We start from the raw sequence: 52,531 nt of genomic DNA, 5'->3' as shown, positions 1-52,531 counted from the left end.
GCTCAGGGCTTCGCGGCTGGACGGGCTACTTCGCGTCGTGCGGGCGGGGATGCGAGGGGCGGTGGTACTCGGTCAGGACGGTGAGGAGGCGGGTGAGCTCGTCCCTCTGGCCGGGGGTGAGGGGGGCGAGGAGTTCGCGTTGGGCGTCGGTGACGAGCGCGTCGAGGCGCTCCAGGCGGCGGTGGCCGCCGGGGGTGAGGGTGATGACGTTGCGGCGGCGGTCGCCGGGATCGGGATCGCGGCGGATGTATTCGGTATCGGCGAGCTCGTTGAGAACGGCGACCATGTCACTGCGGTAGATGCCGGTGCGGCGGCTGAGCTCGGCCTGGCTGGCGGCACCGGCTTCGGCGAGCGCGGCCAGCACGGCGAAGTGCCACTTGCGAGCGCCTTCGGCGGCCAGCCGCTCGCCGACGAGCCGGTCGGCGGCGACCGCGGCCCCCGCGAGCAGGCGGCTGGGGATGGCGCGCAGCCGGGCCGGAGTGGGTTCGGGGGCCGGGCTCATGGGGTTCCTCCACCTCTTGCGTTAGTGACACTAACAGTATAGCTTCGTTAGTGGCACGAACGTTCGAGCTTCGAACGAATCCCCATGGAGTTGAAGACCATGATCAAGCCGTTCCGCATCGACGTCCCCCAAGCCGACCTCGACGACCTGACCGACCGGCTCTCCCGCACCCGTTGGCCCAACGAGGTCGCCGGCGCCGGGTGGGACTACGGCTTCCCGCTTGCTCGGCTGAAGGAGCTCGCCGTGTACTGGCGCACCGGCTACGACTGGCGCGGGCACGAGGCCAGGCTGAACGAGCTTCCGCACTTCACCACCGAGATCGAGGGACAGAACATCCACTTCGTCCACGTCCGGTCCTCGAAACCGGACGCGCTCGCGCTGATCCTCACCCACGGCTGGCCCGGTTCGTTCCTGGAGTTCCTCGACGTGATCGAGCCACTGTCGCGCGACTTCCACCTGGTGATCCCGTCCATCCCGGGTTTCGGCTTCTCCGGGCCGACCCATGAGCGCGGCTGGGACATCGTCCGGGTCGCGCGGGCCTGGGCCGAGCTCATGCGCCGTCTCGGGTACGAGCGCTACGGCGCCCACGGGGGCGACTTCGGCGCGGGCATCTCGATGGCGCTCGGCGCGGTCGCACCCGACCAGGTCGCCGGGGTGCACGTCAACTACCTGCCGACCAGGCCGGACCCGGACGCCGACATCGAACTGTCGGAAACGGATGAAGCCCGGCTGGACAAGGTCCGGCAGCTGATGGCGAACCGTCCGCCGTACCAGGCTCTGCAGGCCCTCACCCCGCAGACCATCGGCTACGCCCTGACCGACTCGCCCGTCGGCCAGCTGGTCTGGATCGCCGAGCGCTTCGCGCAGTGGACCGACCCTCGCTCGCAGATCAGTGACGACCGGATGCTCACCGACATCTCGCTGTACTGGCTGACCGCCACCGCGGCCTCCTCGGCGCGGCTGACCCGCGAGACCCCGCGGCGGATCGAGCCGTGCCCGGTCCCGGTCGGCGTGGCGGTGTTCGCCCACGACATCACGCAGTCGGTGCGGCCGCTGGCCGAGCGGCTGTACGACATCAGGCACTGGTCGGAGTTCGAGCGCGGCGGCCACTTCGCCGCGATGGAGGTGCCGGACCTGCTCGCCGAGGACGTCCGGGACTTCTTCCTCACCCACACCAAGTGACAGGAGTCATCATGACCAGCACCGAAACCCTGATCCGCGCCCTCGCCGACCGCGCCGAACTCGCCGACCTGGTCGCCCGCCACAGCTTGTGGATCGACGAGGGCCGCTACGGCGAGACCGACCGGCTCTTCACCGAGGACGTCGTCGTCACGTCCCCGCGCGGAGACGCCCACGGCATCGAGGCGCTCATCGACCTGGTGCGCTCGGGCCACGACATGTACGTCCGCACCCTGCACAGCAAGTCCAATCTCATCATCGAGGTCGACGGCGAGACCGCCACAGTGCGCGCCCACGACATCGCCGTGTTCGTCATCGACGACAAGACCGAGGCCCTCGCGGCCGGGTACCACCACTACGAGGCGCGCCGCACCGAAGACGGCTGGCGCTTCGACCGCCTCGTAGTCACCCCGGTCGCCCTGACCGAAGCCCTCGACCGGGCCCTCTAGAAGACACCGAAGCGGGCCTGAGCGGGCATCCGTGAAGCAAGCCGCGCTCGCTCCGGGCCCGCCCCGGGGCACCAGCAGCTTCGGCCCGTTCGGGTCCCTGCTGTCCCGCAAAGCCCCGGAACAGCCAAGACTCCGCGCACCCCGATCGTCCAGGAGTATCGCTGCTAATGGCATGACCTGTCGGTGCCCAGGACGGCGAGGTGCAGGTGGACGGACGCGTTCAGCCAGAACCCCCAGCAAACGTCGTTGCCGCATCGCAGGTTGTAGAGCGCGATCCCGAACCGTGCCTCATCGGTGACCGCCGTGGCCTCCCGACCCACCTGACTCTTGATGGGCTCCCACTGGGCGCGGAGCCAGGCGACCGCGTCCTCGGGCGCCGTGGACGCCCGCCGAATGCCACGCGTCGGTTTGCGGAGCCAGTCGCGGATCTCTCTGGGAGCCAACTCGCTGGTCACGTCCCGGCGGGCGGGATCGTCGCCGTAGGCGTTGCCGTCCATCCGGGACGCGTAACAGTGCCAGTGCAGCCCGCGCCGCCGCCAATCATCGCGGGTCTCGTCCCGCCAGTAGCCGTCATAGTCGAACGGCCGGATGCCCACGGATCGGAGCCTCTCGCTGTGCGGGGCCCCGAGCAACCAGAACGGGGCCCGGCGCCTGATGTCCGCTAGATGTCGAATTCGTTGTTCTTGGCGCTCTTGAGGAAGCCCTCCCACTCGTGGCGGTCGAACTCCAGCACGGCACCGGTCTTGGTGTCCCGGACGGCGACCACGCCGCCGTCCTTGTCATCGACCAGGTTGGTGGCCACCTCCACACACCCGCACCCGGAGTTCTCTCCGTTGCACAGCGTGCCCTTGACGAACTCGTACGGTCGTTTCATCAGCTCCTCCATGAAGCCTCCATGGCACGGCCGTTACCGCGCTTGGAACCTCCCGGCGGACGGCATGGCCGGGTGTAGTGACCTGCTCGGGAAGCCGTCCGCCCTGGCTCATGTCCAAAACGCTACGAGCGTTCTACCGCCGCATCCCAGGATGTTTACAAATGTTGCAGGCGAGCCATGGCCTCGTTGATCAGCCCACGGGCGTCCTGCCCGTAGACGGCCTGTCCTTGCAGCACCGTGAACGCCTTCTCAAAAAGTCCGATCTCGCGCGGCTGTGTGACCTTGATCCCTGCCGAGGTCGTCTCAATCTTCACAAGCAGATCATCAAAGATCCAGAATCCTTCGCCCGGCCACAGGCGGCGCACGATGTCGTTGGGGATGATGCCGAGAGAAACTCGGGGCAAGGTCATTACAGCGAGAAGCCGGTCAAGTTGTCCGAGCATGACATCACCGCCGCCGAAGATGGTCGTCAGCGTCCTCGCCTCGATGACGAAGGCAAACCTTCGGTGTCCACGGTACAGATAGCGCTGCCGCTCCATGCGAGCCTCCACGGCAGCATCAAGGTCTGCGTCCGAACCGTAGAATTCTCCCGCGATTTTGAGGATTTCCATACAGTATTCAGCCGTCTGGAGAATCCCAGGTATGACGTCCGACTCGTACACTCGAAAGCGAGCGGTGCCTTCGTACAGGGGGAAGGATTTCTCCTGGAGACGCTTGAGACCACCGCGAAGCTGCCGCTGCCACTCCAGCCACATTCCTTCGATGCCTCGAAGGGTAGCGATGAGATCGGCTATCTGATCCTCTGCTTTGCAGGCGCTGCACCAGGCCCTTATGTCGTCCTCGCTTGGATTCTGCCGTCCGTTCTCGATGCGGGATACCTTGGTGAAATGGACACCTGAGAGCGAGGCGAGCGCCCGCCCCGTGAGTCGCGCATCCTTGCGCATGTCCCGGAGACGAGCACCGAATGCCGCCCTGGCCTGCTGCACCTGGCTGGACACGGATGGTTCAGACGGGCTTGTACTCGTGGTCGTGGATGCCCAGGCGCCAGACGCTCTCGAAGGCCGTCTTGCACAACCGCAGGACATCGGGCTCTTTCCAGAGCTGCCGCTCGACGACCTCGCCATTTCCAGCGAAGACGGAAAAGATCGCGGCCGCTTCGTCGAAGAGCCAGAAGTCATTACCCGGCAGGGCGACGCCCGATACTAGCCGACGCGGAACCCATACGATCTGCTCCCCCGCCTCGGTGAACAGATGCGAGTCCGACAGCACCCAGCGTTGATAGTCGGTAATGGGCTCTGAGACGATCCGCGCTCGCCGGATTGTTTTTCCCGCTTGGACGGCGGACCGCACCGTTTCGAACCATGGTCGGAGCCACTCCCGGTCGTCCCGTTCCCCGGTCACCCATTTCTTCAAGTAGGGTTGCTCCGCCTGGGTTCCGTAGGTGTCGCGCATCTCCAAGTGCAGCGCTTCGCGGCGGAAGGTACTAAAGAACTCACGTCGTGCTTCACCTGTGATCAGTTCCAAGGTCTACCCTTCGCTGAGCAGAGCCCTCAGCGCCGACTTCGGGACTTCTACACAGTCTTCGTGGTCTGGGATATCCATCCGGCTACGCACTTCCGTGCTGGTCACTCGCATGCCCTGGACGATGAAGTTCCCTCCCGTGGTCACGTGGACGATCGGTGGGGCCCAGCTTGTCACGCGCCCCGAGACACCATCGTTGATGAGATGAACGAAGAGCCCCTGCGGAACCTCCACGATCGTCTCCCCTTCGGGGACATCCAGCTTCGCCAGGAGTTCAAGATCAGTCACGACCCAGCCCTGAACGATGTAGGTGGCCGTGTCGGTCGCGTACAGCGTCGGGGACTCGTCCGGCTTCGAATCCTTGCCCAGGAACGTAAGGCGCACCGATGCCTCCAGCCCAAGGATTTACGGATGTTTCAACTTGAGCGTCCAACATGAGGCTAAGGGCGTCAATGCCTACCACCGTGCCCGGGCATGCAGAGATCATCGGACAGCAGGCCGGGGTCGGGGCTTGGACGCTGGACGGTGGGGACGGCGAGGAGGGCGTGACGGCGCGGGTGTTCAGGCGTCAGGAAATCGCATACTCCCGGTGATCGATCGCTCGTTCCCAGACGGCGGCGAAGGCCGATGCGCACAGCTTGATCGCAGCAGCGTCGTCTGTCAGCTCATCGACGATGTGCTCGCCGTCACCCGCGAAATGATGGAAGCGGACCAGCCGTTCGTCGAACAACCAGAAATCGTTGCCCGGTAGAGCCAGGTCCGATGCTTGACGGCGCGGGAGCCATCGCACCTCCTCGCCGGCGGCGAGATTCATCGACGCGGTGACGGCGTGCTCGAACCTGATGTAAGGCGTCACGGGCTCGGACACGATCCGCGCCCGGCGCACCGCAACGCCTCGTGCCACGGCCGGGGCGATCAAGTCGTGCCAGTCACGCTCACGCTGAGTGCGATCGTGGGCAGGACCACCGGTGAAAGCTATGAAGGACGGATCAGAGGGCACGTACGCGTCACGCATCTCAAGGTGGAGAGCCTGAGTCGTGCACTCGCCGATCAGGTCACCGAAGTCCTTCAGTTCCAGCGTCCGCATCATCCGCCTCCATCAGCGCTCGCAAGAGGGCTCCCCGCATCCGAGCCGGGATGCGCCCGACGATCTCGTCCGGACCAATGCGGCTGAGCCCGTCGACCTCCGCCAGCACACCCTCACACGTCACGTGAGAGCCCTGGAACAGCAGGTCACCCGTGGTGCCGTCCACGAAAACAGCAGGGCAGTGACCACCATCCGTGCCGGGGTCGAGTACAAGCAACCGTAGAGCAGCCATGGATGCCTCCCACCGTGGTTGCGCACAGCGTGCGTCAACACACGACGTTCTTCGGCTCACCGGACAACCTCAAGTAGCGCACACCACACTTCGTCCTGTCGCCAACGCAACCGAGACGGCACCGTGGGGTGGAGGCTTGGGTCGTTCTAGATGCTCTTGATCACTTCAGCTAGGCGCCGGAACTCACGTCGTGCTTCACCTGTGATCAGTTCCAAGGTCTACCCTTCGCTGAGCAGAGCCCTCAGCGCCCCCGACTTCGGGACTTCTACACAGTCTTCGTGGTCTGGGATATCCATCCGGCTACGCACTTCGGCACTGGTCACCCGTACGCCCTGGACGATGAAGTCCCTCCCGTGGTCAGCCGACACGACATCTAAGGCGAGGCGGTACAACAATGCCCCCCGGGGTACTCATCTCATGAGTACCCCGGGGGGCCGTCGTGTGTCACGTAGCGGGCTTACCCGCACCCGGACATGACTGCCGTGACCCTGGCTTTTGATGGGCGGGTGTCGATGAACCCTTGCTTGCCGAGGTGGAAGCGCCACAATCGGGGCAGTTCGCCATGAAGATCACCCTCAGAAGCGCTCCAGCACCCGAAATTCGCTTTCGGATGTGGCCTGTTGGCCCGGTCCGAGTATGTGTCGGAACAGACCGTATATGTAGGCGCCCGAGTGACAGGACACCCTTACCCCAAAGGGTTGCCGCTCGCTTCCCAACTTTGGATCTTGTGTGTATCCGATCACGTCGATTACTTCCACGTTCGCGCCGTTGTGGAGTAGCGCGGCTAGATGCCGTTCCACGTCGGCCGTGCTGAGCGTGCCGGACGTGGCTAGATCTGGCACGGCGACCGGCACGGGCGCGTCACCGGTAACGATCTTCTCCTCTTGGTCGGCAGAGTCGCCGCTAGGTGGCGACGTCCTCACCCACTGAATCTGAACTTGTGCCCCCGTGGTCAAGAGGATGCGAGTACCGGACGGGACGCCCCTTACGCCGCTCTCTACGCCCGCGATAGCCGGACTCTGTGCACTCGTGAGCGTCGTCTCCGCCCATGGCTGCCACCGTTGAACCCGCATGCCTGCCCCTGTCTCGCCCGTATGCCACCTGACTACGTACCTGCACGATTATGGATCCCCGCGCACGTACGGGGGCCCGAACGCTCGGCAGGGTGGCAGGCAGCGAAGGCTCGTGCGTGCAAACAACCCGCCTTGGCAACGGTCAGAGGGCACGTAGGCGTCATGCATCTCAAGGTGGAGAGCCTGACTCCTGCACCCGCCGATCAGGTCACCGAAGTCCTTCAGTTCCAGCGTCCGCATCATCCGCCTCCATCCGCCCGGCGTTTGCCGCACGGGCGGAGGCTTGCGTCGCCCTAGATGCTCTTGATCACTTCAGCAAGGCGCCGGAACTCACGACGGGACACCAGCAGCTTGGGCCCGTCCGGGTCCTTGCTGTCACGCACGGCCACCGTCCCTGGAAAGGAAGCCAACTCAACGCAGTTGCCGCCGTTGTTGGTGCTGCGGCGGGCCTTGCGCCATTCAACGTTGCTCACGTCCATCACCTACCGCTTGATGTCGGATAGCAGCGCGGCGAAAGCGCGGCGGGTCACCAACAGCTTCGGGCCTTCAGGGTCTTTGCTGTCACGCACGGCCACCATGTCGGGAACTGAGGCCAGCTCTACACACTCACCGCCATTTGCAGTCGTGTAGCTGGACTTACGCCATGCAGCGCTGGTCACGTCCATCACCTACCGCTTGATGTCGGACAGGAGCGCGGCGAAGGCGCGGCGGGTCACCAACAGCTTCGGGCCATCCGGGTCCTTGCTGTCGCGGACGGACACCATGTCGGGAACTGAAGCCAGTTCCACACAATCGCCGCCGTTAGGACCGGTGTAACTGGACTTACGCCAATCGGCCTTGGTCAGGTCCATTGTTCCTGCACCACCTTACGAATTAATTCGATCGACTGATCTACGGACAGAGCCTGCGAACGAACTGAGATGAGCGCTCGACTGGCAGCCGCGATGTCTTCAGGGTCGGTGAGGGTGACTCCACGCACCACCATGTCGGCGTAAGCGATTTCGCTCCTGTCGGGCATGGTAGCGAGGTTGAACGCACCAAGGTTGCCGAGGTGCTCGCCTCTGCTCGGTACCACCTGAAGGGTGACCACGCCTTGCTCGGCGAGGTAGATGACGTGCTCCAGTTGCTCCTTCATGATCTCGGGGCTGCCGGTCAGGCGGTTGAGAGACACCTCGTCCTGGAGGACGGAGAAGTCGGGTGGAGGCGGGCTCTCCCTGGTCAGGACGCTCTGACGGTTGATGCGCGCCTCAACCGCGTCCTTGTCGCCCTTTAGGAGAGCGGAGGCGTAGGCGGGGGTTTGGAGGAGGCCGTGGATGAGGAGCGGCTGGTACGACTGGAGCATGTCCGCCTCGGGCTCGACGGTGTGCCAGTCGAACCAGGTGGGGAACGTGGCGTCCTTGACGAGGTCGTCGTAGAGGTAGAGGAGCTCGCCGTTCGCGTCGAGGTGGTGGTCCATCGCCTCGGCGAATTCGCGGGTGCAGCGGGTGCGGCCGTTCTCGACGGCCCCGATGTACTGCGGCGTTACGCCCTGGCCGTCGTTCGCGCGACGCGCCAGGGCGTCCTGCGTCCAGCCCTTGGCCTCCCGGAGCCGCCGGAATCGGCGGCCGAAGGCGAGCAGCGTCGGCGAGACGGTCCCGCGCTTCCGCTGTGGAGCCATGTCCTCATCCTCCCTCGTAAAGGGCGCCCAACCAACACCCAAGTGAGTCGGACGCAAGGCACCTGACTTGCCGCTCATGGTCTGCGGTTTGTAACGCAGAGTACTTCCATTGTGGCTGACTGTGGCTGGAAATTCTCGTCAGAGTCAAAAGGTGGTGCCAGGTGGGTCCGACAGTTGTTGCGCCTGAGGTGCCGACGATCGTCCTTCCGCCGTCCGAGCGGGCGCCGGGGTTGGCGCGGCGGTTCGTCGGTGAGCAGTTCCGGGGGTGGGGGATCGCGGACGACGCGGACGCGCTGGTCATCGTGTCCGAGCTGGTCACGAACGCGCTGCGGCACGGGCACGGGCCGATCGTCGTCCGGCTGCTGCGGGACGAGCGGGACGGGCGGCCCGTGATCGAGGTGTGGGACGACGGCGACGGGCATCCCGAGGTCCAGCCCGAGGATCACGCGGCGACGAGCGGGCGCGGGCTGCTGATGGTGTCGCTGCTGGCGGCGGCCTGGGGCACGCGGCCGCTGCTCGAAAACGGGAAGGCCACGTGGGCGAAGTGCTGAGCGCCCGGACGGAGCGCCTGCTGCTTCGGTGGCGGACGCGGATGGGGCGGGAGACCGCGATGGAGTATCTGGACGCGCTCGTGATGGCGCTCCGTCCGAAGGGCTGGCGGTTCGTCGGGTACTACCGGTCGGAGGAGTTCCTCGTCCCGCTTCCGCTGCTGTGGGTCTACGCGAACGGGGTCGAGGACCTCGGGATCGTCGTGAGCGTCCTCGCCACCCCGGGCGGGACGTGGGCGTACCACGAGGCCCCGCGCGGGCGGCGCGGCTACCTGTACCCGTGCGATGACGTGGCGGCGGCGGCCGCGGTGATCGACGATCTGCTCAGGCACCGCGTGTACGCCGCCCGGTGTCAGGCGGGCCTGGGGCGGTAGCGCGTCGAGATGATCCCGGACGGGTAGGGCGTGGCCTCGATGAGGTCGAGGTCCAGGCGGCGCAGATCGTCGGGGAACAGTTTCCGGCCGTCGCCGATGGCGACCGGGACGACGCGGAGCTGGAGCTCGTCCAGCAGGCCCGCCCTGGTCAGCGCGCGGGCCAGCGAGAGGCTGCCCCAGACCATGATGTCCTTGCCGGGCTGCCGCTTGAGGTCGGCGACCTTCGCGGCCGCGTCGCCCTTGACGATCTGGGCCGGATGCCACGTCCCCCAGGGCGCTTCGTCCAGCGTCGAGGAGAAGACCAGCTTGGGCATGGTGTTCACCATGGTGGCGACCGTCTCGTCGGCCGTGGGCCAGTACTGCACGAACATCCGGTAGGTGGCGGCGCCCAGCAGGACGGTGTCCACCTCCTCCAGGATCTGGAGGTTGTCCCGGTCCACATGGCTGTAGTCGGAGACGGAGTCGAAGAAATCGAGCTCCCCCTGGGGCCCGGCGACGTAGCCGTCGACCGTGATGAGTTCTTGGACGATGAGTCTGCGCATACCACTGTGACCCTACGAGACGGCCGAACTCATCGGTGTCTCAGCCGCGCGGCATCACGTGCAGGGCTTCCAGAGGAGGTCGTAGGTGACGGAGTCGTCGGGAGTGTCCAGGCCCATGATGCTGGTCTTGGACGGGTCCGAGGTGCCCTCGGACACGCTCAGCTCCGTGTCGAGGTTGAGGTCGCGTCCCTCGCCGCAGGAGTTGAAGGCCAACTGCTCCACGGGGACCTGGTCGTCGAACTTGAAGGGCGCGGCGTGGGGCCCGGGGAGCTTGTGGACCCACGTCTGGGACGGCGGCGTGCCCACGAAGTTGTGCTGCGCCTTCAGCTCGCCGTCCGCTCCGGCCATCAGTTCGGCGGATCCGACGAAGTGGAGCCCGCTTATCGCGTAGGTGAAGCCCGGCACACCGGCGGCCACTTTCAGGACGACCTGGCACTTCTTCCGGTTGTCGTCCGGGGACGCGTCGCGTCCCGCCAGGGCGTGGAAGCCCCAGTAGCGGACGGTGAACTTGGTCGAGGAAGGATGGACCGTCACCTCCCCGACCTCGCAGCCCTCGCCGACGCTCACCACGGTGATGCTCACCCCGGGCGGCGGCGGGTCGGCCGAGGCGGCCGGCGCGGCCATGGTGGACGGAACGGCAACGACGCCGAGTATCGCGATCGCCTTGCGCAAGATATGCGTCATGGCATGACTCCGAAATCAGGCAGTGGATTCAATCGCGACAGTAAAAGCGCCAAAGAAAGGCGTCAACACCGATGCCTTTTCGATTCTTATTGACTTTTAACTTCGCCTGGTCAGCCGAAGGCGCGGCACTCCACCTCGGCGCGGCGTTCGGTCATGCCCTGCTGGACCGCCGTGGTCACGCACGCGCGCTGCTTCTCGTCGAGCCGCTGCTCGCCGCACTGGGTGACGCCCGAGTAGGTGCGGCAGTCCTGGCGTGTGTTCTGGTCGCTGGACGACGAGGCGGCGGCCGCACCGCCGACTCCTCCTCCGATTCCCAGGACGGCGACGATCAATGCGCCGGTCATGACCCTCTTCATCTGCGTTCCCCCCGGTCGCGTACTTCGTCAACGACGGGTTCCTCCCCGCCCCCAGTACGACAAAACACAGCAAAGGGTCAAGAAACCGAGCATTTCCCCAGGTCAAGGGGTGGCGCGCTCCAGGATCACCAGGGGGATGTCGCGATCCGCCTTGCGCTGGTACGTGTCGTACAGCGGGAAGATCACGGCCATCGCCCGCCAGAGCGGCGGCTTCTCCTCCGGGGTCGCGGTCCGGGCGCGGGCGGGGAACTCGTCCGTGCCGACCTGGACGGTCACGTCCGGGTCGGCGCTGAGGTTGAGGTACCAGGCGGGATGCTGAGCCGCTCCGCCGTTGGACGCCACCAGCAGGTAGCGGCCGTCGTCCTCGCCGTAGAACAGGGCGGTGCGGCGCAGCAGGCCCGACTTCCGGCCGCGGGTGGTGAGCAGCAGCGATCGCCGTCCCTGGTACAGGTGCCCTCGCTTTCCGCCGGTCTCGACATAGGTGCGGATGTGGGCCGCGACCCAGCCGGTGGGGTTGTCGTGGATCGGTTGGTCATCCTGCGCCGTCATCATTTCTCCTACGGCAGGCGAAAGGCCGCCTCCCGAGTTCTGGGAAGCGGCCTTTCGCGCGTTGGAATTACCGGTTGTACTGGCCGAAGTCGTACTCCTCCAGCGGGACGGCTTCGCCGGAGCCCTGACCGAAGGCGTACTCGGCGCCATCGTCGTAGGAGCCGACGGAATAGACCGCCGCCTTCGCCTCCTCGGTCGGCTCGACCCGGACGTTGCGGTACTGCGGCATGCCGGTACCGGCCGGGATGAGCTTCCCGATGATGACGTTCTCCTTGAGGCCGAGCAGCGGGTCGCTCTTGGCGTGCATCGCGGCCTCGGTGAGAACCCGGGTCGTCTCCTGGAAGGACGCCGCCGACAGCCACGACTCGGTCGCGAGCGAGGCCTTGGTGATGCCCATCAGGACCGGACGGCCGGCGGCGGGGACCCCGCCCTCGGCGACGACGTTCCGGTTCGTCTCCTCGAAGATCGGACGCTCCACCAGGTCGCCCGGGAGCAGGTCGGTGTCGCCCGACTCGAGGATGTTCACCCGCTTCAGCATCTGGCGGACGATGATCTCGATGTGCTTGTCGTGGATCGACACGCCCTGCGACCGGTACACCTCCTGGACCTCCTGCACGAGGTGCAGCTGCACCGCGCGGGGGCCGAGGATGCGCAGCACCTCGTGCGGGTTGATCGCACCCGCGATGAGCTGCTGGCCGACGCCGACGGACTTGCCCTCCCGGACGTCCTCCAGCAGCCGGGACCGCATCGGCACCGGGTAGGCGATCTCGTCGGAGCCGTCGTCCGGGACGATGACGATCTTGCGGGACTTCTCCGTCTCGTCGATCTTGACCCGGCCCGCGACCTCGCTGATCGGGGCCACACCCTTCGGGATCCGGGCCTCGAACAGCTCCTGCACGCGCGGCAGGCCGTGCGTGATGTCGCCGCCCGCCACACCGCCGGTGTGGAAGGTCCGCATGGTGAGCTGCGTGCCGGGCTCGCCGATGGACTGCGCGGCGATGATGCCGACGGCCTCGCCGACGTCCACCCGCTTGCCGGTGGCCAGCGAACGGCCGTAGCACGCGGCGCAGACGCCGATCTTGGCCTCGCAGACCAGGGCGCTGCGGGTCCGGACCTTCTCGATGCCGGCCTCGAACAGCCGCGACACGACCGCGTCGGACAGGTCGGTGTCGGCCGGGTAGATGACCGTGCCGTCGACGACGACGTCCTCGGCGATCGTACGGCCCGCCAGGCTGGTCTCCGTGGTGGAGAGCTTGGCGAGGCTGCCGTCCGACTGCCGCTCGACGATCTCGAACGGGATCGTGCGGTCGGTGCCGCAGTCCTCCTCGCGGACGATGACGTCCTGCGCGACGTCCACCAGGCGCCGGGTCAGGTAACCCGAGTCGGCGGTGCGCAGCGCGGTGTCGGCGAGCCCCTTCCGGGCGCCGTGCGTCGAGATGAAGTACTCGACGACCGACAGCCCCTCACGGAACGACGACTTGATCGGACGCGGGATCGTCTCGCCCTTCGGGTTGGAGACCAGGCCGCGCATACCGGCGATCTGGCGGAGCTGCAGCGGGTTGCCGCGGGCGCCCGACTGGATCATCATCCAGATCGGGTTGGCCTTCGGGAACGCCTGCTCCATGTCCACCGCGACGTCGGCGGTGGCCTTGTTCCAGATCTCGATGAGCTCCTGCTTGCGCTCGTCGTCGGTGATCAGGCCGCGGTTGAACTCCCGCTGCACCTTCTCGGCCCGCTGCTCGTAGCCGCCGAGGATCTCCTGCTTGTTCGGCGGCGTGATGACGTCGTCGATCGCGATCGTGACGCCGGACCTGGTCGCCCAGTGGAACCCGGTGCTCTTCAGCGCGTCGAGCGCGTTGGCGACGGCGACCTTCGGGTACGTCTCCGCCAGCTCGTTGACGATCGCCGAGAGCTGCTTCTTGCCGATCTCGTCGTCGACGAACGGGAAGTCGTCCGGCAGCGTCTCGTTGAAGATGGCGCGGCCGAGCGTCGTCTCCAGCCGGTACGGCTGGCCGGGGTCGTAGCCCTCCGGCGCGATCCACTCGCGCGGCGGCGGGACGTCCTTCAGCCGGAGCTGGATCTTGGCCTGGAGGTCGAGCTCGCCCCGGTCGTAGGCCATGATCGCCTCGGCGACCGAGCCGAACGCGCGGCCCTCGCCCTCCGCGCCGTCCTTCTGCGTCGTCAGCCAGTACAGGCCGATGACCATGTCCTGGGTGGGCATGGTGACGGGCTTGCCGTCGGACGGCTTCAGGATGTTGTTCGTGGACAGCATCAGGATCCGCGCCTCGGCCTGCGCCTCGGCGGACAGCGGCAGGTGCACGGCCATCTGGTCGCCGTCGAAGTCCGCGTTGAAGGCGGTGCAGACGAGCGGGTGGATCTGGATGGCCTTGCCCTCGACCAGCTGCGGCTCGAACGCCTGGATGCCGAGCCGGTGCAGGGTCGGCGCCCGGTTCAGCAGCACCGGGTGCTCGGTGATGACCTCTTCGAGGACGTCCCACACCACCGGGCGGGCACGCTCGACCATGCGCTTCGCGGACTTGATGTTCTGCGCGTGGTTGAGGTCGACCAGCCGCTTCATCACGAACGGCTTGAACAGCTCCAGCGCCATCTGCTTGGGCAGGCCGCACTCGTGCAGCTTCAGCTGCGGGCCGACGACGATGACCGAACGGCCCGAGTAGTCGACGCGCTTGCCCAGCAGGTTCTGCCGGAACCGGCCCTGCTTGCCCTTCAGCATGTCGGACAGCGACTTCAGCGGCCGGTTGCCCGGACCCGTGACCGGACGGCCGCGGCGGCCGTTGTCGAACAGCGCGTCGACGGCCTCCTGCAGCATCCGCTTCTCGTTGTTCACGATGATCTCGGGCGCGCCGAGGTCGAGCAGCCGCTTGAGCCGGTTGTTCCGGTTGATGACCCGGCGGTACAGGTCGTTCAGGTCGGACGTCGCGAAACGGCCGCCGTCCAGCTGCACCATCGGACGCAGGTCCGGCGGGATGACCGGGATGCAGTCGAGCACCATGCCGAGCGGGCTGTTACGGGTGTTGAGGAACGCCGAGACGACCTTCAGCCGCTTCAGGGCGCGGGCCTTCTTCTGGCCCTTGCCGGTGCGGATGGTCTCGCGCAGCCGCTCGGCCTCGGCGTCGAGGTCGAAGTTCTGCAGCCGGGCCTGGATGGCCGCGGCGCCCATGCCGCCCTCGAAGTACTTGCCGAACCGGTCGCGCATCTCGCGGTAGAGCAGCTCGTCGCCCTCCAGGTCCTGGACCTTGAGGTTCTTGAAGCGGCTCCACACCTCGTCGAGGCGGTCGAGCTCGCGCTGCGCGCGGTCGCGCAGCTGCTTCATCTCCCGCTCGGCGCCGTCGCGCACCTTGCGCTTCTGGTCGGCCTTCGCGCCGGCCTCCTCCAGCTCCGCCAGGTCGCCCTCCAGCTTCTGCTGGCGGGCCTCGACCTGCGCGTCGCGGGCCTGCTCGATCTGCTGGCGCTCCACGGAGATGTGGGCCTCCAGCGTCGGCAGGTCGCGGTCGCGCCGCTCGGCGTCCACGCTGGTGATCATGTAGGCCGCGAAGTAGATGATCTTTTCGAGATCCTTCGGGGCCAGGTCCAGCAGGTAGCCGAGCCGGGACGGGACGCCCTTGAAGTACCAGATGTGCGTGACCGGTGCGGCCAGCTCGATGTGGCCCATCCGCTCACGGCGCACCTTGGCCCGGGTCACCTCGACGCCGCAGCGCTCACAGATGATGCCCTTGAACCGGACGCGCTTGTACTTGCCGCAGTAGCACTCCCAGTCGCGGGTCGGACCGAAGATCTTCTCGCAGAAGAGCCCGTCCTTCTCCGGCTTGAGGGTGCGGTAGTTGATCGTCTCCGGCTTCTTGACCTCGCCGTGGGACCACTGGCGGATGTCGTCAGCGGTCGCCAGGCCGATGCGTAGCTCGTCGAAGAAGTTGACGTCAAGCAACAGATTTCCCCTTGAGTTGATCAGACCTCTTCGACACTGCTCGGCTCACGCCGGGACAGGTCGATGCCGAGCTCCTCCGCAGCGCGGAAGACGTCCTCGTCGGTGTCGCGCATCTCGATGGACATGCCGTCGCTGGAGAGCACCTCGACGTTGAGGCAGAGCGACTGCATCTCCTTGATGAGCACCTTGAAGGACTCGGGGATGCCGGGCTCGGGAATGTTCTCGCCCTTGACGATGGCCTCGTACACCTTCACGCGGCCGAGGACGTCGTCGGACTTGATGGTCAGAAGCTCCTGCAGGGCGTAGGCGGCGCCGTACGCCTCCAGCGCCCACACCTCCATCTCACCGAAGCGCTGGCCGCCGAACTGCGCCTTACCGCCGAGCGGCTGCTGGGTGATCATGGAGTACGGACCGGTCGAGCGGGCGTGGATCTTGTCGTCGACCAGGTGCAGCAGCTTGAGGATGTAGATGTAGCCGACCGAGATCGGGTCCTTGTAGGGCTCGCCCGTGCGGCCGTCGAACATCCTCGCCTTGCCGCCCGGGCCGACCAGACGCTGCCCGTCGCGGTTCGGCAGGGTGCTCTCGATCAGGCCGGTGACGTCGTCCTCGCGGGCGCCGTCGAACACCGGCGTGGCGGTGTTCGTCCACGGCGGCGCCTCGGACGCGCCGATGGCGTTGAGCGCCTTCTTCCAGTCCTGGTCGTCGCCCTCGATCTTCCAGCCGCGGGACGCGACCCAGCCGAGGTGGGTCTCCAGGACCTGGCCCACGTTCATGCGCCCGGGGACGCCGAGCGGGTTCAGGACGATGTCGACCGCGGTGCCGTCCTCAAGGAACGGCATGTCCTCGACGGGGAGGACCTTGGAGATGACGCCCTTGTTGCCGTGCCGTCCGGCCAGCTTGTCGCCGTCGGTGATCTTGCGTTTCTGCGCGACGTACACCCGGACCAGCTCGTTCACGCCGGGCGGGAGCTCGTCGCCCTCGTCGCGGGAGAACACCCGGACGCCGATGACCTTGCCCTGCTCGCCGTGCGGCACCTTCAGCGACGTGTCCCGCACCTCGCGGGCCTTCTCGCCGAAGATCGCGCGCAGCAGCCGCTCCTCGGGGGTCAGCTCCGTCTCGCCCTTCGGGGTGACCTTGCCGACCAGGATGTCGCCGGGGACGACGTCCGCGCCGATGCGGATGATGCCGCGCTCGTCGAGGTCGGCGAGGACCTCCTCGGAGACGTTCGGGATGTCCCGGGTGATCTCCTCGGGGCCGAGCTTGGTGTCGCGGGCGTCGACCTCGTGCTCCTCGATGTGGATCGAGGAGAGGACGTCGTCCTGCACCAGGCGCTGGCTGAGGATGATGGCGTCCTCGTAGTTGTGGCCCTCCCACGGCATGAACGCCACGAGGAGGTTCTTGCCGAGCGCCATCTCGCCGTTGTCGGTGCAGGGGCCGTCCGCGATGACCTGGCCCAGCTCGACCCGGGCGCCCTCTTCGACGATCGGCTTCTGGTTGAAGCAGGTGCCCTGGTTCGACCGCTTGAACTTGGAGACGCGGTAGGTCGTCCGGGTGCCGTCGTCGTTCATGACGGTCACGTAGTCGGCGGAGACCTCCTCGACGACGCCGGCCTTCTCGGCCGTGATGACGTCGCCGGCGTCGGTCGCGGCGCGGTACTCCATGCCCGTGCCGACCAGCGGCGCCTCGCTGCGCAGCAGCGGGACGGACTGGCGCTGCATGTTGGAGCCCATCAGCGCGCGGTTCGCGTCGTCGTGCTCCAGGAACGGGATCATCGCGGTGGCGACCGAGGTCATCTGCCGGGCCGAGACGTCCATGTACTGGACCTCGCGGGCCGGGACGAGCTCGACCTCGCCGCCCTTGCGGCGGATCAGGACCCGGTCGTCGACGAAGGTGCCGTCGTCGTTGAGCAGGGAGTTGGCCTGCGCGATGACGTAGCGGTCCTCCTCGTCGGCGGTCAGGTAGTCGATCTGCTCGGTGACGACGCCGTCGGTGACGCGCCGGTAGGGGGTCTCGACGAACCCGAACGGGTTGACCCGGCCGAACGCGGCGAGCGAGCCGATCAGGCCGATGTTCGGGCCTTCCGGCGTCTCGATCGGGCACATGCGGCCGTAGTGGGACGGGTGGACGTCGCGGACCTCCATGCCGGCCCGCTCACGGGACAGACCGCCGGGGCCGAGCGCGTTCAGGCGCCGCTTGTGCGTCAGGCCGGCCAGCGGGTTGGTCTGGTCCATGAACTGGGACAGCTGGCTGGTGCCGAAGAACTCCTTGATGGAGGCGACGACCGGCCGGATGTTGATCAGCGTCTGTGGCGTGATCGCCTCGACGTCCTGGGTGGTCATCCGCTCGCGGACGACGCGCTCCATGCGGGCCAGGCCGAGCCGGACCTGGTTCTGGATGAGCTCGCCGACCGTGCGCAGCCGCCGGTTGCCGAAGTGGTCGATGTCGTCGACCTCGATCGGCACGGCGACGGCGCCGAGGGTCGCCTCCTCCTCACCGGCGTGCAGCCGGACGAGGTACTCGATCGTGGCGACGATGTCGTCCTCGGTGAGGGTGCCCTGGTTCATGTCCAGGTCGAGGCCGAGCTTCTTGTTGATCTTGTAGCGGCCGACCTTGGCGACGTCATAGCGCTTCGGGTTGAAGTACAGGTTCTCCAGGAGCGTCTGCGCCGACTCGCGCGTGGGCGGCTCGCCCGGGCGCAGCTTGCGGTAGATGTCGAGGAGGGCGTCGTCCTGGCCGGAGGTGTGGTCCTTCTCCAGGGTCACGTTGATCGACTCGTAGGAGCCGAAGCGCTCACGGATGCGCGCCTCGTCCCAGCCGAGCGCCTTGAGCAGCACGGTGACGGGCTGCTTGCGCTTGCGGTCGATGCGCACGCCGACGTTGTCGCGCTTGTCGATCTCGAACTCGAGCCACGCGCCGCGGCTCGGGATGACCCGGCAGCCGTAGATGTCCTTGTCGGAGGCCTTGTCGAGCGCGCGGTCGAAGTACACGCCCGGCGACCGGACGAGCTGGGAGACGACGACGCGCTCGGTGCCGTTGATGATGAACGTGCCCTTCGGGCTCATGAGCGGGAAGTCGCCCATGAACACCGTCTGGCTCTTGATCTCGCCCGTGGTGTTGTTGATGAACTCCGCCGTGACGAACATCGGGGCGGAGTAGGTCATGTCCTTGTCCTTGCACTCCTCGACGGAGTACTTGGGCGGCTCGAACCGGTGGTCGCGGAACGACAGCGACATGGTTCCGGAGAAGTCCTCGATCGGGCTGATCTCTTCGAAGATCTCCTCCAGCCCCGACTGCGTCGGGACGCTCTTACTTCCGGCCTTCTGGGCCGCCTCGACCCGGGCCTTCCACCTCTCGTTGCCCAGCAGCCAGTCAAAGGAGTTGGTCTGCAGAGCAAGGAGGTCCGGGACTTCGAGCGGCTCCTTGATGCGCGCGAAGGAGACGCGGTTCGGACCGGTTGCGGTATTCGAGGCGTTGCGCGAGGCTGCCAAGAGTGGTCCTTCCGAGGGCTCGCGGCGTAACTGGTGACACGCACGCCAGACGATCCACGTCCGAGACCTGCACAGAGAGGTCCAAAACGGACCGGGGCAGGGGTTCTCTCACACGCGGATAGTCAGAGGGCAGCGCAAAGGGGCAGTGTAGCCGACATGCCACACCGCTCGCAACTCTAGCGCCGCAGTATGCATCACGTTGCCATGGAGCATCGCCCCTCAGCGCCTTTCAGTCAAGAGCGAGGTTGGACTTTTCGGGCTCTGACCTGCAGTGAGGAAGGCCATAGTTTAAGCCTCCCGGCAGGCCGGACGCCGTGCACCCGAAACACGTGTCGCGAGCTGATGCTCGCTGGTCAGGAGATGACCGTGAGTTCGGACGCGAGCCACTTCCCGTCCTGCTTGACCATCGTCATCCGGATCCGGAGCGGCTCGGGGAGCCGCTGCTGCTTGTCGGCCTTGGTGGCGGACGACCGGTTCGCGTAGACCAGCGCCACGACCTTGTCAGGAGTCGCGCTCACGACGCCGACCTTCATGACCGTGGTGGTGGAGACGGCCTGCTGCTGGACGGCGACCGTCCTCAGTTGCTGGGCGAGCTTGTCGTAGTCGGTGCGCAGCTTGCCGGTCGTCGTGGCGGACGCGGCCTTCAGGTCGGCGTCGAGCGTCTGGTAGTCGTACGACGACAGCTTCTGCGCCGCGCGGGACGCGGCGAACGACGCCTCCTTGCTCGCCGTCACGGTCGCGTTCTGCTCGCGGACCTCCAGGGCGAGGGCCGTGGTGCCGGCGCCGAACGCGATCATGAGGACGACCAGGACGGCGACGACCGTCCCCATGCTCCCCGAACGGAACCACCGACCGGGCCGAGGCGCGGCCTTCGGCGCGGGCTTCGGCGCGGCCTTGGGCGCGGCGGTCTTCTTGACCTTGACCGGCTTCGGCGCGTCTTCGTCGGTTTCGGGGGCTTCGTCGCTTTCGGTGGCGTCGACGGGGGCGGAGGCGACCTCCGGGGAGGCTGAGCCGTCCTCTGGCGCGCTGTCACCGTCGGACGCGTCTTCGGAGTCGTCCGGGGGGTCTTGCGGCTTCTGGAGGGATTTGACGGCTTCGTCGGTCTCCTCGGCCTCATCGGCTTCGGCGGCGGCCTCGTCCGCGGCGATCTTCGCGAGGCGCGCGGCCTCCCGGGCCTTGGCGGCGGCCTCCTCGGCGAGCCGGGCGGCCTCGGCCGCCTCCTCGGCCTTAGCGGCCTGTTCCGCGGCCTTGTCCTTCGGCTTCTTCTTGCCGGAGTCGGAGCGCTTGCCCCGGCCGAGCATCGTCACGGGACGACCTCCAGTCCGGACACGAGCCACCGGTCGTCGACCCGCGTGAGGTCCATCTGGTACCGGTAGCCCTGGGGCGTGCCGTTCTTCACCTTGTCATTCGTGACGGTGCCGTTCAGGGAGACCATCACCTCGGCCGAGTCGTCGTCGATGGACACCAGCGCGGCGTCGACGTCGCTGACCGTCGACTTGGCCTTGTACTTGGTGACCTGGTCCATGAAGGCCTTCGACTGGGTGGCCAGCTTGTTCTTCAGGTCGCCGGTGGTGCCGGCCACGATGCGGTCCAGGTCGCGCTGGGCGGTGGACGCGTCGAGCGACATCAGGTTGACGCCCATCTGCCGTGCCGACTGGATCGCGCCGGCCTTCTGGTCGGCCTCGTCCCGGTTCTGGAGGGTGATCACGCCGAGCCAGCCGGACGCGACGGCGAGGCCGATCACGACGACGCTCAGGGCGATCGCGATCGCCGGAGCCGAGCGGCCGCGCCTCATTGGCTCAGCGGTCCGAGAAGGAGCCACTTCCACGAGGATTCCTCTCCCAACTGACGGGTACCGGCGCTGCGGGGCATGACATATCGCTTGCCGTCGGGGCCATAGACCGCACCGGTCGTTGGATCGTATCCAGCGAATTCGACTGAATCCGCCGGATACGACAGGTAGAGCCGACCGTCGGACAACTGGCCGGTCGGCGCCGCCGGGGCGGTGGTGTTTCCGTTGCCGGAGTTCTCGGCGGAGTTCTTGCCCTGGGCGTTGGCCTCGGTCTTTCCGTCGCCGTCGTCCCCGGTCGCGCCGCCGTCCGGGAATCCGGCGCCCGCGGTAGCGCCCGGCGGGACCTGCGGGAACGGCGCGATGGCGTCGCGCGGGAAGTTGCGGGTGCCGCGCACGCCCGTGGACGCGTCGTGCGGGGCCTTGCAGCCGGCGTCCAGGCGCGGCTTCTTCCTGGACGTGTCCTGCGGCCAGCGGTGCTTGGTCTTCTCATAGCCCTCGGTGCACGCGGGCGGCGCGTCGATGTTCAGCGCGAGGCCCAGGTGCTGGGTGCCGTCGCCCGGGTTGACGGTGGACGCGCCCGCGACCGTCACCGGGTAGAGGATGAACAGCGACCGCAGGCCCGCCTTGCGCGACGAGATGATCTGGCCGGTGGTGGTGAGGTTGGCCAGGAAGACGGGCAGCGTCGGCGCGAGCTGGTTGATGGCCTTGTGGGTCTCGTCCACCGCTCCCGGCACGCCCTGGATGGTCTTGCGCAGGGCCGGGTCGTCGTTGCGCAGAGACGCGGTGAGGTCGTTCAGGTTGCGGGCGAAGCCGCGGATGTTGGCGGCCTGGCCGCGCTGGGTGTCCAGGACGGTGACGCTGTTGTCCAGGAGCCGCTTGGTGTCCGGATAGGCCGCGTCGGCGGTCTTCAGCAGCCGGTCGGTGTCGTCCAGGATCGACTGGAGGTCCTCTGCGGAGCCGGAGAACGCCTTGTCGAGCTCGTCCACGATGACGCCGATGTCCTTGGTGTTCACCGAGCCGACCAGCGAGTCGACGTTGCGGAGCAGCTCGGCCGTCGACACGGGCAGCGTGGTGCGGTTCCGCGGGATCGTGTAGGGGTCGCCTTCGTCCAGGTAGGGGCCGCTCTTCTTGGTGGGCTCCAGGTCGACGTACTGCTCGCCCACCGCCGACCGGTTCGCGACGATCGCCTTCGTCCCGTCGCGCGGGATCCGCTCGCCCCGCTCCATGAGGAGCTTCACGCGGATGCCGTCCTCGGTCAGCTCGATCGGCCCGACCCGTCCGACCGGGACGCCCCGGTAGGTGACCTCCGCGTTGGTGAACACGCCGCCGGAGTCGGTGAGGTCGACGTAGGCGACGTACTCGCGGCCGAGCAGGTCGCGGCCGACGCCGATGTAGTTCACCGACACGATCGTCACGCCGACGACGGTGATGACCGCGAACGCGATCAGCTGGAGGATGACGCCGCGTTTGAGGATCACGGGTTGCCCCCCGTCTTCGTGCCGGACGGTGCCTTCGTCGGCGCCGGAGTGGTCGCCCCCGGAACCCCGGGCAGGCCGGGGAGGCCCGGCAGCAGCCCGCCGGAGCCGCCCGAACCGCCCAAGCCGCCCAAGCCGCCGCCGGAGCCGGTGTCGCCGGGCATCTGCGGCAGCACGCCCAGCGGGGTGTCGGGCAGCGTGACGTTCGGAACCTGGAGCATGGAGCGCATCTGCTGTCCGCTGCCGAGCAGGCCCTCCAGGTCGGTGCCGCCGAGCAGGTTCCGGGCGATGGACTCGAAGTCCAGGTCGAGGGTCAGCCGGACGTTGCCGTAGTCGCCCTCGATGGTGTTCCCGAACGTCGCGGGGAACGGGAACGTGATCAGCGACTCCAGCGACTTCGGCAGGTCGGCACCCGCCTTGTTGAGGTTCCGCAGGATCTTGTCGAGGTCCCGGAGGTTCGCCAGCAGGTCGGCCTTCGACTGGTTGATCACGTAGGTGGTGGTGCGGCTCAGCTTGTTCAGCGCCACCAGCATCCTGGTCAGGTCGGCGCGGTTGCGGTCGAGGACGGTGATCGCCGGGCCGGTCTCGTCGATGGTGTCCTGGATCGTCCTGCGCTCGTCCGACAGCTTGCCGGTCAGCCGGTCGATGCTGTCCAGCGCGCGGGTGATCGCGGCGCGGTTGCGGTCCAGCGTCCCGGCGAACGTGTTGACCTGGGACAGCACCGACCTGATCGTGGGCTCGCGGCCGCGCATCGCGGCCTGCAGCTCGTGGCTGATCGTGGAGACCTGTTCCAGCCCGCCGCCGTTCAGCAACAGCGACATCGCCGACAGCACCTCTTCGATCTCGGTGCCCTGGACGGTGCGGTTCAACGGGATCAGGTCGCCGGAGGCCAGCTCCCCGGCCGGGGCCTCGTTGCGCGGCGGCTCGATCTGCACGAACTTCTCGCCGAGGAGGCTGGTCTGGCCGATCGTGGCGACGGAGTTGTCGGGCAGCTTGACGTCCCCGCGCACCTTGACGGTGACGACGGCGTGCCAGCCGCTCCGCCCACCGGTCCCGCGCGCCCCGCCGGCCAGCTCGATCCTGTCGACCTTGCCGACCGAGACGTCGTTGACCTTGACCGCCGACTGCGGGACGAGGTCCAGCACGTTCGAGAACTCGATCTTCACGGTCTTCGGGTCGGAGCCGAGGTCGGGCCCGCCGGGCAGCGGGATGGACTCCACGCCGTTGAACGAGCAGCCCGACAGCGCCACCGCGCCCGCGACCGCCGCCGCGGCGCCGGCCAGCCATGTCCGCCGTGCCAGCCGTGTCCGCCGTGCCAGCCGTGCCGTGGTCATCGGCCACCTCCCGGCAGGAGCGCGGTGACGTCGGTCGGCCTGCGTGCGTTGTTCGTCCCGTTCGTGTTGTTCGACTGGGGCGGGCCTTGCGGGCCGTAGGCGTCCGGCGGGATCGGGACCGGGTCGTAGTGCGTGGTCAGCGCCGTGATCCAGGACAGGTCGAGGCTGAAGCCCGTCAGCGCCTTGCCGATGCCGTTGTACGGGCGGACGAAGTCGAGGCACTGCTTCGCCGGCGTCCCCACCGAGTAGGCCAGCGAGCAGAGCCAGTCGGCGAGGTCGTGGAACTGGCGGAAGTTGTCGCGGGTGTGGATGGTGCCGCTGATCGGGTCGTACGCGCGGGCCAGGTTGTTGATCGCCAGCGGGCCGGCGGTGAGGATCTCGGCGAGCGAGTCCTTCTCCTTCACCAGCACGCCGGTGATCTGGGCGAGCTGCCGGACGTTGGCGGCCAGCTCGGTCCGGTTGTCCTTGACGAACCGCTGCACGTTCCGCAGCGTCGGCGCGAGGGTGTTGAGGGCCGCGCTGAGCTCCTCCTTCTCCCCCTCGAGCTGCCCCGACACGCCGTTGAGGTGCCCGGTGAACGACTTGATCTGCTGGTCGTTCGCCTTCATCGCGTCGGTGATGACCCGCAGGTTCCTGATCGTCTCGGCGACGTCGCCGCGGTCGGTGCTGAGCGTGCTGAGCGCCTTGGACGCGTCCTCGATCGTCTGCCGGATGTCGTCGCCCTGCCCGTTCAGGTTCGCCGCGCCGACCTGCAGCAGCCGCGACAGCGAGCCCTCCTGCCCGCCCGGGCCCGGGGCGTTGGCGCCCTGCGGCCCCAGCGCCTTGGACAGGTCGTTCAGGCTGCCGCCGACCTCGTCGACCTCGACCGGGACGGCGGTGCGGCTCGTCGTCAGCGTCGCCCCGTCCGCCAGGACGCCGCCGCCCTTGTAGACGGGCGTGAGCTGGATGTAGCGGTCCGAGACCAGGGTCTGGTTGATGATGACGGCCTGCGCGTTCGCGGGCACCTTGTACTCGGCGTCGTACCTCAGCTCGACCTTCACCGAGTCGCCGACCGGCTCGACGCTCGTGACCTCGCCGACCGGGATGCCCAGGATGCGGACGTCCGCGCCCTTGTACAGGCCGACGGTCTTGGTGAAGTACGCCGTCAGCCGGCGCTGCTTCGGCTCCTGGAACACCAGCACGAGCACGGCCGCCAGCACGGCGACGGCGAGGACCGCGCCGCCGAGGCGAAGGATGGTCGCCGGGTTACGCACTACGAACCTGCCTGGTCACGGGGGAAGTCACGGGAGTTCCGGGAGGAAGGGGAGCGGGTTGCCGGTGTTGCCGGTCTGGTCGCCCGGCTTTCCGGTGGTCGTGCCGCCGTTCTTCGGGGCCTGGATGGACGCGGGGATCGGGACGAGGTTCTGGATCCAGGAGTCGAACCAGCGTCCGGTGCCGGTGACGTCCGCGAACTGCCGGGCGAACGGCGCGAACAGCTGCAGGATCCGGTCGAGGTTGTCCTGGTTCTTCAGGAGCACCCTGTTGACCTTCGCTAGGTTGTCCAGCATCGGCCGGAGCTGCTTCTCGTTCTCCTGGATCAGGGCGTTGACCTGCTGAGATAGGGCCACGGTGTTGATGAGGAGCTGGTGGATGACCGCGCGCCTCGCCTGGACGGCCTGCAGCACTCTGTCGCCGTCCTGGACGAGCTTGGCGAAGTCCTGGTTGCGGTCGGCGAGCAGCTTCGACACGTCCCTGGCCTTGCCCGCCAGCTCGTGCAGCTGGTCGTCGCGCGAGGCGACCGTGTTGGAGAGTCGGCGCAGGCCCTGCAGCGACGCGCGGACCTCCTCAGGGGAGTTCTTGAACGTCTCCGACAGCACGTCGAACGACTTCGCCACCTGCTGGACGTCGATCGCGCCGACCCGCCGGCTCAGCTCGCTGATCGCCGGAACGACCTCGAACGGGACGTGCGTCCGCTCGATCGGGATGCCGCGGCCGAGTTCGCCCCGGCCGCGCGGGGTGAGCGCCAGGTAGTGCGCGCCGAGCACCGTCTTGATCTTGATGCTGGCCTCGGTGCGGTCGCCGAGCCGGACGCCGTCGTCCACCTTGAAGGTGACCTTGACATGGTCGCCGTCGAGTTCGAGATCGGTGACCTTGCCGACCTTGACGCCCGCGACGCGGACCTCCTCGTCCTTCTTCAGCCCGGCGGCCTCCTTGAACGCGGCGGTGTGGGTGTCGCCGCCGGAGATCAGCGGGATGCTCTCCAGGTTCATCGCCAGCACCACCAGGACGAGGATGACCGCGAACCCGGCGAGGCCGATGGGGACCGGGTTGCGCTCCCGGAACGTGACCCTCATCTACTTGCACCTCGCGTTCTCGTTCATGATCGCCGGTGTCTGGTAGACGGGGCCGCCGGGCAGGCGGACCTTCGCGTCCATGCCGCAGATGTACATGTTGAACCAGGACCCGTAGGACGAGATGTTGACCAGCTTCTCCAGCCGGTTCGGCGTCCGCTGCAGGCCCTGGTCGAGGTCGCGCTTGTTGGCGTCCAGCGTCGCGGTCAGCCTGCGGAGCCCCGCGATGTCGTTCCTGAGGCCGGGACGGGCGTCGGCGAGCAGGTCCTGCGTGGTGCCGGTCAGGCCGTTGATCGCCGCGACCGAGTCGAAGATCGCCTGCCGGTCGTCGGAGACGCCGCCGACGAAGCTCCGCAGGTCCCTGATCAGCCGGTCGACCTCGTCGTGGCGCTGGTCGATGGTGCCGAGGACGCTGTTCAGGTTGTCGATCACCCGGCCGATGACCTTGTCCCGGTCGGCGAGCGTGTTGGTCAGCGACGCGACGTGCGCGAGCAGGCTGTTGATCGTCCCGCCCTCGCCCTGCAGCACCTGGATGAGCTGCATGGCGAGCGTGTTGACGTCCTTGGGCTCCAGCGCGCGGAACAGCGGCCGGAACCCGTTGAACAGCGTCGTGAGGTCGAGCGCGGGCTCGGTCCGCGTGACCGGGATCGTGTCGCCGGGGTCGAGGTAGGCGTTGGACGCCCCGGCGCCGTCGGTCAGCGCGAGGTACCGCTGGCCCATCAGGTTCCGGTAGCGGATCTGCGCGTTCGTGGACGACGGCAGCCCGTTCCTGAACACGCCGCCCTCCTCGACGCTGAACGTCACCTCCGCCTGGTTCCTCCCGTGCAGCCGGACGCCCTCGATCTGCCCGACCCGGACGCCCGCCACGCGGACGTCGTCGTTGTCCAGCAGCCCGGTCACGTCCGTGAAGATCGCCTTGTACTCGATCGTGTCCCGGAACCGCAGGTTGGCGATCGTCATCGCCAGCACGCCGGTGGCCACCGAGGTGACGACCACGAAGATCGTCAGCTTGATCGCGGCGCTGGTCGTCCTCACCTGATCGTCACCACCGATCCGTCCGCGATCAGCGGGCCGAACAGCAGCGTCGACACGTCGGAGACCTCGCCGGCGGGGGTCCGCGTCATCGGGCCGACCACGTTCTTGATCTTTTCCTTCTCGCTCATGGAGCCGGGGTCGACGAACACGTTGGACAGCGCCCTGCCCCGTCCTCCGGCGGCCGGGGCGTTCGGGTCATCGGGGTTCTTCCACCACAGGTCGTCCTGCGTGCCGTCCAGGGCCAGGTAGTCGGGGAACGGGACCTTCGGGTTCGGCAGGCCGTAGCAGCGGGGGTTGCGCTGGTCCTTGGCCTCGGGCAGGTCCAGCGGGTACTTGTAGCCCGGCCGCGGCTTGACGATCTCGATGGTCAGGTTGAACGTCTTGGAGCCGTTCCCGCCGCCCGCCTCCTCGGCGTCCGGCCTGATCTTGGTGAGGCCGGCGAACACGCACGGCAGCGAGGGCGAGTACCGGGCGACCAGGCCCAGCACGTCGCGGTTCGCGATGTTGACACCGATGATCTTCGGGCCGTTGTGGCGCATGAAGGTGTCGGCGTCCAGGGCCAGCGCGGTCGTCGCCGGGATCAGCTGCTCGATGGTCGCCTTCTCGTCGGTGATCGTCCGGCTGGTCACGTTGAGGTTGCGGAGCGTCTGCAGCAGGTCGGGCGCGGCGGCGTGGTAGATGTCGGACACGTCCGCGAGGCCGTTCAGGTCGTGCACCAGCGTGCCGAGCTGCGGGTTGATCTTCTTCAGCAGCGCGTCCGCCTGCTCCAGGTTGCGCCCGATCTGGTCGCCGCGTCCCTGCAGAGCCGTCGCCAGCGCGTTGAGCGTCGCGTTCAGCTGCGCCGGCTTCACCGCCCGCAGCAGGGGCAGCAGGTCGCTCAGCAGCTTGTCGATCTCGACGGCGGTCTGCGAGCGGTCCTGCTGGATGACGGCCCCCTCCGCCAGCCCGAGCGGGCCCGGCTGCGCGGGGATCTGCAGGTCGACGTACTTCTCGCCGAACAGCGTCTTCGGCAGCAGCCGCGCCTGGACGTTGCGCGGGACCAGCTTCGCCTTGCCCGGGTCGAGCGCCAGGTGCAGCGTCGCGCCCTTCGCGGTCGCGTCGATCTCGCGCACCTCGCCGACGATCAGGCCGCGGACCTTCACGTCCGAGTGCGGCAGCAGCTGCAGCCCGGCGCGCTCGGCGTCCACGGTCACCTCGGTCACCGGGGTGAACGCCTTGTTGTAGAAGGCGACGGTCAGCGCCAGCAGCAGGGCGATCACGATGACCATCGCCGTGCCGAACAGCCGGTACCGAATCCGCTCGCTCATCGCGTCGCCTCCCGAGGGGGGACGACCCCCCACGCCCCCCGGTTCGCTTCGCTCATCCCAGTCACCCCCCGATCCGAACGCCAGTGCCCGTGCCCCAGATCGCCATGCCGAGCATCAGGTCGGTCACGTTGATCACGACGATGCTGGTGCGGACGGCGCGGCCCACCGCGACGCCGACGCCCGCCGGGCCGCCGCTCGCGTGGTAGCCGTAATAGCAGTGGATCAGCATCACTAGTACCGAGAAGATGATCACTTTTCCGAATGACCAGAGGATGTCGTTCGGCGGTAGGAACAGATGGAAATAGTGATCGTAGGTGCCCGTGGACTGCCCGTAGAACACCGTCACGATCACCCGCGTCGCCCCGTAGGACGCGAGCAGGCCCACGATGTACAGCGGGACGACCGCGATCATCCCGGCCAGCATCCGGGTCGTGACGAGGAACGGCATCGACGGGACGGCCATGACCTCCAGCGCGTCGATCTCGTCCGAGATCCGCATCGCGCCGAGCTGCGCGGTGAACCCGCAGCCGACCGTCGCCGACAGCGCCAGCGCCGACACCAGCGGCGCGATCTCGCGGGTGTTGAAGTACGACGCGACGAACCCGGTGAACGCGGCCGTGCCGATCTGGTTCAGCGACTCGTAGCCCTGCAGGCCGACCTGGCTGCCGGTGAAGAACGTCATGAAGCCGACGATCACCACCGAGCCGCCGATCACGGCGAGGCCGCCGGTGCCGAGGCTGACCTCGGCCAGCAGCCGCAGCACCTCGGTGCGGTAGCGGCGCAGCACCCGGAACGTCCACGCGAAGGCGCGGGCGTAGAACGAGATCTGGTGGCCGAAGTCGTCCAGCCGCTGCAGCGGCGCGTTCACCACCCGGGAGACCGTCTTCCCCGTCTTGCCTGGCGCCGCCATCACATCCCCTTCGACGGGACGAGCTGGAAGTACAAGGAGGAGATCAGGAAGTTCTCCACGAAGAGCAGCATGAACGTGATGACGACGGTCTGGTTGACCGCGTCGCCGACGCCCTTCGGGCCGCCCTTGGCGTTCAGGCCCTTGTAGGCCGCGACCAGCCCGGCGGTGATGCCGAACACGAACGCCTTGACCTCGGCCTGCAGCAGGTCGGGCAGCTGGGCGATCGCGTTGAAGGACGCCAGGTACGCGCCAGGGGTGCCGCCCTGCAGCATGACGTTGAAGAAGTAGCCGCCCATCAGCCCGACCACCGAGACCAGGCCGTTCAGGAACAAGGCGACGAACGCGCACGCGAGCATCCGCGGGACGACCAGGCGGTGCAGCGGGTTGATGCCCAGCACCTCCATGGCGTCGATCTCCTCGCGGATCTTCCGGGAGCCGATGTCGGCGCAGATCGCCGAGCCGGCGGCGCCCGCGACCAGCAGGGAGGTGACCAGCGGGCTCGCCTCCCGGACGATCGCGGCCACGGCCGTCGCGCCGGTGAAGGACTGCGCGCCGAACTGCCGGATCAGCCCGCCGACCTGCAGCGACAGGATGCCGCCGAACGGGATGGCGACCAGCATCGTCGGGACGACGGTGACGCTGACGATGAACCACGCCTGCTGGATGAACTCGCGCCACTGGAACGGCCATTTGAACATCGCGCGGCCGGTGTCCAGGCAGAGGGCGAAGAACCGGCCGGGCTCCTTGACCAGGACGTTCACCGCGCCGTCGCCGACCTTGCGGAACCTCGCGGAAGAGCCGCCGCCCTTCCTGCCCCTCCGCCGGCCCGCGTCGATACCGGTATCGGGAGTGGACATCAGTACCCTGCACCCGCCCCCGGACGGCCTGGCGGCGGGCTGCCCGGGAACCGCCCGCCGGGCGCGCCGGGGCCGCCGGACGCGCCGACCGGGGTCATGGACGCCACGTACCGCGGCCACTCCTCCACCCAGTTGCGTCCCAGGTCGTCGACGAACGAGCCGGGCGGCGGGGTGACGCCGTGCGCCGCGCACCAGGCGCCCGGCGCGTGCATCCCCGCGCGGAGCATCCCGTTGCTCGGCATTTGCTGCGGCGGGATCGGCGGCAGCTTGCCGGGGTCGTGCCCCAGCTTCGCCTCGGCCTCCAGCTCGGACTCGTCCTTCTCCTCGGACATGCCGATCGGGCCGACCTTGCTGGCGTTGAGGAACTGCCGGACGACCGGCTCATCGCTGGTCAGCAGCATCTCCCTCGGCCCGAACATCGCGAGGTGCCGCTGGTACAGCAGGCCGATGTTGTCGGGCAGCGTCCGGGCCGTATTGATGTCGTGGGTGACGATGAGGAACGTCGCGCCGATCTGCGCGTTGAGGTCGATGAACACCTGGTTCAGGAACGCGGTGCGGACGGGGTCGAGACCGGAGTCGGGCTCGTCCACCAGCAGGATCTCGGGGTCCAGCACCAGCGCGCGGGCGAGCCCGGCGCGCTTTTTCATCCCGCCGGAGATCTCGCCGGGCAGCTTGTGCTCGGCGCCGAGCAGCCCGACCATCTCCATCTTCTCGAGGACGATGTTCTTGATCTCGGACTCGCGCTTCCTGGTGTGCTCGCGCAGCGGGAAGGCGATGTTGTCGAAGAGGTTCATGGAGCCGAACAGGGCGCCGTCCTGGAACAGGACGCCGAACAGCTTGCGCGTCTCGTAGAGCTGCGACTCGGGCAGGCGGGGCAGGTCCCGGTCACCGATCCAGATGTGCCCGCGGTCGGGCTTGAGGAGCCCGACGAGCGACTTGAGGAACACCGACTTGCCGGTGCCGGACGGGCCCAGCAGAACGGAGATCTCACCCGCGGGAATGGTCAGCGACACGTCCTGCCAGATCACCTGGCGGCCGAAGGACTTCGTCAGACCCTCGACTCTGATCTCGACGCCCACTCGTCACCTTTCGTCCAGGCCGGGGGAATCCCGAACCAATGAGCGAGTAGCACTCAGGCTCTGTCCGTACTCAGGCTCTGTCCGTCACGCGCTGTCTGTCCGTCGCACGTCCCGTCGTCACACCGTGTGGCCACGGTATTGCTACCGTCCGGTAGCCGGGAGGGTTCCCCTACCGTAGCGGGACCCCCGCCAAATGGAAGGGGTTCCGGCCCAGATCAGCGGCTAAATGCGACGTCGTAAGACAATCGTTACTTAGAGCCCTATGAGACTAGCGGTCCAAGACCCGAGCGGCCAGGTGTGGCCACCCATCACGCGAAAAGAGGCGGCCGCACCCACCTCGTGGTGGGGCGACCGCCTCCCGTGAAGCGGTGGAGCGCCTTACTTGACGGTGACCGTCGCGCCGGCCTTCTCCAGGGCCTCCTTGGCCTTGTCGGCGGCCTCCTTGTTGACCTTCTCCAGCAGCGGCTTCGGCGCGCCGTCGACCAGGTCCTTGGCCTCCTTGAGCCCGAGGCTCGTCAGCGCGCGGACCTCCTTGATGACCTGGATCTTCTTGTCGCCCGCGCCCTCCAGGATGACGTCGAACTCGTCCTGGACCGCGGCCTCCTCGGCCGGGGCCGCGGCGCCGGGGGCGACCGCGACGGCGGCGGCCGGGGCGGCGGCCTTGACGTCGAAGACCTCCTCGAACTCCTTCACGAACCCGGAGAGCTCGAGAAGGGTCATCTCCTTGAACGCGCCGATCAGTTCGTCGGTGCTGAGCTTCGCCATGATCTTTCCTCCGCTATGGCTTGAGTACTGGGGATTTCGGAACCGCGGGTGCTTACTCGGCGGACGCCTCGGCGGCCGGCGCCTCGGCGGTCTCGGCGGTCTCGGCCGTCTCGCCGCTCTCCTCGCGCTTGGCGCGCAGCGCCTCGGCGAGCTGGGCCGCCTGCGTCGGCAGGGCGTTGAAGAGCGCGGCCGCGTTCGCCATGGAGCCCTTCATCGCGCCGGCGAGCTTCGCGAGGAGCACCTCGCGAGACTCCAGGTCCGCCAGCTGGGTGATCTGCTTGGCGTCCATCGACTGACCGTCAATGAAGCCGCCCTTGATCACCAGCATCGGGTTGGCCTTGGCGAAGTCGCGCAGGCCCTTGGCGGCCTCGACCACGTCGCCGCGCACGAACGCGATGGCCGACGGGCCTTCGAGCAGGTCACGGAACTGCTCGTCGACACCGGCCTCGTTCGCCGCACGCCTGGTCAGCGTGTTCTTCACCACGCGAAACCGTGCGGTCTCGCCGAGGTTGCCGCGCAGCTCCTGCACCTGCGCGACGGTAAGCCCGCGGTACTCGGTCAGCACGGCGCCGTTGGAGCTCTCGAACTCGTTCTTGAGCTCGGCGATCGCCGCGTCCTTATCGGCCTTGGCCATGCGGCCTCCTTCCGATTACCTGGGTGGTCACGACCGTCGCCGGGCCCGGGATGAGTCCGGGACGGGTTCCGATCGACCAAAAAACGCCCCGGCGCAGGCGCGCGGGGCGTCCAAGCACGGCACGGGAGGCCATGCGGAAGCTCTCGTCTCACCTGCGCAGGCCGCCCGAACGAGTTCGGGTCCTTCGGCCACCCCTTGCGGGGTGACGACCGGCGGTCTTCGGCAGAGAACAGAATACGTGCGTCTCCCGGCTAGGCCAAATTCGGGGACGGAAAAGGGCCGCACCGGCGATCGCGGCGCGGCCCTTCTCGGTGTCCGGTACTCGGGTGTCCGGCGTTCCCGGTGAGCGTCAGCTGCCCGGGATGCCACCGCCGCCGAGGCCGTTCAGCATCTGGCTGAAGTCGGTGGTCTCGCTCGCCGGCGGCGCGGCGATCTCCACCGGCTTGCCGTAGTCGCGGTAGGTCATCGTCATGTTCATGACGCCGTCGGCCGTCTGCTGCGACTTCATCGCCAGCTTGCGGGGGAGCTGCTCGCCGTCCACCCACAGGTCGAAGGTCATGTTCTGCATGCCGCTGTCGGCGTAGCTCTTGCGGAGGGCCTCCTGCGACTCGGCGGGCAGCTTGGAGATCGCGTCCTCCATCCGGTAGGTGCCGGTGTAGTGCGTCGTCTCGACGCCGTTCACCGTCTCCTTGCCGACCTCGCGCACGTCCTTGGACGCGGTGAGCATCTTGGTGTTCTGGACGGGGTCCATCTGCTGCGACTGCTGGAGCAGCTCGTCGATGTTCATCCCGGACTTGCGGCCCAGCTCGTCCAGCGAGATCCTCAGCCACGGCTTGGCCGCGGACCCGCCGCCGAGCTGCGACAGCATCGGGATCTTCATGTACATGGTCCGGCTGACGAGGACGTACTCCATGCCTCCCATGGACTGGCCGCCCACCGACATCTGGTCGAACCTCATGCTGTAGGCGAGGTCGGGCTTCGTCCGGTACTGCATCTGGCCGGACGCCGTGACGTTGCCCTCGCTCGATCCGCTCACCTGCATCGAGAGGTCGGCCTTGAACGAGTCGACGCTGCCGGTCTTCTCCGCTGCCTTGCCCAGCACCTGCGCGGCCGACAGCTTCAGGTTCTCGCCGGCCTCGTCCACCTTGTTCCCGGCGTCCCCGAGACAGCCGGTCAGCGAGAGGGCGAAGCAGGTCGCCAGCGCCGTACCCACGGCGAAACGACGGATCATGTGGGGGGTCTCCTTGGTCTGGTCTGCCAGCGCCGGTTCGCTCTGGCGCGCTCTGGCACGCTCCGGCCGTCAGGCCGAATGCTAGATCAGACGCTGAGGAGACCCCGCAGGTTCACACAAGTCCCCAGATGTCGGGGATGCCGGATTCTCAGTTCCCGCCGAGCATCCCGCCGAGCGACAGCTGCCCCACCTGGTCGGACGGCGGCGGATTGACGCTGAACGACTTGCCGTAGTCGCTGTACAGGACGGTCACCGTGCCGTTCTCGCCCTGCGGGCCCGTCGCCTTGGACACGAGCTTGCGGGGCAGGTTGTCGCCGTCCGTCCACAGGTCAAAGTTGATCTTGCTGTTGGCGCGGTCCTTCGGCAGCCACTTGCTCACCTTCTCGCGGGACTGCGCGTCGAGCTGGTTCAGCGCGTCCTGGACGGTCACCGTGCCGGCGTAGTGCGTCGTCTTCACGCCGTCGACCGTTTCGGTGCCGACGCGGCGGGCGTCCTTGGAACCGGTGAACATCTTCGTCTGCTCGGCCGGGTCGACCTGCTGGACCTGCTGGAGCAGGCTCTGGACGTCGAACCCGGTCCGCTGCGCCATCTGGTTGACGTCGATCTTCAGCCACGGCTTGCCGCCGCTGACGAACTGGGCGAGCTGCGGGACCTTGGCGTACAGGACGTTGTCGGTGAACAGCGCCTGGCCCTTGGCGCCGGGGACGGTCCGCCCGTTGCTGCTGAACTCGTCCAGCTTCGCGCTGAACTTCAGCTCCGGACGCAGCTGGAACCGGCCGTCGGCGTGGATCTTGCCGCCGTGCTCGCCCGTGCCCGTCACCGTGAGGTCGGCCTTGAACGTGTCGGTCTGGCCGGTCTTCTGGGACGTCTTCAGCAACGCCTGGTCGGCGCTGAGCTTCATGTTCTCGGTGCTCGTCGTCCCGTCCCCGCCGCATCCGGACAGGAGGAGCGCGGCACCCACGGCGGTGCCACCGGCCGCCACCATGAGTCGTCGGTTCATAAGGGTTGAGCCTCCCTTGATCGCCCTGCTGGTGTTCCCAGTGTCCCGAGGCCTTAACGGCGCTACATCCCCCGGTGGTACGAATGCCCGCGACTACGGTACGACCCCCGGCGTAGCCGCGAGGGAGCCAAATGGCCAATGCCAGGCCGTTCGCTCAGCCGGGCGCCGGACGTTCGCTCAGGTGGGCGCGCACATCGTCGGGGCCAGCGACAGGCTCGTCACCCCGTGCCGTCGCGCCGCCTCCACGAGCGCGGCCGCGCCGAACCGGCGCAGCACGACGGCATGCCGCCGGAACAGGTGGTGCAGCATGACCTGGTATCCGGCGACATGGCAGAGCGGGAACGGCGTGAAGAACACGTCGCCGGGACGCACGGGCCTGCCCGACGCCGACACCTCGATGCCCGCCAGCAGACTCCTGTGCGTGAGCCGCGCGCCCTTGGAACGCGGCAGGGCGCCCCCGCGGATGGCGGGGGCGCCCTGTTCGATGTCGCTCGGTCAGGCCTCTTCGAGCTCCGCGGTCAGGTTGCGGATCGCGTTCGGGTCCACCGGGATGCTCGGGCCCATCGACGTCGTCAGGATCGCCTTCTTGACGTACCGGCCCTTGGCGGCGGACGGCTTCAGCCGCTGGATCTCGTCGACCGCGGCGGCGTAGTTCTCCACCAGCTGGCGCTCGTCGAAGGACGCCCTGCCGATGATGAAGTGCAGGTTCGCGTGCCGGTCGACACGGAACTCGATCTTGCCGCCCTTGATGTCGGTGACGGCCTTCGCCACGTCCATGGTGACCGTGCCCGTCTTCGGGTTCGGCATCAGGCCGCGCGGGCCGAGCACCCGGCCGAGCCGTCCGACCTTGCCCATCTGGTCGGGCGTCGCCACCACCGCGTCGAAGTCCAGGAAGCCGCCCTGGATCCGCTCGATCAGGTCGTCCGAGCCCACCAGGTCGGCGCCCGCGGACTCCGCCTCCTGCGCCTTCGCGCCGACGGCGAACACCAGCACGCGGGCGGTCTTACCGGTGCCGTGCGGCAGGTTCACGGTGCCGCGCACCATCTGGTCGGCCTTGCGCGGGTCGACGCCGAGCCGCATCGCGACCTCGACGGTCGGGTCGAACTTGACGACCGTCGTCTCCTTGGCCAGCTTCACGGCCTCCACCGGGCTGTACAGCCGCTCCCGGTCGATCTTGTCCGCGGCCGAACGGTAACCCTTGCTGCGCTTCATGTGCGTTCCTCCACTGGAACTCGTGGTACGGGCCAGCGCCGGCCCTTCCACTGGGGTGAGCTACTTGACCTCGATGCCCATCGACCGCGCGGTGCCGGCGACGATCTTCTCGGCGGCGTCGAGGTCCTTGGCGTTGAGGTCGGGCATCTTCGTCGTGGCGATCTCGCGGACCTGGTCGCGGGTGACGGAGCCGACCTTGGTCTTGTGCGGCTCGCCGCTGCCCTTCTCCACGCCCGCGGCCTTCAGGATGAGCTGCGCGGCCGGCGGGGTCTTGGTGACGAAGGTGAACGAGCGGTCCTCGTAGATGGTGATCTCTACGGGGATGACGTTGCCGCGCTGGGAGTCCGTGGCGGCGTTGTACTGCTTGCAGAAGTCCATGATGTTGACGCCGTGCGGACCGAGCGCGGTACCGACGGGCGGCGCCGGAGTCGCCTGCCCAGCCTGCAGCTGGACCTTCACCAAGGCGGCGATTTTCTTCTTCGGAGGCATGCGAACCCCTTTGTCCCATTTATCGGTGGTTCCGACTCCCGGCTACTCCGGGCAACACGGCGGCTGGGACGCATCCACCGTGTAGGAACCGCTTCGCTGATCAGGAACGAGTGCCGTCCCTGCGCGGAGAGAACCCGTCCAGGATACGGGGTCGGCGGAGCAGGTCGGTCAGATCTTGGAGACCTGGTTGAAGGACAGCTCCACCGGGGTCTCGCGGCCGAAGATCGAGACCAGGACCTTCAGTTTCTGCTGCTCGGCGTTGATCTCGTTGACGGTGGCGGGGAGGGTGGCGAACGGGCCGTCCATGACGGTGACGGACTCGCCGACCTCGTAGTCGACGGTGGCGGCGGCCTTCGCCTGCTCCTTGACGGGGACGGTGCCCTCCTCCGGCTCGGGGGCCAGCAGGTTGGCGACCTCGTCCAGGCTCAGCGGGGACGGCTTGTTCAGCAGCCCGACGAAGCCCGTCACGCCCGGTGTGTTGCGGACCGCGGCCCACGACTCGTCGGTCAGCTCCATGCGGACCAGGATGTAGCCCGGCAGGACCTTCTCGTTGACCTTCTGGCGCTTGCCGCCCTTGATCTCGGTGACCTCGTGCTGCGGGACCTCGATCTGGAAGATGAAGTCCTCCATGTTGAGGGTCTGGGTGCGGGTCTCGATGTTGGTCTTGACCCGGTTCTCGTACCCCGCGTAGGAGTGCACGACGTACCAGTCGCCCGGCTGGAGGCGGAGCTGCAGCTTGAAGTCGGCGTAGGGGTCGACGGGCGGCTCGGCGGGGGCCTCGGCCTCCGCGTCCTCGCTCTCCGCGTCCTCGGCGTCCGCGTCTTCGGCCGCTTCGTCAGCCTTCTCGGCGGTGGCGTCCTGCTCGCCGGTGACGGCGGCGGCGAGATCGCCGGCGTCCTCGGCCGCGCCCGGCTCGGGGCCCTCGCCCTCCAGCTTCGTGTCCGCGGGTTCGGCGTCGCCGGCGGAGACGGCCGCCTCGGCCGCCTCGTCGGCGGGCAGCGCCGCCTGGTCCGCCGCAGCAGCCGCAGCGGACTGGGCCTCGTCAACGGCCTCGTCGTAGGGCTGTGAGGGCTCGGACACGGTGACTCTTTCTCTCGGTGCTTCGGTGATGAACTTGCGATGGTACGGGGCGGTCGTCCCCGGACGGCTCAGGCCGCGGCGTCTAGCCGAAGACGGCGTAGACGCCCTCCTGCAACCCGTAGTCCACGGCGGAGACGATCGCGACCATGATCAGCACGAAGACGAGGGACACCGTCGTGTAGGTGATGAGCTCCCGCCGCGTCGGCCAGATGACCTTACGCAGCTCGGCGACGATCTGGCGCACGAACAGCGCCGGAGACGTCCGCCTGGAGGAAGACCTCTCCTTTTTGCCCTTGCCTTCGTCCTTGGCCTCAGGCTCGTCGCGCTCGTCAGTCTCGGTCGCCATTGCCGCCGTTCACCTCATCGGTCGTGATCCAACCACCATGTGGTTGCCGCGCGGTCCCGCGCCGTGGGGTGCCACGGCCTAGCGGGGACGGGTGCGCGCACCGCACCTCGCAGGGCAGGAGGGACTCGAACCCCCAACCGCCGGTTTTGGAGACCGGAGCTCTGCCAATTGAGCCACTGCCCTTCATTTCTCCTGGTGAGGAGAACCCGACCCTTGGATCGGAGTCGTGTCGCGTCCCAGCTTACGACCTCGTCCGGCATCGGTGTGCGGACAGGCTCGTATGCCGGTGACACGGCACTAGGACGGTGAGTCTACGGGCACGAGGCCGCCGCGTCGAACCAAGCGGGCCGAAGATCGTCGCGCGGGCGCGGCGCGGGTCGGGGCCGCGCCGGAGGCGTGCCGTCCCACCGGCGGCGATATATGACTCGGGTGCCGGGACGGCTTCTGTAACGATAGGGGCATGAGCATCGACCGTCCTCGCATCTCCAAGCGCATCGCCGCGATATCCGAGTCCGCCACGCTGGCCGTCGACGCCAAGGCCAAGGCGCTGAAGGCGGCGGGCCGCCCGGTCATCGGGTTCGGCGCGGGCGAGCCCGACTTCCCGACTCCCGACTACATCGTCGAGGCGGCGGTGACCGCCTGCAGGGTGCCGCGCTTCCACAAGTACACGCCGGCGGGCGGGCTGCCCGAGCTGCGCGCCGCCGTCGCCGAGAAGACCGAGCGCGACTCCGGGTTCCGGGTCGAGGCCGCGCAGGTCCTGATCACCAACGGCGGCAAGCAGGCGGTGTACGAGGCGTTCGCGGCGCTGCTCGACCCGGGCGACGAGGTGCTCGTCCCGACGCCGTACTGGACGACCTATCCCGAGTCGATCAAGCTGGCGGGCGGGGTGCCCGTGGACGTCGTCGCCGACGAGACCACCGGTTACAAGGTGAGCCTCGAGCAGCTTGAGGCGGCCCGCACCGATCGGACGAAGGTGCTGCTGTTCGTGTCGCCGTCCAACCCGACCGGCGCGGTGTACTCGCGCGACGAGGTCGAGGCGATCGGCCGCTGGGCGGACGGGCACGGCCTGTGGGTCATCACCGACGAGATCTACGAGCACCTCGTGTACGGCGACGCCGAGTTCCACTCCATCCCCGTGGTGGTGCCGGAGCTGGCAGGCCGGACGCTCGTGCTGAACGGCGTCGCGAAGACGTACGCGATGACGGGCTGGCGGGTCGGCTGGATGGTCGGCCCGGCGGACGTGGTGAAGGCCGCGCAGAACCTCCAGTCGCACGCGACGTCCAACGTGGCGAACGTGTCGCAGGCGGCGGCGCTCGCCGCGGTCACCGGCGACCTGTCGGCCGTGGCGGAGATGCGCAAGGCGTTCGACCGGCGCCGCAAGACGATCGTGAAGATGCTGAACGACATCCCGGGCATGGTGTGCCCCGAGCCCGAGGGCGCGTTCTACGCCTACCCCTCGGTCAAGGCGCTGCTCGGGAAGGAGATCCGCGGCAAGCGTCCGGAGACGTCGGTGGAGCTGGCGTCGCTGATCCTGGAGGAGGCGGAGGTCGCGCTGGTGCCGGGCGAGGCCTTCGGCACGCCGGGATACTTCCGCCTGTCGTACGCGCTCGGCGACGATGACCTCGTCGAGGGCGTCTCGCGTGTCGCGAAGCTGCTCTCCGAAGCGGGCTGACCCGCCACCACCGATACCGACGTCACGAGCCGGCCCCGGGCGCACACCTTTTGCCCGGGGCCGGTCCCGTAGGGGACGGGGCGCCTCCTGATCCCGTCCCGGAATGTCCGGCGGGACGTTCCGCGCGGCCCCTCTCCGCTACGGAACGTCCCGCCGGAGCGGGGTCATCGCGTCAGCTGCGGTTCATGGGCGGGCGCCCTCGGCGTTCATGGGCGGACGCCTTCGGCGATGCGCATGAGGTGGCCGGTGGCGGAGCCGCCGGCGGACACGGTCACGCCCACGTTGGGCCCGGCCAGCCACGAGATCTGGCGTCCGGAGCCGGGAAGGTCGCCGGTGAGCGCGGGCGTCCCGCGAACGGACGTGCGGCCGGGGATGCCCGTCGACCTCATGAGCTCCTGCGGCCCGGCGAGCGCGCCCTTCACCAGGACGATCTCCACCCAGCCGGCGTCCCCCCGCCACTTGCACGTCGTCGTCTTGCGGTTGGCGGTGCCCGTCACGGCGCACGGCGCGGCGGCGGTGAGGCCGTCGGGAAGGTAGGTGACCCAGCTCGGCAGGTCGGCGAGCCCGCCGATGCCGGGCCTGCGCGTCCCGCCGGCCGGTCCGCCGGGCGGGTGGCCCTCCGGATGCCTGGTCGTTCCCGCCCCGGGCCGTCCCTTCGCTGACGGGGGCCGGGAGAGGCCCGGGGCGGGCGGCCGTTCCGGTTGCCGGAACGCCGAGACGGTGCTCGTCGGACGTGTGGTCTCGGAGCTCCCGGCAGGTGTGGCCCGGAACGACTGGTAGGTGGGCACCAGGGCGAGCACGGCGATGGACGCGGCGACCGTTCCGGCGGCCGCGTGGATCCGGGTCTTCCTGCGCCGGTGGCGGCGCTTGACGTCGGCGACGAGCGACGACGACGCGGACGCGTCGGCCACCTGCTCGGCCATGGCCTTCCGCAGTTCACTCTCGAGGTCCATCGCTCATCTCCCCAGTGGCGCCAGGTTCTTGTCGAGGCGTTCCCGGAGCCTGGCCAGCCCCCGGGACGCCTGGCTCTTGACCGTTCCGACCGAACAGCCGAGCGCCTGCGCCGTCTCCGCCTCCGACAGGTCCTCCCAGAAACGCAGGACCAGGACGGCCCGCTGCCGCGGACCGAGCTTGCGCAGCTCGTCCATGAGCGTCCCCCTCAGCTCGACGGCGTGGTTGGGCGAGACGGCCGGCGTCTCCGGAAGCCTCGCCATGTGGATCTCCCGTAGCACCTTCCAGCGCCGGGACCGGCTGATCACGAGGTTGACCAGGATCCGGCGGACGTAGGGTTCCGGATCGCTGCCCGCCTCCAGCCGGCCCCAGTGCCGGTAGGCCTTTTCCAGCGCGGTCTGCAGGATGTCCTCGGCGTCCTGCCGGGCCCCGCACATCAGTGCCGCGGTGCGCAGCAGGGCATCGCCGCGTTCCGTCACGAACTCCACGAACGACCTGTCGTCTCGACGGCCCACCTGTGCTCCGTCCCGGCTAGAGCGGATCCGGCGTGTTCTACCGAGAGCGGGCGGCCTCCGCGCCGGGCCGCCCGCCCACGTCTTTCTTTTTCGCGCCCGCGCCCCGGCTCGCCGCGCGATGTGCGGCCGGTACGCTCGCGGGCTTGACGCGGGCGGCCTGCGTCCCTCAGGCCGCCCGCGTCCTTTCTTCTACTGGGCCTGGCGCAGGGCGGCGGTCACGTCCTTGAGACCGCCCGAGAGGACCGGGCTGCCGTTGACGAACATCGAGTAGCCGTTCGGGTCGAACAGCAGCACGCCGCTGCCGCCCGGGCCCATCCAGCCGGCCGTCCCGTACACGGTGATCGGGGTGCCGCCCTGCGGGAGGTTCAGCGCCTGCCGCAGCTGATTCTGCGACATTCCGGCGGGCGTCTTCAGCGTTTCGACGGTGATCCACTGGCCGGCGGCGCCGGTCCACTTCTGCGTGACGGCGCAGATGTTGTGCTTGCGCAGCTCAGCGGTGCCCGGCACGGCCGAGGCGTAGCGGAGGCCCTTGGTCAGCATGACGGCCTTCTCGACCGGGCTCCCGACCTTCACCGCCGGCGACAGCTTGCTGCAGTCGAGCTTGGGAGCGGACGGCAGGCCGGGCTTGCCGGGGACGCGGCCGTTCTCCGGACCGGGCGCCGGGAGGTTCTTGCCGAGGTCTCCGGTGGACGGCGCGCAGCTGGGCAGGTTCTTGGGGAGCGTCTTGGCGTCCGGGGCCTTGACGCCGGGGACGTCGGTCTTCGGCAGGTCCGCCTTCGGCAGGTTGCCGGGGACGCCCGGGTTCGGCACGTTTCCGGGGACGCCGGGGTTCGGCGCGCCGGGAACGGCGGGGACACCGGGCTTCGGCGCGCCGGGAACGGCGGGGACGCCGGGCTTCGGCAGCTGGCCCTGCGGGAGGTCCTTGCCGGCCGGGTTCTGCTTGAGGTGCTTCTCGATCTCCTTCTTGGCCGCGGCGTCGGGGAGCTTGCCGTTCGGGAGCTTCGCGCCGGGCAGGCCGGGCTTGGCCGGGAGGCAGGTCGGGGGCGTGGCGGGCACCTTGTCCTGGACCTGGCGCTCGGCCGCGGGCGCCTTGGCGCTCGCGGGCTGCGGGGCCGCGGGGTCGGAGGCGCCGGCCATCGCCCACGTCGCGCCGCCGCCCACGGCGACGGTGCCGACGGCGGACGCCGCGATCAGAGCGGCCTTCAGCGTGATCATCGTGTATCCCTTCTGCCCGACTTCCTTGCGGGGGTGTGCCTGTCTCTCTCTGGCGCCCCTCGTATACGCACGGTGCCGGGATGGGGTTGCACGTGATTCCAAAGTTTTTTCGTTGATGCCCATGGGCGGGATGGCCGTGCCGTGTCATGCGAGGTAGTCCGGTGTGGTGATCCTGACGGGCCGGGGGTTCGGCCGGGCCGAAGATCCGGCAACATTGGCTCATGGAGGCCCGTACCGTTTCACCCCGATCGGAGCACCCACGCGTCGCGTGCGGCTCCCCCCGTCCGGACGTGGCCCTGCTCCCGAAGGCGCACCTTCACCTGCACTTCACGGGTTCGATGCGGCACACGACGCTGGTGGAGCTCGCCGCCCTGCACGGCGTCCACCTTCCGGACGCTCTCGTCGAAGACTGGCCGCCCAAGCTGCACGCGACCGACGAGCGCGGCTGGTTCAGGTTCCAGCGCCTGTACGACATCGCGCGTTCGGTGCTGCGGACGCCCGACGACCTGCGCCGCCTGCTCCGCGAGACCGCCGAGGACGAGGCGGCCGAAGGCTCGGGCTGGCTGGAGATCCAGGTCGATCCGAGCGGCTACGCGGCGATGTTCGGCGGGCTGACCCCGACCGTCGAGCTGGTGCTGGACGCGGCGCGGGCGGCGTCGGAGGCGTCCGGCGTCGGCATCGGCGTGGTGATCGCGGCGAACCGGACCCGGCACCCGCTGGACGCGAAGACGCTCGCGCGGCTGGCCGTCCGGTACGCGGACGAGGGCGTCGTCGGGTTCGGGCTGTCCAACGACGAGCGGCGGGGCCGGGCGTACGACTTCGAGGGCGCGTTCCGGATCGCGAAGCGCGGCGGCCTGCTGTCGGTCCCGCACGGCGGCGAGCTGCTCGGCCCGGCGAGCGTCCGGGAGTGCCTGGAGACGCTGCGGGCCGACCGGATCGGCCATGGCATCCGCGCCGTCGCCGACCCGCGGCTGGTCGCGGCGATCGCCGAGCGGGGCGTGACGCTGGAGGTCTGCCCGTCGTCGAACGTGAGCCTCGGGGTGGCGGCGACGGCGCTGGAGGTCCCCGTGCGGCGGCTGTACGAGGCGGGCGCGTCCGTCGCGCTCGGCGCGGACGACCCGCTGCTGTTCGGGTCGCGGCTGGCCCGCCAGTACGAGCTCGTCCGCACGGAGCACGGTTTCTCCGACGCCGAGCTGGCGGACCTGGCCCGCCAGTCGATCGGTGCCTCGGCGGCGCCGGACGACGTCCGGCGCCGGCTGCTGGCCGGGGTCGACGCCTGGCTCGACGGCTGATCCCGCTCGGACGCGCATCTCTCAGGCGGTGGCGCCCTCGACGAGGAGGAGGACGCCGAAGATCGCGAATCCGGCGGCGGCACCGTACTTGATGACCCGCTCGGGGAGCTTCCTGCCGAGGATCTGACCGATCACGATGGCGAGCGCGTCGGCGGCGACCATGCCGATGGTCGAACCGGCCCACACGCCGGTCAGCGCCAGGAGGCCGCCGTTGTCGGCGGCGAGGGTGACGGTGGCGAGCATCGTCTTGTCGCCCAGCTCGGCCAGGAAGAAGGCCGCGCCGACGGCCAGGATCGCCGAGCCGGTGGCGTGCCGGGCCTTGTCGCGTTCGGTGTCGTCCAGTTCGTCGCCGCGCAGCGTCCACAGCGCGAAGCCGAGGAACGCGAGACCGGCGAGGATCGAGATCGGGCCGGTCGGGAGCGCGGCTCCCAGCGCGGCGCCGACGGCGACGCTCGCCAGATGGACGATCGCGGTCGCGGCGGTGATGCCGATCAGTACCGGGAGCGCCCGGAAGCGGGTGGCGAAGGTCATGGCCATGAGCTGGCTCTTGTCGCCCAGCTCGGCGACGAAGATCACGGCCATGCTGATGAGGAAGGCGGACACCGGTTCCCTCTCGCTCGGATGCCGAGCGGAGGGCGGGAGCTGCTGAGAGCGATCGACCTCGGCCCGGCATGACTGCCAGGCCGAAGGTCTCGTCCGCCCGGATCGGGGCCGGGCCCGCGTGACCGGGCGCCACAGGCGGCGCCAGTATGTCGATCAACGCGATTGGGACTACTCCCCCACGACGCCCCGACACTACCAAGCCCTGGTCAGAGGCCCAATGTTCGGAACGTCACACCGCCGCGGAGGGCGGTGGGTCACAGGGTGACGCCGATCAGGACGGGCTCGTTCACCAGCTCGACGCCGAACGCGTCGCGGACGCCGTCGCGGACCTCGCGGGCGAGGGCGAGCAGGTCGGCGGTGCTGGCGCCGCCCGGATTGGTGAGGGCCAGGGTGTGCTTGGTGGAGATCCGCGCCGGTCCGAGGGCGTGCCCCTTGGCGAAACCGGCGCGGTCGATGAGCCAGGCCGCGGACGTCTTGATCCGGCCGCCGGTCTCCGGGTAGCGGGGGAACGCGGCGTCCGGTCCGAGGCGTTCGGCGACGCGGCGTTCCAGGTCGGCGAGCTGGCCGGGCTCCAGGATGGGGTTGGTGAAGAACGACCCGGCGCTGCGCGTGTCGGGGTCGGCGGCGTCCAGGACCATGCCCTTGCCGCGGCGCAGTTCGAGGACGGCGTCGCGCGCCTCCTTCAGCGTCACCCGGTCGCCTGGCTGGACGCCGAGCCGCTTCGCCAGTTCCGCGTAGGCGATCGGCTGCGATTCCTCGGACTCGTGCAGCGCGTACGTCACGTCCAGGATGACGTACCGGTCGTGGCCTTTGAAGGCGCTGTGCCGGTAGGTGAACCGGCAGGCGTCGCGGTCGAGGGTGACGTGGGCGCGGGCCTGCCGGTCGTAGGCGCGGACTTCGACGACCGTCTCGCTGACGTCCTGCCCGTAGGCGCCGACGTTCTGGATCGGGGTCGCGCCGACGCGTCCGGGGATGCCGGACAGGCACTCGACGCCGGCGAGGCCGTCGGCGACGCAGCGGGCGACGAACGGGTCCCAGTCCTCGCCCGCCTGGACGCGGACGAGGACCCGGTCGCCGTCGGCGGCGACGCGTTCGGCGCCGCGGGTCCCGGCGTGCACGACGGTGCCGGGGAAGCCCGCGTCGGACACGATCAGGTTGCTGCCGCCGCCGAGCACGAGGGCGGGCTCGCCCGCGTCGTCGGCCTCGCGGATAGCGGCGACGAGCTCCGCCTCGGTCGTCGCCTCGACGAAGCGCCGAGCGGGGCCGCCCAGCCGCAGCGTGGTGTATCCGGCCAGGTTCACCTCTTCAGCGAACACCGCCACGTCGCTTTCCCTCCCCGTACCCTGCACTCCCGTGCCCGCGCCGGCGGTCAGGCCAGCTTGACGACCGCCTTCGCGCGGGTGAGGACCTTCTGGCCTTCCGACCTGGCGGTGAGCGCCACGACGACCTTGTTGTCGTCGAGCTTCTCCTCCACCTTGCCGCCGATCTCCAGGGTCGCGCCGCCCTCGTCGGGGACGACGACCGGAGAGGAGAACCGTACCCCGTAGTCCACCACGGAGCCCGGGTCGCCGGTCCAGTCGGTGACGAACCGGCCGCCCTGCGCCATCGTGTACATGCCGTGCGCGATCACGTTCGGGAGCCCGACCGCCTTCGCGGCGGACTCGCGCCAGTGGATCGGGTTGAAGTCGCCGGACGCGCCCGCGTACATGACGAGGTCGGCGCGGTCGACCGGATACGTCCGGGCGGGGATCTCGGTGCCGACCTCGACGTCGGCGTACTTCACGGTGGCGGTCATCAGGCCCCTCGCTCCACGATCGTGTTGTACGACTTGCAGATCATCTCGCCCTCGACGGTCCTGACGTCGGTCACGGCGGTGAGTTTCTCGTTGCTGCCGATCGACTTGATCTCGGTGATCGTGGTGGTGCAGGTGACGACGTCGCCGGCGCGGAGGGGGCGGCTGTACTCGAACCGCTGCTCGCCGTGGACGACCATCGCGAAGTTGAGCCCGAGGCCCGGGGCGGCGAGGGCGTTGCCGCCGAAGGAGACGACGATCGGGAAGGTGGGGGGCGCGATGACGTCGGGGTATCCCGCCGCCTTGGCGGCCTCCTGGTCGCGGTAGATCGGGTTGTGGTCGCCGATGGCGTCCGCGAACTCGCGGATCTTCACCCGGCTCACCTCGTACGGTTCGCTGGGCGGGAACGCCCGCCCGACGAAATCACGGTTCAGTGCCATGCAGTGCCGTCCCTCCAGATCGAACGGGCTTCGGGGCGCGGGCGCCCGGGTGGGCCCGCGGTGTCCGGGGGTGCCCGTCCGAGCGCGCGCGTGCGTGCGTTCGCCGTCTCGGACGGACGGTAACAGAACGACGTTCAGCCCGCCCTCGCGGGTCTCACTGGCGAGGACGGGCTGATCAGGTCGGGGCAAGCGTGCGAAGAAGTCGCCGTTTCGCGGGCGTCGAAGGCCCGCTCAACCGCCGGGTCTCCCGGTGCAGGCGGCGTGGCCTGCAAACGGTGGTCTGCGGACGGTGGCCTGCCTGCGGACGGTGGCCTGCGGGCGCGTGCGCGGCCCGCGGCGCCGTCCGGGCTCGGCTAGCGGGTCTCCCGGTGCGGACGGTGGGTCCGGCAGTTGGGGCAGTACTTCTTGATCTCAAGGCGGTCCGGGTCGTTGCGCCGGTTCTTCCGCGTGATGTAGTTGCGGTGCTTGCACTCCTGGCAGGCCAGCGTGATCTTCGGCCGGACGTCGGTGGCAGCCACGATGGAGTGCCTTTCTGAGCTGGGGACAAGGAACGTTCGGACGTCGGTCGCCCAGGACGGGCGGCCGGCGGTTGGACCCAGGCCCGCTCACCCCCGGGACGGAGGTGAGATGACATGGGTAGTAGCGAGGGCCGGACTTGAACCGGCGACACAGCGATTATGAGCCGCTTGCTCTGCCTGACTGAGCTACCCCGCCGCGCTGGTCGGTGTGGACCGGAATGCAAGGATACCGGATGCTCACCGAACCCCGGAAACACGAAAACCCGGTTGAAGATCGGGAATCGGCTTCGGGGGCTCCCCCGGACCGCGTCCCAGGCTACCGGCTGCGCCGATGACCTGCGAAACGTCGGACTGGAACCGGTGGGACGGTATCACAGGCCCCTGTATGGAGCGAATCCGGGAAAAGCGCTGGGAGGTCCAGGAGGGCACTGGGAAGCCCTCGGAGGTTCTGGAACGACGAAGGCCGCCGTCCTGGTCGGATGGCGGCCGGAATGCCGTGAGCCCCTTTACGGAATCGAACCGTAGACCTTCTCCTTACCATGGAGACGCTCTGCCGACTGAGCTAAAGGGGCGCGTCGTTCGCGCAGTGAAACCATACACGGCCCGGGCTGATGGCGCGAACCGGTTTGAGGCCCGGGCGTCCCCGTTCGGACCTCCGGCGTCCGCGCCCGCGGCCTGGGGCGTCCGCGCCCGGGACCTGGGGCGTCCGCGCCCGGGACCTGGGGCGTCCGCGCCCGGGACCTGGGGCGTCCGCGCCCGGGACCTGGGGCGTCCGCGCCCGGGGCCTGGGGCGTCCGCGCTGATCAGCGGGGGCAGGTGCCCGCCCCCGCCGAACCGGTGTCCCGTCCGCTGTGCCAGGGTGATCAAGCATGGCTCTCCATCAGCTCGCAGATCAGATCGTCCGGGCGGCGGTCGTCGAGGACAGGTCCTTCGGCGACCTGCTGCCACAGCTCATGGAGGCGTCCCAGACCGCCTCCCCCACCGAGATGAACGCCGCGATGCCGCGCCTGGCGGACGGCATCGCCGAGGCGCCGCCGAACCTAGGCGGCTGGCTCGCCATCGTCACCGGCGCATGGATCGAGAACGGCGCCGACGCCGAGACGGCCGCCGGGCGGGCCGTCGTCGAGCGGATCACCGAGGTCACCTCGGGGGCGCTGGCGTTCGCCAACGCCTGGGAGGAGGCCACGGGCGGCAAACCGCCCGACATGCAGGACGAGCAGCCGTCCCAGCAGGCCGTCGACACGGTCGCGCCGAAGCTCGGGGACGGCACGGTCGGCGCGATAATGGCGTGGTTCGCGCTGCCGCAGTACGTGATGGCGGGATCCACGGTGCTGCAGAACGCGCCGTCCATCCGCGCAGGGCTGACCGACCGCGATTCCCGCGCGCTCACCGCGGGGCAGGCCGTCCAGTACCTCGGGCAGATGGACCACTACCACGCGCTGCTGCGCGTCCTGGACGGTGAGCGGCTCCTCGTCCTCGACCGTGCGAGCCGCAAGGGCTGGACGGTCGCCATAGGCGGCATCGGCGACAACTTCCAGCTGCACGTCCTGCTCGCCGGCGCCCTCATCGGACGCCCGGGCGGCCTGACCGGGGACCGTCCCGCCCCAGAGATCCTCGCCTGCTTCCTGAACGCCGACGTCCCGCCCGGACCGCCGGTCGTCTCCAGCCCATGGAATCTCGTCGACGCGCACGGCGAATGGATCTGGAACGAGGGCGTGCCCGCCGACATCCCGCTCGTCAACGGCACCCGCGTCGTCGTGATCGACCCGCCGTCCTACGAGCGGACGTTCCCGGCCGGACGCCGCTTCCCGATGATGGCCGCCAGCATCCGCGTCGAAGCCGCGTACCTGCCCGAAGACCTCGACAACTGGTGGGCCCACATCCCGCCCGCGAAACGCTGAACCCCGGCCCGGCGGGCTCGGCGGGCTCAACAGCGAGTCAGAAGCGGACCAGGACGGCGGTGGCGTCGTCGTATCGCTTTCCCCGTGCGCCGGGTGCTGACGCCTCCGCCTCCCTGGTCCTTCTGACGAGTTCGCGCGGGCCTTCCTCGTCCAGGAGCCGGAGCAGGTCGTCCCATCCCATCTGGCCGAAGCGCTCCACCAGCCTGGACGCGCCGTCGCTCAGCACCGCCGCCCGCCTCAGCCCCCGCACCGGCACCTCACCGGTCAGCCCCTCGTACGCGGCCTCCGGTTTCGTGCTGGCCACCCAGAACCCGCCCGGGCTGTTGCGGGACCTGCGGACGCCCTCGAGCGTGTAGCTGGGCAGATGGTCGACGCGGTCGTCCCGGAAGACCCGGATCTCGCCGACGTCCATCACGATCGGCGAATCGGCCAGGACGAACCACTCCACCGCGTCGTCGCGGCGCCGCAGCAGCGACACCGTCGCGGACGGGCTGTCCGGATTCTGCAGATCGCACGTCCTCGTGTGCGCCTCGCCGGTCACCTTGATCGCCTCGGCCACCAGGTCCGGCAGCGGCTTGCCGTCCTCCAGGGCGAGCAGCGCCGCGATCCGTCCGCCCAGCCTGCGCACCAGCCACGCCGGGTCGTGCCGGCATCCGCTGTCCACCCCCGCGGGCGCCGTCGCCCCGTCCAGCAACACGACCCACCCCGGCCCCGCTGCGACGAAGTCCTCGTTCTCCCGTCCCGGAGTCGCCTCACTCACATAACTCACCTGCACAGATGCAGGTCTACCCCCTGGACCGGCCAAACGGGGACAGGTAGACCAAACCCTCACCTCCTGTCCCGCCAACCTGGCCCGTTCCGGTATTGACCTGGTCCACACACGCCGTGGCGTGCACGTGTGGGCTTTCGTTGGGCGGAGAGTCAGGCGGAGGGTCACGGGAGCGAAAATGTGGGCGGCGACGTACTCGTGGGACGAATTCTCCGCCGATACGGTCACGACGAGTTCTCCGAGGATGGAGAAACCGGCACTGCTGTAAGAGTGCTGGGTGGCGCGTGGTAAGGCGCCGAGCAGCCCCAAGTGTGAATCGCCGTGAAGGTTCCGAATCGGTTGACGGGCGGTGCCGAGCTATGCGCATTCCACTCCATTCGGGGATGGAACATCAACGCCCCAATGCAACACACCGGCACGTTTCTTTATCGTTTCTCAATGGATTCGGCCGTGGTGCCCCGTCCCCGCCCCGCATCGCTGAGTTTCGATGACTCGTCCAGGGAAGTCAGGCCCGGGTTCCAAGGAGGACGTCAACCAGCGGGGCCGACCACGAGACGGGGCAACGGCACGCCCGACACGAGCAGCACGGCGAAAACCACCTCGGCGGGCACCGCCCCGTACAAGGCGGCCCGCGCGACGGTCAGCACGTCCGGTCCCGCAGCGTCTTCAGGACGAGCCGGAAGACCTCGCCCTGCGCGGCGGGCATCTCGTCCAGCCACTCGCCGCCCATGCCTTCCGCGACCATGAGGGCCGCCAGGGCGTCCGGCAGAAGGGCCACGATCTCGTCGGCGATCCCGGGAATCCGGGGGTCGTCCGTCGTCGCCCCGGCGATCTCGTCCAGCCGCGAACAGATCCGTTCCACCCGCGCCGCCGCTCCCGGCTCGGTGAGCGGCCGCAGCATCGTCGCGAACCGCGGCTCCGCAGGCCGCGCGGTGCCCGCGGGCGCTGCCGTCTCCGCCGCGGTCTCGACGAGCGCCAGCATCCCCCGGTCGGCGTCGGCGAACCGCGAGCCGCGCGGCAGGGCCCGCAGGATGTCCGCCAACTCCGGCGACACCACCGAGTCGGCGCCCAGCTCGCCGTCCGCCAGCAACGCCGCCAGCCGCGCCCTGCGCGCCCCGATCGCCTCCTGCTGCCTGGCCAGGTCCGCGTCCAGTTCGGCCATGACCTCGCGCAGGTCCCGTCCCCGCTCGTCGGCGAGGACGTCCCGGATCTCGTCCAGCGCGAGCCCCAGCTCCGCCAGCCTCCGTACCCGGGCGAGCACGACGGCGTCCCGCAGCCGGTACTCCCGGTACCCGTTCGCCAGCCGCTCGGGCTCGGGCAACAGCCCCAGGTGGTGGTAATGCCGCACGGTCCGGGTGGACACCCCGACCAGCCCGGCCAGTTCGCCGATCCGCATGCCCCCATGACACACGTTGACGCAACGTCAGGGTCAAGGACACCGTGCGGCGCCAGCGGCTGGCCCACCAAGAACGACCGTTTCGGACACGGACGATGGACCACTGAACCCGGCATTGACCTGCGAGAACTACTTTTCGGCTCCGCTGGGTGGCCGCTTCCGGTCGGCGATCTTTGTAGCCGCTTTGGGGTGCTAGTCCGTCGTCGCGCGCTCGCCGGGCGTCCCTTGCCCGGTCGCGACCCTTCCTCGGCTGCGGTCACGTTTCCGCAGGTCAGACGCCGTATTCAGCGGCAGCCGGACGGGGCCTTGGCCTGGGGCGAACGAGGGGAAGCGACCGCGACAAGAAGGCCATTGCAGGCTGATCATGACCAACCACCCTCACTTGTTACATGCCGTTCATCTGCGGCTTTACTCACCACAAGGGGCAAATCTTCACAGCAGGCATTACGGTTCGACCTGCGTCACGGTCCGTGGCGACATTCCCGTGGACGAGCCGGGGAGGAGTGCGTCCCGTGGTGCATCGTGGCCGGCGTCCGCGCATCCTGGCGGCTGTTGCCGTCGGGCTGTCCGGCCTGGTCGTGACGGCTTTTCTGGTCGTCCAGGCGTACCGGGATCGCCCGGCGACCGCGGCTTCGCCAATGCCCGCGTCCGGCGTGTCCGCCCCTCCCGGCGGCGCCCGGCCCGCCGAGACCGCCGGAGCCCCTGGGCCTGTCACCGGCCCAGCGCTGCCGCGTTCGGTGCCGCTCCGCCTCGACGTGCCGCGGATCGACGTCCGGACGCCGCTGATGACGCTGGCCAAGAACCCGGACCAGACCGTCGAGACGCCACCGCTCCGCCGCGCCGACGAAGCGGGCTGGTACCGCCTCGGCGCCGCACCCGGCAGCCGCGGCGCGGCTGTGATCATCGGGCATGTGGACACGGCCACCGGCCCCGCGATCTTCCACCGGCTGGGCGACCTCCGCCCCGGCGACCGCGCGAGCGTCCTGCGCGCCGACGGCCGCACCGCCGTGTTCCGGATCGACTCGGTCGAACACGTCGGCAAGAACCGGTTCCCCACCCGGCGGGTCTATGGCGATCCCGGCTACCCGGCGATCCGACTGATCACCTGCGGCGGACGTTTCGACCGCCGCAGCGGCCACTACACCGACAACGTCATCGCCTTCGGTCACCTGGTGCGAGCCGGCGACGGGGAGGCCCGCTGACGTGCGCCCCGCCTTCGATCACGACGCGCCCGTTCCGAGGCCGCCGACCGTCCCCCCGCTGGGACGCCACCGGCTCGCCCATTCTGGACGTCCAGTGTCGGGGCACTTGGCGTCCCCGTCGGTTTGGGGGCCAGGCGCCTCACCGACCGTCACCGTCCCCGACCGGTTGGCACCGAGGTACCGCCCGCCCACGTCACCGCGCCTGGTCACGGCACCGCACCCGTCCACACTCACACGTCCAGCCACACCGCCCCGCCCCGCTGGAACATCCCGACTGCGCCGCCGCCCGGCTTGCCGGTGAACGTACCGCCGATGGCGGCGTAGTGGC

The 52,531-nt window shown here is 68.8% G+C and carries 56 protein-coding genes and 3 tRNA genes; 8 read left to right on the top strand and 51 right to left on the bottom strand.

Annotated features, from left to right (window positions below; translation table 11 throughout):
• Positions 1-25: 25 nt before the first annotated feature.
• Positions 26-502 carry a MarR family winged helix-turn-helix transcriptional regulator gene (locus ETD83_RS06965; protein ID WP_138644218.1) on the bottom strand — a complete coding sequence of 159 codons (477 nt, stop codon included), beginning with the start codon at positions 500-502 and terminating at the stop codon, positions 26-28.
• Between the two features lie 99 nt (positions 503-601).
• Between ETD83_RS06965 and ETD83_RS06960 the strand changes: the two genes are divergently transcribed.
• Both ETD83_RS06960 and ETD83_RS06955 read left to right on the top strand, forming a co-directional pair.
• A complete protein-coding gene (locus tag ETD83_RS06960) occupies positions 602-1,684 on the top strand; it encodes an epoxide hydrolase family protein (RefSeq protein WP_138644227.1) in 1,083 nt (360 codons plus the stop codon).
• Between the two features lie 11 nt (positions 1,685-1,695).
• On the top strand, positions 1,696-2,130 hold the full coding sequence (locus ETD83_RS06955; protein ID WP_138644217.1) for a nuclear transport factor 2 family protein: 435 nt from the start codon (positions 1,696-1,698) through the stop codon (positions 2,128-2,130).
• Positions 2,131-2,294: 164 nt separating this feature from the next.
• Here ETD83_RS06955 and ETD83_RS06950 read toward each other — a convergent pair whose 3' ends face one another.
• From ETD83_RS06950 to ETD83_RS06900, 11 genes are all read right to left on the bottom strand, one after another.
• Complete coding sequence (locus tag ETD83_RS06950; protein WP_138644216.1) at positions 2,295-2,726, bottom strand: hypothetical protein; 432 nt, start codon at positions 2,724-2,726, stop codon at positions 2,295-2,297.
• A gap of 65 nt (positions 2,727-2,791) precedes the next feature.
• Positions 2,792-3,004 (bottom strand): DUF397 domain-containing protein, encoded by a 213-nt coding sequence (locus tag ETD83_RS06945; protein ID WP_138644215.1) that lies wholly within the window; start codon positions 3,002-3,004, stop codon positions 2,792-2,794.
• Between the two features lie 155 nt (positions 3,005-3,159).
• Positions 3,160-4,002 (bottom strand): helix-turn-helix domain-containing protein, encoded by an 843-nt coding sequence (locus tag ETD83_RS06940; RefSeq protein ID WP_205717525.1) that lies wholly within the window; start codon positions 4,000-4,002, stop codon positions 3,160-3,162.
• A 7-nt stretch (positions 4,003-4,009) separates the two neighbouring features.
• Complete coding sequence (locus ETD83_RS06935) at positions 4,010-4,528, bottom strand: DUF6879 family protein (RefSeq protein WP_205717524.1); 519 nt, start codon at positions 4,526-4,528, stop codon at positions 4,010-4,012.
• Between the two features lie 3 nt (positions 4,529-4,531).
• Complete coding sequence (locus ETD83_RS06930) at positions 4,532-4,909, bottom strand: hypothetical protein (RefSeq protein ID WP_138644213.1); 378 nt, start codon at positions 4,907-4,909, stop codon at positions 4,532-4,534.
• Positions 4,910-5,093: 184 nt separating this feature from the next.
• Positions 5,094-5,615, bottom strand: coding sequence for a DUF6879 family protein (locus ETD83_RS06925; protein WP_329602684.1), 522 nt, complete (start codon positions 5,613-5,615; stop codon positions 5,094-5,096).
• Positions 5,581-5,844 carry a hypothetical protein gene (locus tag ETD83_RS06920; protein ID WP_138644212.1) on the bottom strand — a complete coding sequence of 88 codons (264 nt, stop codon included), beginning with the start codon at positions 5,842-5,844 and terminating at the stop codon, positions 5,581-5,583. Before ETD83_RS06920 ends, ETD83_RS06925 begins: the two co-directional genes overlap by 35 nt.
• Before the next feature lie 1,366 nt (positions 5,845-7,210).
• Positions 7,211-7,396: a DUF397 domain-containing protein gene (locus ETD83_RS06915; protein WP_138644211.1), complete on the bottom strand. Its 186-nt coding sequence runs from the start codon at positions 7,394-7,396 to the stop codon at positions 7,211-7,213.
• Positions 7,397-7,399: 3 nt separating this feature from the next.
• Positions 7,400-7,582, bottom strand: coding sequence for a DUF397 domain-containing protein (locus ETD83_RS06910; RefSeq protein WP_138644224.1), 183 nt, complete (start codon positions 7,580-7,582; stop codon positions 7,400-7,402).
• Positions 7,583-7,585: 3 nt separating this feature from the next.
• Positions 7,586-7,768, bottom strand: coding sequence for a DUF397 domain-containing protein (locus tag ETD83_RS06905; protein ID WP_138644210.1), 183 nt, complete (start codon positions 7,766-7,768; stop codon positions 7,586-7,588).
• A complete protein-coding gene (locus ETD83_RS06900; protein ID WP_230420734.1) occupies positions 7,759-8,652 on the bottom strand; it encodes a helix-turn-helix domain-containing protein in 894 nt (297 codons plus the stop codon). The genes ETD83_RS06905 and ETD83_RS06900 overlap by 10 nt, the downstream gene beginning before the upstream one ends.
• Before the next feature lie 110 nt (positions 8,653-8,762).
• Here ETD83_RS06900 and ETD83_RS06895 point away from each other — a divergent pair, with 110 nt between their 5' ends.
• The gene (locus tag ETD83_RS06895; RefSeq protein WP_171064053.1) at positions 8,763-9,125 is read left to right on the top strand and encodes an ATP-binding protein; all 363 of its coding nucleotides are present in this window, start codon (positions 8,763-8,765) and stop codon (positions 9,123-9,125) included.
• A complete protein-coding gene (locus ETD83_RS06890) occupies positions 9,110-9,496 on the top strand; it encodes a hypothetical protein (RefSeq protein WP_138644208.1) in 387 nt (128 codons plus the stop codon). Before ETD83_RS06895 ends, ETD83_RS06890 begins: the two co-directional genes overlap by 16 nt.
• Here the strand turns inward: ETD83_RS06890 and ETD83_RS06885 are convergent.
• The 27 genes from ETD83_RS06885 to ETD83_RS06755 form a co-directional block, all read right to left on the bottom strand.
• Positions 9,475-10,038, bottom strand: a complete 564-nt coding sequence (locus ETD83_RS06885) for a dihydrofolate reductase family protein (RefSeq protein WP_138644207.1) — start codon at positions 10,036-10,038, stop codon at positions 9,475-9,477. The genes ETD83_RS06890 and ETD83_RS06885 overlap by 22 nt on opposite strands.
• Before the next feature lie 54 nt (positions 10,039-10,092).
• On the bottom strand, positions 10,093-10,722 hold the full coding sequence (locus ETD83_RS06880; protein ID WP_138644206.1) for a DUF4360 domain-containing protein: 630 nt from the start codon (positions 10,720-10,722) through the stop codon (positions 10,093-10,095).
• Positions 10,723-10,832: 110 nt separating this feature from the next.
• Positions 10,833-11,066 carry a hypothetical protein gene (locus ETD83_RS06875; protein WP_138644205.1) on the bottom strand — a complete coding sequence of 78 codons (234 nt, stop codon included), beginning with the start codon at positions 11,064-11,066 and terminating at the stop codon, positions 10,833-10,835.
• Between the two features lie 114 nt (positions 11,067-11,180).
• On the bottom strand, positions 11,181-11,627 hold the full coding sequence (locus tag ETD83_RS06870; RefSeq protein WP_138644204.1) for a nitroreductase family deazaflavin-dependent oxidoreductase: 447 nt from the start codon (positions 11,625-11,627) through the stop codon (positions 11,181-11,183).
• A gap of 67 nt (positions 11,628-11,694) precedes the next feature.
• Positions 11,695-15,573 carry a DNA-directed RNA polymerase subunit beta' gene (locus tag ETD83_RS06865; protein WP_138644203.1) on the bottom strand — a complete coding sequence of 1,293 codons (3,879 nt, stop codon included), beginning with the start codon at positions 15,571-15,573 and terminating at the stop codon, positions 11,695-11,697.
• 20 nt (positions 15,574-15,593) lie between these two features.
• The gene (gene rpoB, locus ETD83_RS06860) at positions 15,594-19,061 is read right to left on the bottom strand and encodes a DNA-directed RNA polymerase subunit beta (protein WP_138644202.1); all 3,468 of its coding nucleotides are present in this window, start codon (positions 19,059-19,061) and stop codon (positions 15,594-15,596) included.
• A 353-nt stretch (positions 19,062-19,414) separates the two neighbouring features.
• Entirely contained in the window at positions 19,415-20,368 is a 954-nt protein-coding gene (locus ETD83_RS06855) for a hypothetical protein (protein ID WP_138644201.1), read from the bottom strand.
• On the bottom strand, positions 20,365-20,856 hold the full coding sequence (locus tag ETD83_RS06850; RefSeq protein WP_138644200.1) for a hypothetical protein: 492 nt from the start codon (positions 20,854-20,856) through the stop codon (positions 20,365-20,367). Before ETD83_RS06850 ends, ETD83_RS06855 begins: the two co-directional genes overlap by 4 nt.
• Entirely contained in the window at positions 20,853-22,331 is a 1,479-nt protein-coding gene (locus tag ETD83_RS06845) for an MCE family protein (protein ID WP_138644199.1), read from the bottom strand. The genes ETD83_RS06850 and ETD83_RS06845 overlap by 4 nt, the downstream gene beginning before the upstream one ends.
• Positions 22,328-23,662: an MCE family protein gene (locus ETD83_RS06840; protein ID WP_138644198.1), complete on the bottom strand. Its 1,335-nt coding sequence runs from the start codon at positions 23,660-23,662 to the stop codon at positions 22,328-22,330. Before ETD83_RS06840 ends, ETD83_RS06845 begins: the two co-directional genes overlap by 4 nt.
• Positions 23,659-24,915, bottom strand: coding sequence for an MCE family protein (locus ETD83_RS06835; protein ID WP_138644197.1), 1,257 nt, complete (start codon positions 24,913-24,915; stop codon positions 23,659-23,661). The genes ETD83_RS06840 and ETD83_RS06835 overlap by 4 nt, the downstream gene beginning before the upstream one ends.
• A 27-nt stretch (positions 24,916-24,942) precedes the next feature.
• Entirely contained in the window at positions 24,943-25,995 is a 1,053-nt protein-coding gene (locus tag ETD83_RS06830; RefSeq protein ID WP_138644196.1) for an MCE family protein, read from the bottom strand.
• Positions 25,996-27,027 (bottom strand): MCE family protein, encoded by a 1,032-nt coding sequence (locus ETD83_RS06825; protein ID WP_138644195.1) that lies wholly within the window; start codon positions 27,025-27,027, stop codon positions 25,996-25,998. It lies immediately after the preceding gene.
• The gene (locus ETD83_RS06820) at positions 27,024-28,334 is read right to left on the bottom strand and encodes an MCE family protein (RefSeq protein ID WP_138644194.1); all 1,311 of its coding nucleotides are present in this window, start codon (positions 28,332-28,334) and stop codon (positions 27,024-27,026) included. Before ETD83_RS06820 ends, ETD83_RS06825 begins: the two co-directional genes overlap by 4 nt.
• Positions 28,335-28,395: 61 nt before the next feature.
• Positions 28,396-29,244, bottom strand: a complete 849-nt coding sequence (locus tag ETD83_RS06815; RefSeq protein ID WP_138644193.1) for an MlaE family ABC transporter permease — start codon at positions 29,242-29,244, stop codon at positions 28,396-28,398.
• Positions 29,244-30,101, bottom strand: a complete 858-nt coding sequence (locus ETD83_RS06810) for an MlaE family ABC transporter permease (RefSeq protein WP_268920417.1) — start codon at positions 30,099-30,101, stop codon at positions 29,244-29,246. The genes ETD83_RS06815 and ETD83_RS06810 overlap by 1 nt, the downstream gene beginning before the upstream one ends.
• A complete protein-coding gene (locus tag ETD83_RS06805; RefSeq protein ID WP_138644192.1) occupies positions 30,101-31,180 on the bottom strand; it encodes an ABC transporter ATP-binding protein in 1,080 nt (359 codons plus the stop codon). The genes ETD83_RS06810 and ETD83_RS06805 overlap by 1 nt, the downstream gene beginning before the upstream one ends.
• A gap of 378 nt (positions 31,181-31,558) precedes the next feature.
• A complete protein-coding gene (gene rplL / locus ETD83_RS06800; RefSeq protein WP_138644191.1) occupies positions 31,559-31,945 on the bottom strand; it encodes a 50S ribosomal protein L7/L12 in 387 nt (128 codons plus the stop codon).
• A 52-nt stretch (positions 31,946-31,997) separates the two neighbouring features.
• Positions 31,998-32,579 (bottom strand): 50S ribosomal protein L10, encoded by a 582-nt coding sequence (gene rplJ, locus ETD83_RS06795; protein WP_138644190.1) that lies wholly within the window; start codon positions 32,577-32,579, stop codon positions 31,998-32,000.
• A gap of 349 nt (positions 32,580-32,928) precedes the next feature.
• Positions 32,929-33,810 (bottom strand): LolA-like protein, encoded by an 882-nt coding sequence (locus ETD83_RS06790; protein WP_138644189.1) that lies wholly within the window; start codon positions 33,808-33,810, stop codon positions 32,929-32,931.
• Between the two features lie 148 nt (positions 33,811-33,958).
• Positions 33,959-34,810 (bottom strand): LolA-like protein, encoded by an 852-nt coding sequence (locus tag ETD83_RS06785; protein ID WP_230420733.1) that lies wholly within the window; start codon positions 34,808-34,810, stop codon positions 33,959-33,961.
• A 177-nt stretch (positions 34,811-34,987) separates the two neighbouring features.
• The gene (locus tag ETD83_RS06780) at positions 34,988-35,260 is read right to left on the bottom strand and encodes an AMP-binding protein (RefSeq protein ID WP_268920418.1); all 273 of its coding nucleotides are present in this window, start codon (positions 35,258-35,260) and stop codon (positions 34,988-34,990) included.
• 45 nt (positions 35,261-35,305) lie between these two features.
• On the bottom strand, positions 35,306-36,022 hold the full coding sequence (rplA, locus tag ETD83_RS06775; RefSeq protein ID WP_138644187.1) for a 50S ribosomal protein L1: 717 nt from the start codon (positions 36,020-36,022) through the stop codon (positions 35,306-35,308).
• 60 nt (positions 36,023-36,082) lie between these two features.
• Complete coding sequence (gene rplK / locus ETD83_RS06770; RefSeq protein ID WP_138644186.1) at positions 36,083-36,511, bottom strand: 50S ribosomal protein L11; 429 nt, start codon at positions 36,509-36,511, stop codon at positions 36,083-36,085.
• A gap of 168 nt (positions 36,512-36,679) precedes the next feature.
• Positions 36,680-37,591 (bottom strand): transcription termination/antitermination protein NusG, encoded by a 912-nt coding sequence (gene nusG / locus ETD83_RS06765; protein ID WP_230420731.1) that lies wholly within the window; start codon positions 37,589-37,591, stop codon positions 36,680-36,682.
• 82 nt (positions 37,592-37,673) lie between these two features.
• A complete protein-coding gene (gene secE / locus ETD83_RS06760; protein ID WP_138644185.1) occupies positions 37,674-37,937 on the bottom strand; it encodes a preprotein translocase subunit SecE in 264 nt (87 codons plus the stop codon).
• Positions 37,938-38,047: 110 nt separating this feature from the next.
• Positions 38,048-38,120: transfer RNA gene (locus ETD83_RS06755), tRNA-Trp, on the bottom strand.
• 277 nt (positions 38,121-38,397) lie between these two features.
• Here ETD83_RS06755 and ETD83_RS06750 point away from each other — a divergent pair.
• Positions 38,398-39,609: a pyridoxal phosphate-dependent aminotransferase gene (locus tag ETD83_RS06750; RefSeq protein ID WP_138644184.1), complete on the top strand. Its 1,212-nt coding sequence runs from the start codon at positions 38,398-38,400 to the stop codon at positions 39,607-39,609.
• Between the two features lie 206 nt (positions 39,610-39,815).
• Here ETD83_RS06750 and ETD83_RS06745 read toward each other — a convergent pair whose 3' ends face one another.
• The 3 genes from ETD83_RS06745 to ETD83_RS06735 form a co-directional block, all read right to left on the bottom strand.
• A complete protein-coding gene (locus ETD83_RS06745) occupies positions 39,816-40,562 on the bottom strand; it encodes a hypothetical protein (RefSeq protein WP_138644183.1) in 747 nt (248 codons plus the stop codon).
• Positions 40,563-40,565: 3 nt separating this feature from the next.
• The gene (locus tag ETD83_RS06740; protein WP_138644182.1) at positions 40,566-41,075 is read right to left on the bottom strand and encodes a SigE family RNA polymerase sigma factor; all 510 of its coding nucleotides are present in this window, start codon (positions 41,073-41,075) and stop codon (positions 40,566-40,568) included.
• 189 nt (positions 41,076-41,264) lie between these two features.
• Entirely contained in the window at positions 41,265-42,290 is a 1,026-nt protein-coding gene (locus tag ETD83_RS06735; RefSeq protein ID WP_138644181.1) for a hypothetical protein, read from the bottom strand.
• Between the two features lie 338 nt (positions 42,291-42,628).
• Here ETD83_RS06735 and ETD83_RS06730 point away from each other — a divergent pair, with 338 nt between their 5' ends.
• Positions 42,629-43,582: an adenosine deaminase gene (locus ETD83_RS06730; protein ID WP_230420736.1), complete on the top strand. Its 954-nt coding sequence runs from the start codon at positions 42,629-42,631 to the stop codon at positions 43,580-43,582.
• Positions 43,583-43,603: 21 nt separating this feature from the next.
• Here ETD83_RS06730 and ETD83_RS06725 read toward each other — a convergent pair whose 3' ends face one another.
• The 7 genes from ETD83_RS06725 to ETD83_RS06695 all read right to left on the bottom strand — a co-directional run bounded on the left by ETD83_RS06725 (position 43,604) and on the right by ETD83_RS06695 (position 47,507).
• Entirely contained in the window at positions 43,604-44,185 is a 582-nt protein-coding gene (locus ETD83_RS06725; protein ID WP_205717523.1) for a TMEM165/GDT1 family protein, read from the bottom strand.
• Positions 44,186-44,439: 254 nt separating this feature from the next.
• Positions 44,440-45,507, bottom strand: a complete 1,068-nt coding sequence (locus tag ETD83_RS06720; RefSeq protein WP_138644179.1) for a UDP-N-acetylmuramate dehydrogenase — start codon at positions 45,505-45,507, stop codon at positions 44,440-44,442.
• Between the two features lie 47 nt (positions 45,508-45,554).
• Positions 45,555-45,980: a MaoC family dehydratase gene (locus tag ETD83_RS06715; protein WP_138644178.1), complete on the bottom strand. Its 426-nt coding sequence runs from the start codon at positions 45,978-45,980 to the stop codon at positions 45,555-45,557.
• Positions 45,980-46,417: a MaoC family dehydratase N-terminal domain-containing protein gene (locus tag ETD83_RS06710; RefSeq protein ID WP_138644177.1), complete on the bottom strand. Its 438-nt coding sequence runs from the start codon at positions 46,415-46,417 to the stop codon at positions 45,980-45,982. The genes ETD83_RS06715 and ETD83_RS06710 overlap by 1 nt, the downstream gene beginning before the upstream one ends.
• Before the next feature lie 353 nt (positions 46,418-46,770).
• Positions 46,771-46,935, bottom strand: a complete 165-nt coding sequence (rpmG, locus tag ETD83_RS06705) for a 50S ribosomal protein L33 (RefSeq protein WP_026404241.1) — start codon at positions 46,933-46,935, stop codon at positions 46,771-46,773.
• Positions 46,936-47,057: 122 nt separating this feature from the next.
• A tRNA-Met gene (locus ETD83_RS06700) sits at positions 47,058-47,131 on the bottom strand.
• A gap of 303 nt (positions 47,132-47,434) precedes the next feature.
• Positions 47,435-47,507 (bottom strand) — tRNA-Thr (locus tag ETD83_RS06695).
• A 297-nt stretch (positions 47,508-47,804) separates the two neighbouring features.
• Here ETD83_RS06695 and ETD83_RS06690 point away from each other — a divergent pair.
• On the top strand, positions 47,805-48,836 hold the full coding sequence (locus tag ETD83_RS06690; protein ID WP_138644176.1) for a hypothetical protein: 1,032 nt from the start codon (positions 47,805-47,807) through the stop codon (positions 48,834-48,836).
• A gap of 37 nt (positions 48,837-48,873) precedes the next feature.
• Here ETD83_RS06690 and ETD83_RS06685 read toward each other — a convergent pair whose 3' ends face one another.
• Positions 48,874-49,596 carry a protein phosphatase 2C domain-containing protein gene (locus ETD83_RS06685; RefSeq protein ID WP_230420730.1) on the bottom strand — a complete coding sequence of 241 codons (723 nt, stop codon included), beginning with the start codon at positions 49,594-49,596 and terminating at the stop codon, positions 48,874-48,876.
• A gap of 649 nt (positions 49,597-50,245) precedes the next feature.
• Positions 50,246-51,001 carry a MerR family transcriptional regulator gene (locus ETD83_RS06680; RefSeq protein ID WP_138644174.1) on the bottom strand — a complete coding sequence of 252 codons (756 nt, stop codon included), beginning with the start codon at positions 50,999-51,001 and terminating at the stop codon, positions 50,246-50,248.
• Between the two features lie 512 nt (positions 51,002-51,513).
• On the opposite strand from ETD83_RS06680, the gene ETD83_RS06675 reads away from it, so the two are divergent.
• Complete coding sequence (locus ETD83_RS06675; protein ID WP_230420729.1) at positions 51,514-52,203, top strand: class F sortase; 690 nt, start codon at positions 51,514-51,516, stop codon at positions 52,201-52,203.
• The last annotated feature ends 328 nt before the right edge of the window (positions 52,204-52,531 follow it).

It is taken from the genome of Actinomadura soli (genome assembly GCF_005889715.1).
Taxonomy (GTDB): Bacteria; Actinomycetota; Actinomycetes; order Streptosporangiales; family Streptosporangiaceae; genus Spirillospora; species Spirillospora soli.
Note: the sequence above shows the minus strand (reverse complement) of the source record. Positions and strands in the feature narration are given on the sequence as shown.

What these genes read in the sequence shown, in the direction of transcription:
- ETD83_RS06790 (WP_138644189.1), bottom strand. Translation starts at nt 33,810, where the DNA reads ATGATCCGTCGTTTCGCCGTGGGTACGGCGCTGGCGACCTGCTTCGCC.
- ETD83_RS06965 (WP_138644218.1), bottom strand. Translation starts at nt 502, where the DNA reads ATGAGCCCGGCCCCCGAACCCACTCCGGCCCGGCTGCGCGCCATCCCC.
- ETD83_RS06730 (WP_230420736.1), top strand. Translation starts at nt 42,629, where the DNA reads ATGCGGCACACGACGCTGGTGGAGCTCGCCGCCCTGCACGGCGTCCAC.
- ETD83_RS06880 (WP_138644206.1), bottom strand. Translation starts at nt 10,722, where the DNA reads ATGACGCATATCTTGCGCAAGGCGATCGCGATACTCGGCGTCGTTGCC.
- ETD83_RS06945 (WP_138644215.1), bottom strand. Translation starts at nt 3,004, where the DNA reads ATGAAACGACCGTACGAGTTCGTCAAGGGCACGCTGTGCAACGGAGAG.
- ETD83_RS06750 (WP_138644184.1), top strand. Translation starts at nt 38,398, where the DNA reads ATGAGCATCGACCGTCCTCGCATCTCCAAGCGCATCGCCGCGATATCC.
- rplK (WP_138644186.1), bottom strand. Translation starts at nt 36,511, where the DNA reads ATGCCTCCGAAGAAGAAAATCGCCGCCTTGGTGAAGGTCCAGCTGCAG.
- rplA (WP_138644187.1), bottom strand. Translation starts at nt 36,022, where the DNA reads ATGAAGCGCAGCAAGGGTTACCGTTCGGCCGCGGACAAGATCGACCGG.
- secE (WP_138644185.1), bottom strand. Translation starts at nt 37,937, where the DNA reads ATGGCGACCGAGACTGACGAGCGCGACGAGCCTGAGGCCAAGGACGAA.
- ETD83_RS06820 (WP_138644194.1), bottom strand. Translation starts at nt 28,334, where the DNA reads ATGAGCGAGCGGATTCGGTACCGGCTGTTCGGCACGGCGATGGTCATC.
- ETD83_RS06745 (WP_138644183.1), bottom strand. Translation starts at nt 40,562, where the DNA reads ATGGACCTCGAGAGTGAACTGCGGAAGGCCATGGCCGAGCAGGTGGCC.
- ETD83_RS06955 (WP_138644217.1), top strand. Translation starts at nt 1,696, where the DNA reads ATGACCAGCACCGAAACCCTGATCCGCGCCCTCGCCGACCGCGCCGAA.
- ETD83_RS06850 (WP_138644200.1), bottom strand. Translation starts at nt 20,856, where the DNA reads ATGAGGCGCGGCCGCTCGGCTCCGGCGATCGCGATCGCCCTGAGCGTC.
- ETD83_RS06920 (WP_138644212.1), bottom strand. Translation starts at nt 5,844, where the DNA reads ATGGCTGCTCTACGGTTGCTTGTACTCGACCCCGGCACGGATGGTGGT.
- ETD83_RS06885 (WP_138644207.1), bottom strand. Translation starts at nt 10,038, where the DNA reads ATGCGCAGACTCATCGTCCAAGAACTCATCACGGTCGACGGCTACGTC.
- ETD83_RS06910 (WP_138644224.1), bottom strand. Translation starts at nt 7,582, where the DNA reads ATGGACGTGACCAGCGCTGCATGGCGTAAGTCCAGCTACACGACTGCA.
- ETD83_RS06715 (WP_138644178.1), bottom strand. Translation starts at nt 45,980, where the DNA reads ATGACCGCCACCGTGAAGTACGCCGACGTCGAGGTCGGCACCGAGATC.
- ETD83_RS06690 (WP_138644176.1), top strand. Translation starts at nt 47,805, where the DNA reads ATGGCTCTCCATCAGCTCGCAGATCAGATCGTCCGGGCGGCGGTCGTC.
- rplJ (WP_138644190.1), bottom strand. Translation starts at nt 32,579, where the DNA reads ATGGCCAAGGCCGATAAGGACGCGGCGATCGCCGAGCTCAAGAACGAG.
- ETD83_RS06960 (WP_138644227.1), top strand. Translation starts at nt 602, where the DNA reads ATGATCAAGCCGTTCCGCATCGACGTCCCCCAAGCCGACCTCGACGAC.
- ETD83_RS06680 (WP_138644174.1), bottom strand. Translation starts at nt 51,001, where the DNA reads ATGCGGATCGGCGAACTGGCCGGGCTGGTCGGGGTGTCCACCCGGACC.
- ETD83_RS06870 (WP_138644204.1), bottom strand. Translation starts at nt 11,627, where the DNA reads ATGACGGCGCAGGATGACCAACCGATCCACGACAACCCCACCGGCTGG.
- ETD83_RS06905 (WP_138644210.1), bottom strand. Translation starts at nt 7,768, where the DNA reads ATGGACCTGACCAAGGCCGATTGGCGTAAGTCCAGTTACACCGGTCCT.
- ETD83_RS06785 (WP_230420733.1), bottom strand. Translation starts at nt 34,810, where the DNA reads ATGAACCGACGACTCATGGTGGCGGCCGGTGGCACCGCCGTGGGTGCC.
- ETD83_RS06875 (WP_138644205.1), bottom strand. Translation starts at nt 11,066, where the DNA reads ATGACCGGCGCATTGATCGTCGCCGTCCTGGGAATCGGAGGAGGAGTC.
- ETD83_RS06810 (WP_268920417.1), bottom strand. Translation starts at nt 30,101, where the DNA reads ATGTCCACTCCCGATACCGGTATCGACGCGGGCCGGCGGAGGGGCAGG.
- ETD83_RS06815 (WP_138644193.1), bottom strand. Translation starts at nt 29,244, where the DNA reads ATGGCGGCGCCAGGCAAGACGGGGAAGACGGTCTCCCGGGTGGTGAAC.
- ETD83_RS06900 (WP_230420734.1), bottom strand. Translation starts at nt 8,652, where the DNA reads ATGAGCGGCAAGTCAGGTGCCTTGCGTCCGACTCACTTGGGTGTTGGT.
- ETD83_RS06830 (WP_138644196.1), bottom strand. Translation starts at nt 25,995, where the DNA reads ATGAGGGTCACGTTCCGGGAGCGCAACCCGGTCCCCATCGGCCTCGCC.
- ETD83_RS06710 (WP_138644177.1), bottom strand. Translation starts at nt 46,417, where the DNA reads ATGGCACTGAACCGTGATTTCGTCGGGCGGGCGTTCCCGCCCAGCGAA.
- ETD83_RS06735 (WP_138644181.1), bottom strand. Translation starts at nt 42,290, where the DNA reads ATGATCACGCTGAAGGCCGCTCTGATCGCGGCGTCCGCCGTCGGCACC.
- ETD83_RS06925 (WP_329602684.1), bottom strand. Translation starts at nt 5,615, where the DNA reads ATGATGCGGACGCTGGAACTGAAGGACTTCGGTGACCTGATCGGCGAG.
- ETD83_RS06840 (WP_138644198.1), bottom strand. Translation starts at nt 23,662, where the DNA reads ATGACCACGGCACGGCTGGCACGGCGGACACGGCTGGCACGGCGGACA.
- ETD83_RS06915 (WP_138644211.1), bottom strand. Translation starts at nt 7,396, where the DNA reads ATGGACGTGAGCAACGTTGAATGGCGCAAGGCCCGCCGCAGCACCAAC.
- rplL (WP_138644191.1), bottom strand. Translation starts at nt 31,945, where the DNA reads ATGGCGAAGCTCAGCACCGACGAACTGATCGGCGCGTTCAAGGAGATG.